Annotated in this window: 55 protein-coding genes, 1 tRNA gene and 1 pseudogene (2 of these 57 only partly in view); 40 read left to right on the forward strand and 17 right to left on the reverse strand. The window is 65.4% G+C overall.

Features of this window, described 5'->3' with window-relative positions; translation table 11 throughout:
- From ACNI65_RS06005 to ACNI65_RS06015, 3 genes are all read left to right on the forward strand, one after another.
- Positions 1-738, forward strand: the 3' portion of a protein-coding gene (locus tag ACNI65_RS06005; RefSeq protein ID WP_416761786.1) for an aspartate kinase. It extends 534 nt beyond the left edge of the window; only the last 738 of its 1272 coding nucleotides appear in the window; its start codon lies off the left edge, out of view; it ends in the stop codon at positions 736-738.
- 80 nt (positions 739-818) lie between these two features.
- A tRNA-Ser gene (locus tag ACNI65_RS06010) sits at positions 819-911 on the forward strand.
- 127 nt (positions 912-1038) lie between these two features.
- Positions 1039-1680, forward strand: a complete 642-nt coding sequence (locus ACNI65_RS06015) for an FMN-binding negative transcriptional regulator (RefSeq protein WP_416761787.1) — start codon at positions 1039-1041, stop codon at positions 1678-1680.
- A 69-nt stretch (positions 1681-1749) separates the two neighbouring features.
- Here ACNI65_RS06015 and ACNI65_RS06020 read toward each other — a convergent pair whose 3' ends face one another.
- The gene (locus tag ACNI65_RS06020) at positions 1750-3435 is read right to left on the reverse strand and encodes an electron transfer flavoprotein-ubiquinone oxidoreductase (protein WP_416761788.1); all 1686 of its coding nucleotides are present in this window, start codon (positions 3433-3435) and stop codon (positions 1750-1752) included.
- A gap of 267 nt (positions 3436-3702) precedes the next feature.
- On the opposite strand from ACNI65_RS06020, the gene ACNI65_RS06025 reads away from it, so the two are divergent.
- The 5 genes from ACNI65_RS06025 to ACNI65_RS06045 all read left to right on the forward strand — a co-directional run bounded on the left by ACNI65_RS06025 (position 3703) and on the right by ACNI65_RS06045 (position 8493).
- Positions 3703-4104 (forward strand): OsmC family protein, encoded by a 402-nt coding sequence (locus ACNI65_RS06025; RefSeq protein WP_416761789.1) that lies wholly within the window; start codon positions 3703-3705, stop codon positions 4102-4104.
- 103 nt (positions 4105-4207) lie between these two features.
- A complete protein-coding gene (locus ACNI65_RS06030) occupies positions 4208-4990 on the forward strand; it encodes an SDR family oxidoreductase (protein ID WP_416761790.1) in 783 nt (260 codons plus the stop codon).
- A gap of 34 nt (positions 4991-5024) precedes the next feature.
- The gene (locus ACNI65_RS06035; protein ID WP_416761792.1) at positions 5025-5669 is read left to right on the forward strand and encodes a YceH family protein; all 645 of its coding nucleotides are present in this window, start codon (positions 5025-5027) and stop codon (positions 5667-5669) included.
- A gap of 73 nt (positions 5670-5742) precedes the next feature.
- Positions 5743-6063, forward strand: coding sequence for a plasmid stabilization protein (locus ACNI65_RS06040; protein WP_416761793.1), 321 nt, complete (start codon positions 5743-5745; stop codon positions 6061-6063).
- Between the two features lie 15 nt (positions 6064-6078).
- Positions 6079-8493 carry a catalase gene (locus ACNI65_RS06045; RefSeq protein WP_416761794.1) on the forward strand — a complete coding sequence of 805 codons (2415 nt, stop codon included), beginning with the start codon at positions 6079-6081 and terminating at the stop codon, positions 8491-8493.
- Positions 8494-8579: 86 nt separating this feature from the next.
- On the opposite strand, the gene ACNI65_RS06050 is transcribed toward ACNI65_RS06045, so the two are convergent.
- Both ACNI65_RS06050 and ACNI65_RS06055 read right to left on the reverse strand, forming a co-directional pair.
- Positions 8580-9524: a hypothetical protein gene (locus ACNI65_RS06050; RefSeq protein WP_416761796.1), complete on the reverse strand. Its 945-nt coding sequence runs from the start codon at positions 9522-9524 to the stop codon at positions 8580-8582.
- Positions 9525-9705: 181 nt separating this feature from the next.
- Positions 9706-10002: a cell envelope biogenesis protein TolA gene (locus ACNI65_RS06055; RefSeq protein WP_416761797.1), complete on the reverse strand. Its 297-nt coding sequence runs from the start codon at positions 10000-10002 to the stop codon at positions 9706-9708.
- A gap of 187 nt (positions 10003-10189) precedes the next feature.
- Here ACNI65_RS06055 and ACNI65_RS06060 point away from each other — a divergent pair, with 187 nt between their 5' ends.
- A complete protein-coding gene (locus ACNI65_RS06060) occupies positions 10190-10501 on the forward strand; it encodes a hypothetical protein (RefSeq protein WP_416761799.1) in 312 nt (103 codons plus the stop codon).
- A 28-nt stretch (positions 10502-10529) separates the two neighbouring features.
- Here the strand turns inward: ACNI65_RS06060 and ACNI65_RS06065 are convergent, their stop codons facing one another.
- Positions 10530-11945 carry a M20/M25/M40 family metallo-hydrolase gene (locus tag ACNI65_RS06065; RefSeq protein ID WP_416761800.1) on the reverse strand — a complete coding sequence of 472 codons (1416 nt, stop codon included), beginning with the start codon at positions 11943-11945 and terminating at the stop codon, positions 10530-10532.
- 224 nt (positions 11946-12169) lie between these two features.
- Between ACNI65_RS06065 and ACNI65_RS06070 the strand changes: the two genes are divergently transcribed.
- The 6 genes from ACNI65_RS06070 to ACNI65_RS06095 are packed head-to-tail and all read left to right on the forward strand — an operon-like array spanning position 12170 to position 17087.
- Positions 12170-12709: a hypothetical protein gene (locus tag ACNI65_RS06070; RefSeq protein WP_416761801.1), complete on the forward strand. Its 540-nt coding sequence runs from the start codon at positions 12170-12172 to the stop codon at positions 12707-12709.
- A gap of 3 nt (positions 12710-12712) precedes the next feature.
- A complete protein-coding gene (locus ACNI65_RS06075; RefSeq protein WP_416761802.1) occupies positions 12713-13597 on the forward strand; it encodes a hypothetical protein in 885 nt (294 codons plus the stop codon).
- A 6-nt stretch (positions 13598-13603) separates the two neighbouring features.
- A complete protein-coding gene (locus tag ACNI65_RS06080; RefSeq protein ID WP_416761803.1) occupies positions 13604-14380 on the forward strand; it encodes a hypothetical protein in 777 nt (258 codons plus the stop codon).
- 43 nt (positions 14381-14423) lie between these two features.
- A complete protein-coding gene (locus ACNI65_RS06085) occupies positions 14424-16139 on the forward strand; it encodes a hypothetical protein (RefSeq protein WP_416761804.1) in 1716 nt (571 codons plus the stop codon).
- Positions 16132-16608, forward strand: coding sequence for a toxin-activating lysine-acyltransferase (locus ACNI65_RS06090; protein WP_416761805.1), 477 nt, complete (start codon positions 16132-16134; stop codon positions 16606-16608). The genes ACNI65_RS06085 and ACNI65_RS06090 overlap by 8 nt, the downstream gene beginning before the upstream one ends.
- A gap of 59 nt (positions 16609-16667) precedes the next feature.
- A complete protein-coding gene (locus ACNI65_RS06095) occupies positions 16668-17087 on the forward strand; it encodes an acyl-CoA thioesterase (RefSeq protein ID WP_416761807.1) in 420 nt (139 codons plus the stop codon).
- A 25-nt stretch (positions 17088-17112) separates the two neighbouring features.
- Here ACNI65_RS06095 and ACNI65_RS06100 read toward each other — a convergent pair whose 3' ends face one another.
- On the reverse strand, positions 17113-17424 hold the full coding sequence (locus ACNI65_RS06100) for an ArsR/SmtB family transcription factor (protein WP_416761808.1): 312 nt from the start codon (positions 17422-17424) through the stop codon (positions 17113-17115).
- 82 nt (positions 17425-17506) lie between these two features.
- On the opposite strand from ACNI65_RS06100, the gene ACNI65_RS06105 reads away from it, so the two are divergent.
- From ACNI65_RS06105 to ACNI65_RS06125, 5 genes are all read left to right on the forward strand, one after another.
- Positions 17507-18091, forward strand: coding sequence for a TetR/AcrR family transcriptional regulator (locus ACNI65_RS06105; protein WP_416761810.1), 585 nt, complete (start codon positions 17507-17509; stop codon positions 18089-18091).
- Positions 18092-18175: 84 nt separating this feature from the next.
- Positions 18176-18925, forward strand: coding sequence for an SDR family NAD(P)-dependent oxidoreductase (locus tag ACNI65_RS06110; protein WP_416761811.1), 750 nt, complete (start codon positions 18176-18178; stop codon positions 18923-18925).
- Positions 18926-19067: 142 nt separating this feature from the next.
- Positions 19068-21047: a phosphatase PAP2 family protein gene (locus ACNI65_RS06115; RefSeq protein ID WP_416761813.1), complete on the forward strand. Its 1980-nt coding sequence runs from the start codon at positions 19068-19070 to the stop codon at positions 21045-21047.
- A 67-nt stretch (positions 21048-21114) separates the two neighbouring features.
- Positions 21115-21405, forward strand: coding sequence for a hypothetical protein (locus ACNI65_RS06120; RefSeq protein WP_416761814.1), 291 nt, complete (start codon positions 21115-21117; stop codon positions 21403-21405).
- 80 nt (positions 21406-21485) lie between these two features.
- Positions 21486-22835 carry a cyanophycinase gene (locus tag ACNI65_RS06125; RefSeq protein ID WP_416761815.1) on the forward strand — a complete coding sequence of 450 codons (1350 nt, stop codon included), beginning with the start codon at positions 21486-21488 and terminating at the stop codon, positions 22833-22835.
- Positions 22836-22912: 77 nt separating this feature from the next.
- Here the strand turns inward: ACNI65_RS06125 and ACNI65_RS06130 are convergent, their stop codons facing one another.
- The 4 genes from ACNI65_RS06130 to ACNI65_RS06145 all read right to left on the reverse strand — a co-directional run bounded on the left by ACNI65_RS06130 (position 22913) and on the right by ACNI65_RS06145 (position 26470).
- Entirely contained in the window at positions 22913-24832 is a 1920-nt protein-coding gene (locus tag ACNI65_RS06130; protein WP_416761816.1) for a B12-binding domain-containing radical SAM protein, read from the reverse strand.
- Positions 24833-24931: 99 nt separating this feature from the next.
- Positions 24932-25294, reverse strand: a complete 363-nt coding sequence (locus ACNI65_RS06135; RefSeq protein ID WP_416761817.1) for an HU family DNA-binding protein — start codon at positions 25292-25294, stop codon at positions 24932-24934.
- A gap of 214 nt (positions 25295-25508) precedes the next feature.
- Positions 25509-26063, reverse strand: a complete 555-nt coding sequence (locus ACNI65_RS06140) for a LuxR C-terminal-related transcriptional regulator (protein ID WP_416761818.1) — start codon at positions 26061-26063, stop codon at positions 25509-25511.
- A complete protein-coding gene (locus ACNI65_RS06145; RefSeq protein ID WP_416761819.1) occupies positions 26063-26470 on the reverse strand; it encodes a PaaI family thioesterase in 408 nt (135 codons plus the stop codon). Before ACNI65_RS06145 ends, ACNI65_RS06140 begins: the two co-directional genes overlap by 1 nt.
- 135 nt (positions 26471-26605) lie before the next feature.
- On the opposite strand from ACNI65_RS06145, the gene ACNI65_RS06150 reads away from it, so the two are divergent.
- The 7 genes from ACNI65_RS06150 to ACNI65_RS06180 all read left to right on the forward strand — a co-directional run bounded on the left by ACNI65_RS06150 (position 26606) and on the right by ACNI65_RS06180 (position 35675).
- Complete coding sequence (locus ACNI65_RS06150) at positions 26606-27307, forward strand: CoA transferase subunit A (protein ID WP_416761820.1); 702 nt, start codon at positions 26606-26608, stop codon at positions 27305-27307.
- Positions 27308-27317: 10 nt separating this feature from the next.
- Positions 27318-27956: a CoA transferase subunit B gene (locus tag ACNI65_RS06155; protein WP_416761822.1), complete on the forward strand. Its 639-nt coding sequence runs from the start codon at positions 27318-27320 to the stop codon at positions 27954-27956.
- Between the two features lie 166 nt (positions 27957-28122).
- A complete protein-coding gene (locus tag ACNI65_RS06160; protein ID WP_416761823.1) occupies positions 28123-29835 on the forward strand; it encodes a DUF1800 domain-containing protein in 1713 nt (570 codons plus the stop codon).
- 13 nt (positions 29836-29848) lie between these two features.
- Positions 29849-31237, forward strand: coding sequence for a DUF1501 domain-containing protein (locus ACNI65_RS06165; protein WP_416761824.1), 1389 nt, complete (start codon positions 29849-29851; stop codon positions 31235-31237).
- Between the two features lie 348 nt (positions 31238-31585).
- A complete protein-coding gene (locus tag ACNI65_RS06170; protein WP_416761826.1) occupies positions 31586-33376 on the forward strand; it encodes a DUF1800 domain-containing protein in 1791 nt (596 codons plus the stop codon).
- A 41-nt stretch (positions 33377-33417) separates the two neighbouring features.
- A complete protein-coding gene (locus ACNI65_RS06175; protein WP_416761827.1) occupies positions 33418-34806 on the forward strand; it encodes a DUF1501 domain-containing protein in 1389 nt (462 codons plus the stop codon).
- A 203-nt stretch (positions 34807-35009) separates the two neighbouring features.
- Positions 35010-35675: a helix-turn-helix transcriptional regulator gene (locus ACNI65_RS06180; RefSeq protein WP_416761828.1), complete on the forward strand. Its 666-nt coding sequence runs from the start codon at positions 35010-35012 to the stop codon at positions 35673-35675.
- A gap of 93 nt (positions 35676-35768) precedes the next feature.
- Here ACNI65_RS06180 and ACNI65_RS06185 read toward each other — a convergent pair.
- Positions 35769-35894, reverse strand: a pseudogene (locus ACNI65_RS06185) (alkaline phosphatase D family protein); the annotation flags it as partial.
- 166 nt (positions 35895-36060) lie between these two features.
- Here ACNI65_RS06185 and ACNI65_RS06190 point away from each other — a divergent pair.
- The gene (locus tag ACNI65_RS06190) at positions 36061-36309 is read left to right on the forward strand and encodes a type II toxin-antitoxin system RelE family toxin (RefSeq protein ID WP_416761829.1); all 249 of its coding nucleotides are present in this window, start codon (positions 36061-36063) and stop codon (positions 36307-36309) included.
- The gene (locus ACNI65_RS06195; protein ID WP_416761830.1) at positions 36302-36631 is read left to right on the forward strand and encodes a helix-turn-helix domain-containing protein; all 330 of its coding nucleotides are present in this window, start codon (positions 36302-36304) and stop codon (positions 36629-36631) included. Before ACNI65_RS06190 ends, ACNI65_RS06195 begins: the two co-directional genes overlap by 8 nt.
- Before the next feature lie 43 nt (positions 36632-36674).
- Here the strand turns inward: ACNI65_RS06195 and ACNI65_RS06200 are convergent, their stop codons facing one another.
- Genes ACNI65_RS06200 through ACNI65_RS06210 form a run of 3 tightly spaced genes read right to left on the reverse strand, consistent with a single transcriptional unit; the run spans position 36675 to position 38079 of the window.
- Positions 36675-37064, reverse strand: coding sequence for a VOC family protein (locus tag ACNI65_RS06200; RefSeq protein WP_416761831.1), 390 nt, complete (start codon positions 37062-37064; stop codon positions 36675-36677).
- 50 nt (positions 37065-37114) lie between these two features.
- A complete protein-coding gene (locus ACNI65_RS06205; protein WP_416761832.1) occupies positions 37115-37612 on the reverse strand; it encodes a disulfide bond formation protein B in 498 nt (165 codons plus the stop codon).
- Positions 37612-38079, reverse strand: a complete 468-nt coding sequence (locus ACNI65_RS06210; protein ID WP_416761833.1) for a RidA family protein — start codon at positions 38077-38079, stop codon at positions 37612-37614. Before ACNI65_RS06210 ends, ACNI65_RS06205 begins: the two co-directional genes overlap by 1 nt.
- 90 nt (positions 38080-38169) lie before the next feature.
- On the opposite strand from ACNI65_RS06210, the gene ACNI65_RS06215 reads away from it, so the two are divergent.
- The 5 genes from ACNI65_RS06215 (at position 38170) to ACNI65_RS06235 (ending at position 42304) form a co-directional block, all read left to right on the forward strand.
- A complete protein-coding gene (locus tag ACNI65_RS06215; protein WP_416761834.1) occupies positions 38170-38922 on the forward strand; it encodes a ComEC/Rec2 family competence protein in 753 nt (250 codons plus the stop codon).
- A gap of 1034 nt (positions 38923-39956) precedes the next feature.
- Positions 39957-40235: a hypothetical protein gene (locus tag ACNI65_RS06220; RefSeq protein ID WP_416761835.1), complete on the forward strand. Its 279-nt coding sequence runs from the start codon at positions 39957-39959 to the stop codon at positions 40233-40235.
- Between the two features lie 344 nt (positions 40236-40579).
- Positions 40580-40993 carry an HAD domain-containing protein gene (locus ACNI65_RS06225; RefSeq protein ID WP_416761836.1) on the forward strand — a complete coding sequence of 138 codons (414 nt, stop codon included), beginning with the start codon at positions 40580-40582 and terminating at the stop codon, positions 40991-40993.
- Between the two features lie 98 nt (positions 40994-41091).
- A complete protein-coding gene (locus ACNI65_RS06230) occupies positions 41092-41718 on the forward strand; it encodes a hypothetical protein (RefSeq protein WP_416761837.1) in 627 nt (208 codons plus the stop codon).
- Between the two features lie 178 nt (positions 41719-41896).
- A complete protein-coding gene (locus ACNI65_RS06235) occupies positions 41897-42304 on the forward strand; it encodes an H-NS family nucleoid-associated regulatory protein (protein WP_416761838.1) in 408 nt (135 codons plus the stop codon).
- A 253-nt stretch (positions 42305-42557) separates the two neighbouring features.
- Here the strand turns inward: ACNI65_RS06235 and ACNI65_RS06240 are convergent, their stop codons facing one another.
- Complete coding sequence (locus tag ACNI65_RS06240) at positions 42558-43484, reverse strand: J domain-containing protein (RefSeq protein WP_416761839.1); 927 nt, start codon at positions 43482-43484, stop codon at positions 42558-42560.
- 199 nt (positions 43485-43683) lie between these two features.
- Here ACNI65_RS06240 and ACNI65_RS06245 point away from each other — a divergent pair, with 199 nt between their 5' ends.
- The 4 genes from ACNI65_RS06245 (at position 43684) to ACNI65_RS06260 (ending at position 49486) form a co-directional block, all read left to right on the forward strand.
- Complete coding sequence (locus ACNI65_RS06245) at positions 43684-44115, forward strand: NUDIX hydrolase (protein WP_416761840.1); 432 nt, start codon at positions 43684-43686, stop codon at positions 44113-44115.
- Between the two features lie 139 nt (positions 44116-44254).
- Positions 44255-45496, forward strand: a complete 1242-nt coding sequence (locus ACNI65_RS06250) for a DUF6161 domain-containing protein (protein WP_416761841.1) — start codon at positions 44255-44257, stop codon at positions 45494-45496.
- Between the two features lie 149 nt (positions 45497-45645).
- Positions 45646-47580, forward strand: coding sequence for an ATP-dependent nuclease (locus tag ACNI65_RS06255; protein ID WP_416761842.1), 1935 nt, complete (start codon positions 45646-45648; stop codon positions 47578-47580).
- 10 nt (positions 47581-47590) lie between these two features.
- Complete coding sequence (locus ACNI65_RS06260) at positions 47591-49486, forward strand: UvrD-helicase domain-containing protein (protein ID WP_416761844.1); 1896 nt, start codon at positions 47591-47593, stop codon at positions 49484-49486.
- Between the two features lie 21 nt (positions 49487-49507).
- Here ACNI65_RS06260 and xseB read toward each other — a convergent pair whose 3' ends face one another.
- The 3 genes from xseB to ACNI65_RS06275 form a co-directional block, all read right to left on the reverse strand.
- Complete coding sequence (xseB, locus tag ACNI65_RS06265; RefSeq protein WP_416761845.1) at positions 49508-49816, reverse strand: exodeoxyribonuclease VII small subunit; 309 nt, start codon at positions 49814-49816, stop codon at positions 49508-49510.
- Positions 49817-49829: 13 nt separating this feature from the next.
- Complete coding sequence (xseA, locus tag ACNI65_RS06270) at positions 49830-51839, reverse strand: exodeoxyribonuclease VII large subunit (protein WP_416761847.1); 2010 nt, start codon at positions 51837-51839, stop codon at positions 49830-49832.
- A gap of 63 nt (positions 51840-51902) precedes the next feature.
- Complete coding sequence (locus ACNI65_RS06275; protein ID WP_416761848.1) at positions 51903-52841, reverse strand: helix-turn-helix transcriptional regulator; 939 nt, start codon at positions 52839-52841, stop codon at positions 51903-51905.
- 132 nt (positions 52842-52973) lie between these two features.
- Between ACNI65_RS06275 and ACNI65_RS06280 the strand changes: the two genes are divergently transcribed.
- Positions 52974-53294, forward strand: coding sequence for a hypothetical protein (locus ACNI65_RS06280; RefSeq protein WP_416761849.1), 321 nt, complete (start codon positions 52974-52976; stop codon positions 53292-53294).
- Between the two features lie 57 nt (positions 53295-53351).
- Positions 53352-54336, forward strand: the 5' portion of a protein-coding gene (locus ACNI65_RS06285; RefSeq protein WP_416761850.1) for a nucleotidyltransferase. It continues 254 nt past the right edge of the window; 985 of the gene's 1239 nt are visible here — the first part of the coding sequence; it begins with the start codon at positions 53352-53354; its stop codon lies off the right edge, out of view.

Below are 54336 nucleotides of genomic sequence, written 5' to 3' on the forward strand. Positions count from 1 at the left end.
GTGGATGGCGTCTACACGACCGATCCGCGCGTGGTGCCCGAGGCCCGTCGCATGAGCACCATCAGCTTCGAGGAGATGCTGGAGATGGCGTCGCTCGGCTCCAAGGTGCTGCAGATCCGCTCGGTGGAATTCGCGGGCAAGTACCGCGTGCCGATGCGCGTGCTGAGCAGCTTCACGCCGTGGGACATCGACATCAACGAGGAAGCCAAGTCCGGCACCCTGATCACTTTTGAAGAGGACGAACAAATGGAACAAGCCGTCGTCTCCGGCATTGCATTCAACCGCGACGAGGCCAAGGTGACGCTGCTCGGCGTGCCGGACAAGCCCGGCATCGCGTTCCAGATCCTGGGCCCGGTGGCCGACGCCAACATCGACGTCGACGTCATCATCCAGAACGTGTCGCAGGACGGGAAGACCGACTTCTCGTTCACCGTGCACCGCAACGACTACCAGCGCGCGATGGAGCTGCTGGAGAAGGTCGTCGGACCGGCGGTGCAGGCCGCCAAGGTGACCGGCGACCAGCGCATCTGCAAGGTGTCGATCGTGGGCATCGGCATGCGCTCGCATGTCGGCGTGGCGTCGAAGATGTTCCGCTCGCTGTCGGAAGAGGGCATCAACATCCAGATGATCACGACCAGCGAGATCAAGACGTCCGTCGTCATCGACGAGAAGTACATGGAGCTGGCCGTGCGCGCGCTGCATCGCGCGTTCGACCTGGACCAGGAAATCGAAGCCTGAGGTCGATGGAGTGAACGCTTTCAACCGGAGTTTCGGTTGAGAGCTCGAATAGCCGTGTTATAGTCTCGGCTTCCCCGGTTGGAGACGTGACCGAGTGGCCGAAGGTGCTCCCCTGCTAAGGGAGTATGCGGGCAAAACCTGCATCGAGGGTTCGAATCCCTCCGTCTCCGCCAACCAGAATGTGAAGCCCCCGCAGCGAAAGTTGCGGGGGTTTTTGCATTCAGGGCCGAGCTCAGTCATGCATGGATGAGCCAGGAAAACTTTCCGTTGGTCCGCGGCGATGTGGCCTACATTGGACGGATGTACACGCCCAAGCATTTCGACCTGCCTGATCTCTCGCATGCGCGATTGATGATCCAGGAACATCCGCTCGCCACGCTGATGCTGATCGATCCGACGCACGGCCTGTCGGCGACGCCCGTACCGATGATCTGGGGCGCGCCCAGCGACCCCTCGGCCGGCGAGGGCTGGTGGCTCGAGGGCCACCTCGCGCGCGCCAATCCGCATGTGGCGGCGCTGATGTCGGGACAGCTCGACCAGGTGCTGGTGCAGTTCAACGGACCGGGCGCATACATCTCGCCCAGCCATTACGACACGCCGCTGTCGGTGCCGACCTGGAACTACCTGACGCTTCAGGTGCAGGGACCGGTCCAGGTCATCGACGACGAGGCCGGCAAGGACGCGCTGCTCAAGCGCCTGATCGCGACGCAGGAACCCGATTACGCCGCGCAATGGCGCGGACTGCCCGCGGACTTCCAGCACAAGCTGCTGGGCGCGATTGTGGGCTTCCGGGTTCCCGTGACGCGCTGGTCGATGAAGGCCAAGCTCAGCCAGAACCGCAACGCGGCCGAGCGCGCGCGCATCCTCGAGCATCAGGAGCATCACGGCTCGCTCGAGGACCAGATCCTCGCGCGCTGGGTGAGGGAGCTCGAGCCGCGCTGATCACTCGGATCGAGACCGCCGCGACGGACGAAAAAAAGCCCGCGCGAAGCGGGCTTTGTCCTGCATGGCTTACATGCTGACGTAGTTCGGACCGCCGCCGCCCTCGGGCGTGACCCACACGATGTTCTGCGTCGGGTCCTTGATGTCGCAGGTCTTGCAGTGCACGCAGTTCTGCGCGTTGATCTGCAGCCGCTCGACGTTGTCGTCGGTCTTCACGAACTCGTAGACACCGGCCGGGCAGTAGCGGCTCTCGGGGCCGGCGTACTTGGCGAGGTTCACATTGACCGGCACGCTGGCGTCCTTGAGCGTCAGGTGCGCGGGCTGGTTCTCCTCGTGGTTCGTGTTGGACACGAACACCGACGACAGCCGGTCGAAGGTCAGCTTGCCGTCGGGCTTGGGGTAGGCGATCTTGGGGCTTTCCGACGCGGGGCGCAGGAAGGCGTGATCCGGCTTGTCGCGGTGCAGCGTCCACGGCGGGCTCTTGATGCCAAGCTTGGGCAGCAGCCACTGCTCGATGCCGGTCATCAGCGTGCCGACGGTGTTGCCCTTCTTGAACCAGGTCTTGAAGTTGCGCGATTGATCGAGCTCCTCGCGCAGCCAGCTCTGCTCGAAGGCGGCGGGATAGGCGCTGAGCTCGTCCAGCGAGCGGCCCGCGGCGAGCGCGTCGGCGATGGCGTCGGCGCACATCATCCCGGACTTGATCGCGGCGTGGCTGCCCTTGATGCGCGCGGCGTTCAGGTAACCGGCGTCATCGCCGACGAGCGCGCCACCGGGGAAGACCTGCTTGGGCAGGCTCAGCAGGCCGCCTGCGGTGATTGCGCGGGCGCCGTAACCCAGGCGCTTGCCGCCCTCGATGTGCTTGCGGATCGCGGGGTGCGTCTTCCAGCGCTGCATTTCCTCGAACGGCGACAGCCACGGGTTCTTGTAGTCGAGGCCGACCACGAAGCCCAGCGTCACCTTGTTGCCCTCGAGGTGGTACAGGAAGCCGCCGCCGTAGGTCTCGCTGTCCATGGGCCAGCCGGCGGTGTGCACGACCAGGCCGGGCTGGGCCTGACCGGCGGGCACTTCCCAGAGTTCCTTGATGCCGATGCCGTAGGTCTGCGGATCCTTGCCGGCGTCCAGCTGGAACTTCGCGATCAGCTGCTTGCCCAGGTGGCCGCGCGCGCCCTCGGCGAAGACGGTGTACTTGCCGTGCAGCTCCATGCCGAGCTGGAAGCCCTCATGCGGCTCGCCGTCCTTGCCCACGCCCATGTTGCCGGTGGCCACGCCCTTGACGCGACCCTGCTCGTCGTAGACGACGTCCGCGGCGGCGAAGCCGGCGAAGATCTCCACGCCCAGCGCCTCGGCCTGCTGCGCCAGCCACTTCGTGACGTTGCCCAGTGAGATGACGTAGTTGCCGTCGTTGTGGAAGCAGCCCGGGATCAGGAACTGCGGGGTGGACTTCGCGCCGGTCTCCGACAGGAACAGCACCTGGTCACCGGTGACGGGCTGGTTGAGCGGCGCGCCGAGTTCCTTCCAGTTGGGGAACAGCTCGGTGATCGCGCGGGGATCCATCACGGCGCCCGACAGGATGTGCGCGCCGGCCTCCGAGCCCTTCTCCAGCACCACGACTGAGATCTCCTGACCCTTCTCGGCGGCGATCTGCTTGAGCCGGATCGCGGTGGTCAGGCCGGCGGGACCGCCGCCCACGACCACCACGTCGTATTCCATGCTGTCGCGCGGGCCGTACTGGGCCACAAGTTCTTCGGAGGTCATGGTCATCCTTGCTTGTTCTGATCAGGGTCCTGGCCGCGACCGTGCGAGAAGGCGGGGGCCGGCTCGCTGTCTGGCTGGGGCGGTTTGCGGCGCATTCTAGCCGTGTGGAACGAAAAAAGAACGGTCGTGCTTTTTATGAAATAGAGAGTCGCGTCGACAGCTCGCCCGAACGGGGCTCCCGGTCTCAGGGTTGTCCCCGTAGGATGAGCCGGATCCAGGCCATCGGCCTGTCCCTCCCGCTTCCTTCATCCGATCCGAGGACCCCTCATGAGCATCCACGTTCAACGCGACAAGTCCGGCCCGATGCGCCAGACGGTGAGCATCCGCCAGCACACGCTGACGGCCGACCAGCCGGTGGCCGGTGGCGGCGAGGACGCGGGTCCGGATCCGCACGAGCTGTACGACTCGGCGCTCGCCACATGCAAGGCGCTGACGGTGCTCTGGTACGCGCAGCGCAAGGGCCTGCCGCTCGAGGACGTGCTGGTCGAGCTGGAACGCGACGGCTCGCAGGAGCGCCAGGGTGTCTACAAGCTCAAGGCTTCGCTGACCTTCGTCGGCGATCTGACGGACGAACAGCGCCAGCAACTGCTCGCGGTGGCGGAGAAATGCCCCGTGCACAAGCTGATGACCCAGGTGACCACGGAAATCGAGACGGTGATGGCAGGTTGAAGCGGCGCGCGCGGGTCCGCGTCCGGGTCCGCGCGACAGGCTCGCGTGCTATCGTGGCCGGCACCTGTCCGGTCATACGAGAAGTTTTGCGAGAGACCTTGCCATGAGCTACAGCATCGACCTGGAGGGCCGCGTGGCCCTCGTCACCGGCGCGTCCAGCGGATTGGGCGCGCAGTTCGCGAGAACCCTGGCCAAGTCCGGCGCCTGCGTGGTGCTCGCGGCGCGACGGGTGGACCGCCTCAAGGACCTGCGCGCGGAGATCGAGGCTGGTGGCGGCGACGCGCACGTGGTGCAGCTCGACGTCACGGACCTGGACAGCATCAAGGCCGCGGTGGCGCGCGCGGAGACGGAGGTCGGCACGCTCGACATCCTGATCAACAACTCGGGCGTGGGCACGACGCAGAAGCTCGTGGACGTGACGCCCGAGGATTACGACTACGTGATGGACACGAACGTGCGCGGCGCGTTCTTCGTCGCGCAGGAGGTCGGCAAGCGCATGCTGGCGCGGGCGCGCGGCGCGGCGCCGGGCACCTTCACCGGCGGGCGCATCGTCAACATCGGATCGATGGCCGGACTGCGGGTGCTGTCGCAGATCGGCGTGTACGCGATGAGCAAGGCGGCGGTGGTGCACATGACGCGCGCGATGGCGCTGGAATGGGGCAAGTACGACATCAACGTCAACGCGATCTGCCCCGGCTACATCGACACCGAGATCAATCATCACCAGTGGCAGACCGAGCAGGGACGCAAGCTGGTGGAGCTGCTGCCGCGCAAGCGCGTGGGCACGCCGCAGGACCTGGACACCACGCTGCTGATGCTGTGCGCGAAGGAAAGCCGCTTCATCAACGGCGCGATCATCCAGGCGGACGACGGTTTCGGCGTGTGAGCCGGAACGGGACAACGACGAGAGAAGTGGGCCGATGGCTGTGAGAGAACTGAGCGCGCTGGAAGCGCGCGTGCTGGCGGTGCTGGTGGAGAAGGCGTCCACGGTGCCGGACAGTTATCCGATGTCGCTGAACAGTCTGACGCTGGGCGTGAATCAGAAGACCGCGCGCGATCCGGTGATGAACGCGAGCGAGTCGGACGTGGCGGCGGTGCTCGACGAGTTGAAGGGCATGAGCCTGGTCAACAGCGTGAGCGGCAGCCGCGTGGCGCGTTTCGAGCACAACATGAAGCGCGTGCTGGGCGTGCCGGGGCAGGCCGAGGCGCTGCTGACGTTGCTGATCCTGCGCGGACCGCAGACCTCGGCGGAACTGCGCCTGAACTGCGAGCGCATCCATCGCTTCGCCGACGTGTCGTCGGTGGAGGGCTTCCTGGAGGAACTCGCCACGCGGGAGCCGGCGCTCGCGGTGAAGCTGCCCAAGGCGCCGGGCGCGCGCGAGGCGCGCTGGGCCCATCTGCTGAGCGGCGAGCCGGAGATCCCGGCCGGCGGCGTGTCGTCGTCGAGCGCGACGGTCTCCGCATCCGCCGGCGCGCGCGATGAGGAGATCGCCGCGCTGCGCGCCGAGGTCGAGCAGCTGAAGGCCGCCGTGGCCCGCATCCAGGCGGAGCTTGGTTTGGCCTGATCTGGGCTGATCGCGAACGCCAGGGCATGCCCGTTGCCCGCATGTGCTTGTCCAACACTCGTGGAGAAGCACCATGCCCAGAGGCGACAAGTCGTCCTACACGGACAAGCAGAAGCGCAAGGCCGAGCACATCGAGGCCGGTTACGAGGATCGCGGCGTCTCGCACGACGAGGCCGAGCGCCGCGCCTGGGCGACGGTGAACAAGGAGTCGGGCGGCGGCAAGCTGTCTGGATCCGGTCGCGGCCACGCGGAGAACCACACGTCCTCGCGCAAGGGCGGCAAGCTCGGCGGGCAGGCGGCCGCCAGCCGCACGCCGGCACAGCGCTCGGCATCGGCCAAAAAGGCCGCCGCCACGCGCAAGCGCAATGCCGCGCAGCGCGCGGCCCAGCATTGAACGGGGAGGGCGACGATGGCCAAAGCTCCCCGCACGCCCGCCCGGCCCGCCTCGAAGGCGGCCGCCCGCAACACCGACAGCGCGCCCTCGAGCGCTGCGCCCAGCGATGCCCATGATCTGGCCCTGCGCCAGGCCGCCGAGACCGGCGAGCTCGCGGACGCGTTCCCGCACAACGCGCACAAGCGCGCCGAACACGCCGAGCCGCCGAACAAGGGCGGGGCGATTCCTCCCGAGGGCCAGCATGCCGCGGCCCCGTCGCGGCTGCCGTCGGCCAGCACGCTGTCGGAACGCCAGGTCAGCGACAAGACCGGCACGCAGGCCGAGGAAGGCCGCAATGCCACGATCGCCTCGCTGGACCGTGTCCGTGTCGATTCGAGCGGACAGCGGCTCACCACCAACCAGGGCGTGCCGATCGCCGACAACCAGAACTCGCTCAAGGCCGGCGCGCGCGGGCCGGTGCTGCTCGAGGATTTCATCCTGCGGGAGAAGATCACCCACTTCGACCACGAGCGCATCCCCGAGCGCATCGTGCACGCGCGCGGCTCTGCGGCGCACGGCTACTTCGAGTGCTACGAGCCGCTGGGCGACCTGACGCGCGCTGCGCCCTTCCAGGCCGCGGGCAAGCGCACGCCGGTGTTCGTGCGCTTCTCCACCGTGCAGGGCGGCGCTGCCAGCAAGGACACCGCGCGGGACGTGCGCGGCTTCGCGGTCAAGTTCTACACGGACGAAGGCAACTGGGACCTGGTCGGCAACAACATCCCGGTCTTCTTCATCCAGGACGCGATGAAGTTCCCGGACCTGGTCCACGCGGTCAAGCCCGAGCCGCATCACCACATGCCGGAGGCGGCCAGCGCGCACGACACCTTCTGGGATTTCGTCTCGCTGATGCCCGAATCCACGCACATGCTGATGTGGGTGATGAGCGACCGCGCGATTCCCCGCTCCTACGCGACGATGCAGGGCTTCGGCGTGCACACCTTCCGTTTCGTCAATGAGGACGGGGACAGCGTCTTCGTGAAATTCCACTGGAATCCCAAGGCCGGCACGCACTCGCTGGTGTGGGACGAGGCGGTCAAGATCTCCGGCGCCGATCCGGACTTCCACCGGCGCGATCTGTGGGAGCGCATCGAGTCCGGCGCCTTCCCCGAGTACGAGCTCGGCGTGCAGGTCTTCACCGAGGAGCAGGCGGACCGCTTCAGCTTCGACATCCTCGATCCGACCAAGCTGATCCCCGAGGAACTGGTGCCGGTGCGGCCGATCGGGCGGATGGTGCTGGACCGCAACCCCGACAACTTCTTCGCCGAGACCGAGCAGGTCGCCTTCTGCGCGGCGCACATCATCCCGGGCATCGACTTCAGCAATGACCCGCTGCTGGCCGGGCGCATCCACTCGTACGTGGACACGCAGATCTCGCGGCTGGGCGGCCCGAACTTCCACGAGCTCCCGATCAACGCGCCGATCGCGCCGGTCCACAACCACCAGCGCGACGGGATGCATCGCCAGGCGATTCCGCGCGGGCGCGTGTCCTATGAGCCCAACTCGCTGGGCGGCGGCTGTCCGTTCCAGGCCGGGGCCGCGCACGGCTTCACCTCGGTGGCGGCGCGACAGCGCGGGCAGGAGGAGCAGGCCAAGGTGCGCGCCAAGCCGGCGCTGTTCGCCGAGCACTACCTGCAGGCGAGGCTGTTCTTCGAGAGCCAGACGCCGGCCGAGCAGGCGCACATCGCGGCGGCCTTCCGATTCGAGCTGAGCAAGGTGACGGTGCCGGCGATCCGCACGCGCATGCTGGCCTCGCTGCGCAACGCATCGGAAGAACTTGCGGCCAGGATCGCCGAGGGCCTGAACATGACGCTGCCGCCCGCGATGCCCCTGGCCATCGGAAACTCGCCCAAGCCGGAGGTCACGGCGTCGCCGTCGCTGTCGCTGATGGCGCGACCCGGCGATGGCTCGATCGCGGGACGCAAGGTCGTGGTGCTGGTAGCGGATGGCGTGTCAGGCCGGGCGGTGTCGACGGTGGTCGACGCGCTCTTCGCGGCCGGCGCGGTGCCCCGCTTGTCGGCGACGCGTATCGGTCCCGTGAAGACGGCCGATGGCGTCGGTCTGGAAGCGGATGTGTCCTTGGAGAACGAGCCCGGCTTCCTCTTCGACGCGCTGGTGATTCCTGACGGCCAGGCGGCGATCGGCGCGTTGGCGCGGGACGCGCATGTCTTCGAGTTTGTCCGTGACCAGTTCCGTCACTGCAAGCCCATCCTCGCGCTGGGCGAGGGCGTGTCGCTGCTGCATGCGGCGGGATTGGGGCCGGCGCTGGATCCGGCGGCGCTCGCGCCGGGCGTCCTGCTCGATGACGACCCGGCACGCGGCGCGCAGGCGCTGGCGTTGGCGCTGGGCCAGCATCGCGCCTTCGAGCGGGAGTCCGATCCGCCGCGCGTGTGAGTTCGTCTCGCCGCGTGAGCGGCAATGAAAAGGGCGCCGCCGGTGTGCACCGGCGGCGCCCTTCGGCTTGGGAGCTCAGCGCGCTGTCACTTCGTCTTCAACGAGGACGACGAGGCACTGGCCGGGCCGGAGAGTCCGGACGACGCCGAGGCATGATCGGAAGACGATCCCGTGCCGGTGGCGCTGCTGGCCTGGCTGCCGCTGCCGGAGGCGGTGGAAGCGCGATCGCCTGAAGAAAGCCGATCGGTGCTGTCGGTCGTGCTGCCCGCATGGCTGTTGGCATCGCTGCCGACTTGGCCGCTGCCGGCGGTCTGGCGAGAGGAGCGCTCGGAGCGCCACTTGTTGAAGTCCTCGGAGAACTTCTGGTACCGATCCTGGCGCCAGCCGTGGTAGTCGCTGTCCAGCAGGCGCATCTGCTCCGCGCGCCATTGTTCGTAGTCGGGATCGTGATGACGGCGCTGCTGCTGCGAGGACCAGTCCGCGCGCTGGTCCTGTTGGTCGCCCTGGTATCCACCTTGGTAGCTGCCTTGCAAGCCGCCCTGATAGCCGCCCTGGCTCTGATAGCCGCCCTGGCTCTGATAGCCGCCTTGAGGGCTGCTTTGGTGGTTGCGGTCGTCGGCCCAGCGCGAGTCGCCGCCGCCGTAATGCTCGCTGAGCGTGCTGCTGTAGCGGGCATCTTGTGGAAGGCCCCGGTCCTCGCGCCAACCCTCATGGCGGGGGCCTTGGTCGCGGTAGCGCCCGCCAGAACCGGTGTCGCCGCTCCAGCCCTGCGCGTCGCGGCCGCCGCGGTAGTCCTGACCGCCGCCATAGCCGCCTTGACTGCCTGACTGGCCGCCGTACCCGCCGCCACGCTGATCATCGCGATCGGCCTGGAAGCTGGTGCCCTGGTAGGCCGGCTGGTAGTCCTCGCGTGAGCGATCCGGCCGGTAGTTGCCGCTCTGCGCGCCGTAATTGGGGCGGTCGTGATCGCCTTGCCACGGCGAGTCGTCCTGACGTTGATCCTGTCTGCCTCGTTGTCGATACGGGTTCATGGCCACTCCTTTGATGCCTTGGACCGGTTGAAGAACGCTTGCGGCGCCCGCCGCGGGTTCTCAACTGCTTCGGGCAAGGCCCGTGCCGAACATCAGACGCGACATCGGCGCCGATCGAGCGGGCATGAAGCGGACATGAAAAAGGCGGGCGCCAGGGCCCGCCTTCCGGATCAGACGGCAATCACTTCATCGCCTTCTCATCGGCCTTGGCCTTTTCCTTCATGGCCTTGGCGTCCGCTTCGGCCTTCTCGTGCGTGGCCTTCGCGTCCTTCATGCACTGCTTCTCCGCGTCGCCCTTCATCGCGTTGCAGGCCTTCTTGGCCGCCTTGTAGTCGGCGTCGGCCTGCTTCTCCAGCGCCTTCGCGTCGGCCTTGGAGCCCATGGCGGGCGAGGAAGCGGCTTGTGCCATCGCCAGCGGGATACCGGCGCCCAGGGACAGGAAGGTGGCTGCGGCAGCCGTCAGAAGAACACGCTTCATGGGAATCTCCTAGAAAGTGGGGGATGTGTGAAGACGGCAAGCCGCCTCCGCGTTCGTTGTGTGGCAATCGAGATTCCCTGTATCGAACCTTTCGCGCGTTGCAGAGGGAAACGGGGCGCAGGGGCATGCGCATTGCCAGACCACGGGGGTCGGTGTTCCTGCCGACGTCCATCCGATGGAGACCACCATGGCTCAGCAACCCAATGCGAATCAACGTCAGCCGTCCCAAAGTGGAGAAGGCCAACAGCAGAAGCAGCCGCAGCAACAGCAGCATCAGCAAGGACAGCAAGGGCAGAACCAGCCTGGCGGCCAGCAGCAGGGGTCGGGCTCGCAAGGGCAGCGGCAGTCGCCTCAGCAGAGCCAGCCGAGCTCGGGCCGTCAGGGCCAGCTGAACCAGGGTTCGCAAGACAAGAACCCGCAGACCTCGCGCAACCCGTCCCAACAGAACATCTCGCGGGACGATGACGAGTCGGATCGCGGCTCCAGCGACGATCGTTGAGGACCCGCCTGCCGGGCAGGCGCCGCGATCACATCGCCAGGCGCTTGCCCAGCCGGTACATGAATTCCTGGAAGTCGCTGAGCGACTTCACGCGCACGTGTTCATCGAGCCCGTGCACGCCGCTGGGCTCGACGCCTGTGAAGGCGCCGACGCCGTAGGTCCAGATGCCGGCGTTGTTGAGGAAGCGCCCGTCGGTCGTGGCCACCAGCATCGTGGGAATGACCGGCACGCCGGGCCAGAGCTCGGTCACCGACTGCTCGACCGCCTGGATCACCATCGGTGACATCGGCGGCTGCGGCGACGCGAGTGCCTCGCTGGTGGGGCGCACGGAGATCCTGTCATCGGCCAGGACGCGTATCAGCGTCTGACGCACGTCCTCCGCAGGCTGCCCCGGGAGGATGCGGCAATTCACGGTGGCCTTCGCGCGTTGCGGCAACGCGTTGGACGCATGGCCGGCCTCGACGGTCGTCGCGACACACGTCGTGCGCACGCTCGAGTTGTAGACCGGCGACTTCGTCCACAAGCGTTCCAGCGCGGCGGTGTCGGTGGGACGCGCGAGCAAGGCGCGCAGGTCGGCAGCCACGTCCTGGTTGCCGTCGAGCGCGGCCACACGCTCGAAGTAGGCGCGTGTCGTGTCGTTGAACTGGATGGGGAAGTCGAAGCGGCCGAGTCGTGCGAGGCCCTCGGCGAGGTGGTGGATGGCGTTGTCGCGCACGGGCAGGGCGCTGTGGCCGCCGGGGTTGGTGACCTCCAGCTCGTAGGTCACGAAGACCTTCTCGCCGATCTGCAGGCTGTAGGAGACGGGGCGCTCGTTCTTGTCGAGCCGTCCGCCGCCGCCCTCGTTGATCGCGAGCTCCGCGTCGATGAGCGCGCGATGGTGCTTGAGCAGGTAGTCCACGCCGTCCCAACGGGACGGGATGATTTCCTCGTCGCAGGTGAGCGCCAGGATGATGTCGCGCTGCGGGACGAGGCGCTCTTCCTTGTAGCGGAGCATGTTGCTGACATGCGCGGCGGCCTGGGACTTGTCGTCGAGCGTGCCGCGGCCGTAGTAGATGCCGTTCTCCTCGATGAGCTTGAACGGATCGCGGCTCCAGTCCTCGCGTTTGGCCTCGACGACATCGAGGTGGGCGACGAGCAGCAGCGGGCGCTTCGCGCCGGAGCCCTTGAGCCGCGCGACGAGGTTGCCCTTGGTGGGCACGTCGGGCGGCACGATGAGCTGGACATCCGCGTCGGCGTAGCCGGCCTGTCGCAGGCGTTTGGCCATGGCCTGCGCGGCGACGGTGCAGCTGCCGCTGGACTGCGTGGTGTTGATCTCGACGAGCTCCTTGAAGATCTCGTGGAAGCGGCCGAGGGCGGGGCGCGGGGTGATGTCGGTGGCGTGCGCGGGAGCGCAGGGCACGAGGATCGTCAGCACGACGGCGAGCGTCGACCAGGCACGGGTCATCGGGGTCTCCCTTGGATACGCGGGACATGGTCCTACGGGCGTCTGGAATGGGGAGCGGAGGCAAACCCTGAGACGCCGGACTCCGGCTGCATTAGCAGATGTGGAGGGCCTCGCGGAATGACATGTGTGTGCGACCGAATACAGGCAATTGCGGGATGGGGGAGGGCGTCGATAAGGTCGATGCACCTTTCACATCAACGACAGGGCATTGCCGAGGGAAAGAAATGGGGAAATTCGTCAAGGTATTGGCATCGTCGGCGCTGGCGGCCGGATCCTGCATGCCTTCCGCTTTTGAAGGCGCCATCGGACAGACGGTCCTGGCTCCAGTCGTCGTCAACGGAAATTCGGGTGGGGGCGGATCTGGCGGCTCGGGATCGACCGGAACGGGGTTTGGTGGATATTCCGGCGGAGGCGGATGCCAAAGCTGTGGAGGATATCCAGAAGGTGAATATGGGGGCGGAAAACCGGCGCCTCCGCCTAAATCCGAGAAGCAAAAGGAGGAGGAGAGGGAGAAGTGCGAAGCTGCCAGAAAAGACTCGCGGGAGGAATTGTTCAAATTCCACGAGACTGACATGAATGAGTGCGCCACTCGAAACAGCACGTTAATTGGCTACTTCGCTGAGCAAACGAAGCAATTCTTGCATGAGACTGCCGGAGCCGGTCCTGGTAGCTGCGCTACGAATTTGAAACGTCAACATACGAAGCTGCTTAATTTCTATGATGAGCGACGAGACGTTTGTTTGAAGGCTGTTGATAAAGGTTGATGTATGGGAGTCGCAAACAAGTACGTCATTCCCGTCGTCGTGGTGGCGGGGTGTCTCGTTCTGATTGGTGAATGGAAGTTCAGTCGAAGTGACTCTTCTGAAACGAATGAACGCGCGGAATCCTTGGCTTCGGATGGCGTCCAGCGAGTTGAATTCGGAGAATCCAAACCTGATATTGTTGCTTTGGCTGTGGCGGCTTCAGCGGGAAGCACATCGCCCTTCGTGCCGACTTCGCCAAGCGGCTATGAAGCGCCCGGTACCTTGAATGATCAGGTGGGCCGCGCACTTGCCGCCAAAGACGGGCCTATGGCCGCTAATCTCGCGTTCATGCTGAAGGAATGCGAGATAAATATGGGAATTCTGGAGGTGGCGAGCTCTGAAGGTGCCAATCCCCATACTGACCAGGAATTGCTGGCCATGCGGTTGGCGCGACTGCGGCAGTATGAGCGGGAATTTGCGGCTTGTCAGACCGTGCCAGGTGACCATAAGCAAGTTCGCTTGCGTCTCCTGGATCTGGCGGTCCAGCAAGGCGTGGTAGGCGCAGCTAGGGAAAGCTTTTCAATGGGTTCCCGCGAGCCTGCAACGCTTTCGCAATTGATCCGTGATGCTAATGCCGGTGATCGTTATTCCCTGCTCAACGTGGCAAGGTATGACAGAAAACTGCTTGGCATTACTCGCGATGAGCAGGATGCGGTGCGGTACGCCCTGAAATTGGGTGCGGCTGATCCAGAGACCGGATTTCGTGTCGTCAACTCGCTGAGGATCGCAGAGGAATACGCTGTTCCAGATTCGCATTTCGATTTTTCGGAGATCAGTAATGAAGCCCGCATGAAGGGCGCTGAAATTGCGGAAAGGCTGAAGCTAAGGCTTCGAGAAAACATGTCGTGAGTTCATATGGAACTGAAGAAAAAAATCGTCGTTTCATGCTTGGTGGTAATGGGCTGTCTCATCTCGTTTCGCGTTGGCACCGTCAGAGCAACCAATGCGGCGTTGACGGCCAAGGCCTTGGCGGACGTCCCAATACTGCCCATTGGCCAGGAGACTTTGAATGATCAGGTGAAGCGCGCTCTTGCCGGCAATGACGGGCCCATGGCCGCAATACTCGCGAACGTGTTGAGCAGATGCAAGTCAGATCTGGAAATTCTGAAGCTCGTACGCTCGGAAGGACACGATCCGTATGCCGATGCCCAATTGCTGGCCAGTCGGGTAGAGAGATTGCAGGAGTATGCGAGGAAGATCGCGCATTGCCAGACAGTCCCGGGTGACCACGTCAAGGTGCGATTGGGTTTGCTGGATCTGGCCATGCAGCAAGGGGTCGTTGGCGCAGCGAAGGAAAGTTTCCTCGCCGGTTCTCGCGCGCCTTCGACGCTTTCTCGCATGGTCAACGATGCCAACTCGGGTGATATCTCCAGCATCCTCAATGTTTCCTTTTATGAGCCAAAGCTCTTTGGCATCACGCAGGAACAGCAGGATGCAATGCGATACGCCTTGAAGCTGGCATCAACCGATCCGGTCGTCGGCGAGCGCGTTGCCGCAGATCTACGCATTGCAGAGCATTACCCTGATCCAGATTCGCAGTTTGATTTTTCGGCGATCAGCAATGCAACGCGCAAGAATGGTGCTGAGATTGCTGAAAGGATAAAAGAAAGACTTCGGAAGAAATTTTTCTGAGTCCTTCTTTCAATCTCCGTCCGAGGTTCTGTAGTTGCATCAAATGAATTTGGAAGAACTAAGTCCGTTGTCGTTGATCGACTGCGAGCTTCCAATCTTTTCAGGTGGGAAGACCGTCTGGTCGGCCCCGAACTTCAGAGGACCGCTCCCATTGGCGTTCACGCCCGTGGATGCCGGTGGGAGCGGCCGGCTGCAGCGGGCAGGAACCCTCGTCGCCCAATTGGAGATGTACGGAGGCTCCGGCATTGGCTCGAATGCCGGCGGCGTCCGATGCGGGAACTACGCGGGCGTCCAGATCAAGGGAATCGGCCCGAGTCTTCTCGGAGGGCCGGGCCTGGACAAGTGGCATCGCCACGGCGCGCTGTCGCTGCAAGACGCCGTGCGCGACACCTTGATCGGCGAACTGTTCTCGGTGGCTGCGCCGAACGGTGCTGTCCGGGCGCTTGCCATTGCAGATCTCGGATTCACGTTCGCGACGGAATTCGGGAAGGAAAAGACTCCAAGCACTGCTCCGCGCGCGTTGCTGTATCGCGAGCAATCCTTGAGGGTCGCGCATTTCATGCGCTCCTCGTTCATGAACGTGGGCCATGAGCTGGCACAGCGCGAGTTGGCCCGCATGCGCGACGGCATCCCGCGCTTGGTGAACTGGCTCTGCGCAGCCGAGGATCGAATCGATTTCGAAGCCGCAGCGCGAGGCGTGCAGAAGATGTTTGATTCGCTCATGAATCAGCTCGCCGTGCTCCGGACGAAGCGGCTGGTGCACGGATCGCTGATCCCCTCCAACTTGTGCATCGACGGTCGATTCGTCGATTTCACGACGACGACCGCCGTTTCCACGCTTCAGCCGGTGCTGGTCAGCGTGGGCGGATGGTCCAGCCAACATCAACACCATCAGGTGTTGCTCGCTGTGCCGGACCTGCTGTTCTACATCGCGAAGTTTGATCACCGCTGCGCTGTGCCACGCGCCCGACTTCAAGCCGCTTGCGAGGAAGTGGCGGCGGAACTGGCGGCGGCGCATCATCGCTATTTGATGCGGGAGCATCTCGGTCTGGTGGGCTTCCCGTTGGAACGCGCATTTCAACTCGATGCCCAGAACATCGAGGCCTTGCTGTCAGCACTCGTGGCAGTGATTGAAAGCGGATCCGTTCAGGGTCACATGTATTTCGGTGGAGACGATCACGAGATGCTCCCGCAAGCCGGGGCGGACGACATCCTTGCCGTGATCGCCCAGGCCATCTGCGAGACGACGGGCCTTTCTCTCGCCCGCGGGCTCACCTATCGACCGGATCCCGGCGCGTTTCCGCCTGGCGTGAGGGACGGCTTCATTCGAGCGTTCGCTCAAGCGGCTCAATGCATGCACGCAGACGGTTTGAGTCTGGTGGAGCAGGGGATGGCCTGGTTGATCCGCGCGACGCAGCGCAATGCGGATTTGAAGCCTCTCTATCGCCGTTGGCTGGATGGGGTGATCAACGACGTCTGCAGGAATCGAGCCGCGGAAGTCAGTGATTTCATCGAGGAGATGCTCGGCCAATGGACTGGCGTCTTCCACACTCCGCCTGATGGTCGTGTGACCTTGAAGGGATGGTTGACCGAGTCAGCCGTGTCGTTGACGCCAGAGGGTCGACTGGAAGCCGAGGGTGCTCAATTCAGTCCATTGGCGCTGGCTGCCTTCAAGCCGGCCATGGATATTCGCCCGAGACACCAATGGCTTTTTGGGGTGTCGACCTTGAATCAGTCGCGCGAGTTTGGACATGCTTGAGCTGGCCCTGCACGACTGCGAATTGCAGGACCCGATCAGGCAGCGCGTGGTGGGCGCGGTGTCCATGATTCTTGCGGAGGACGAAAGCTGGCGTGGCGACCTGAGGCGATTCCTGCTCGATGAAATCATTCCCTCGGCCAGGCACGGGAAGATCGCCTTCTTCCTGAATTTCGAGAGTGTCCCGGTCGGTTTCGTGACCTGGGCCCATCTGGCCAGAGAGACCGAGCAGCGCATGCTTCAATCGCTGGATCCGTGGCTCCATCTGAGCGAATGGAACGAGGGCGAGTCGCTCTGGATCAGATCGCTGCATGTGCCGTCCCGCCTGCGTCGCGAGGGCCTGCGCCTCTGCCTCGACGGACTGTTTCCGGATGAGCGGAGCGTGCGCTTGATGCGAGCGCGCCGCTCCGAAATCAGCGCCCTTGAACTTGACCGCTCAGTCGTCGAGCGAATGGCCCGCCTGATTCGTTGAAAGCGCCATCGCAATGGCCTCGTGTTGAAATCCCCCGATCTCATCACCGGCCGCCGACCATGCGCTTCGACTTGCCCGACGACAAGAAGCTCGTCCACGAGACCCGCATTCCCATCCGCTGGGGCGACATGGATGCGATGGGGCACGTGAACAACACGATCTACTTCCGCTACCTGGAGATCGTGCGCGTCGAGTGGCTCGAGAGCCTGGGTCATCCGCCCAATCCCGATGGCACCGGTCCGGTGATCGTCAACGCGTTCTGCAACTTCCATCGGCAGCTCGCCTACCCGGGCGAGATCCTCGCCAGGCATTACGTCTCCAATCCCGGTCGATCGAGTTTCGACACCTGGATCACGCTCGAGCGCGTCGATGAACCCGGCGTCATCGTCGCCGCGGGTGGGGCGACCACGGTGTGGCAGGACGCGGCGTTGAAGAAATCGGTGCCGTTGCCGGATTGGTTGAGGGATCGATTGAGCTGAAGCGCAAGCTGGGCGCCCGCCCCATTCACAGCTCCTTGGACGTCCGCTGCAAGAGCGATTGAATGGCGGCCTCGTTGCGCCGGTAGTAGGACCACTTGCCCGCCCGCTTCACATGCACCAGGCCCACCGCCGCGAGATCAGCCAGGTACTTCGACGTGGTCGAGAACGCCAGGCCTTGACCCGCCTGAATCGACGAGACACAGACGCCATCCACCAAGGGATCCCCTTCGTCCTGAGGCGGGAAGCTGCCGGGTGTCTTGAGCTTGCGCAGGATGTCCAGCCGCTGCTCGTTGGAGAGCACGAGGTGGCTTGACGGTTTGGGCGGAAGGGCACGCATGGACAGCGGGGTTGAGCCGCAAGAGCCCCCAGTTTCTGGATGGTTTTGACCGGTCGGTCCAAATGCGCATAGGATCCGACCCATGCCACGCGAACGCCGATTCTCCGAGCCCGAAGTCCTGGAACGTCTGACCGACGTGTTCAGCACCCACGGCTATGCCAGCACCAGCCTGGCGCTGCTGCAGGAGGCCACCGGCCTGGGCAAGCAGAGCCTCTACAACACCTTCGGCGACAAGCAGTCGATGTACCTGCAGGCCATCGACTGCGCCGTGCAACGCAGCGCCCAGACCGTCGCCGCCGTGCAGGCCGCCGCCTCCGGCCGTGCCGCCGTCGTCGCCTACTTCGACGCGCTCGTCGCCAGCTGCACGAGCGCGAATCCCGTGGACAAGCACTGCATCGTCACGAGCGGCCTGCTCGAAGGCATAGCCGAGGCGCCGCTGGCCTGGGCGCTGACCACCCGCTGGCAGTCCACGCATGAGCTGCTGCGCGCCGCCGTGGAGCGCGGTCAACGCGATGGGTCCATCGTCAGCGCCATTCCTTCCGCCGAGCTCGCTGAGCTGCTCATCGCGCTGACCAGCGGCCTGCGTGTCGCCGCCCAGGCCGGACGCAGCGGCGATCAGATGCAGCGCTCCGTCGCGCTCGCGCTGTCGGTGCTCGACACGCCGTAACCTATTCCCGATTCCTCCCACCGGCCGCACCCAGCGGCCTTTCATTTCCCTTATTTGGACCGATCGGTCTATATGGAGTTCATCATGAGCCAATCCCTGCAAGGAAAGATCGCGCTGGTCACCGGCGCCTCCCGCGGCATCGGTGCCGCCATCGCCCAGCGCCTCGCTGCTGACGGCGCGGAGCTCGTGCTGCATTACGGCAGCGGGCGCGATGAGGTCGAGTCCCTCGCGGCCTCGCTGCGCGACGAGGGCCGCAAGGTCCATGTCGTGCAGGCCGATCTCGCCGCGGCCGACGGCGGCCGGCAGCTCGTCGCGCGCGTCGCCGCGCTGGGCCTGCCGCGCGTCGACATCCTCGTGAACAACGCGGGCATCGCCGTCTTCGCCGGACTGGCCGACACCACCGACGAGGACTTCGAGCGCCTGGTCAGCGTCAACATGCGCAGCCTCTTCCAGGTCACGAAGGGCATCGTCCCGCTGATGCCTCACGGCGGCCGCGTCATCAACATCGGCACCGCGGCCACGCGCATCGCCTTCCCCGGCATCACCGCGTACTCCGCGAGCAAGGGCTTCGTCGACGCGCTCAGCCTGCAGCTCGCCGCGGAACTGGGCCCACGCAACATCACCGTGAACGTCGTCGCGCCCGGCGCCATCGACACCCGCATGAGCGCGTGGATCCACGGCCCCGGCGGCACGGACACGCTGGCGCAGGTGCAAGCCCTGCCGGGCATCGGGCAACCCACGCACGTCGCCGGAGTCGTGGCCTTCCTCGCCGGCCCCGATGGCGCCTGGACCACCGGGCAGATCGTGGACGCGAGCGGCGGCACCAAGCTCTGAGCGTTCGCGCTCGATGCCGGCGATGCACCGCGCGAGTGCATCGTCGGCGGCCGTGCCTTCCTCGCACACCGCTTGATGTCGTCATGCCGACGACACACCCGATTCCTAGAGTGACGCGCTTTCCTTCACCGGCACTCGCGTCATGTCCGCTTCTTCGCGCTTTCCCTTCGTCCTGCGTCCGCTGACCCTGGCCCTGCTCACGGGCTTCCTGATGGCCGGCTGCGGCGGCTCCGACGGCGAGGACCTCAGCGTCGCCACGCTGCCCGAGCCGCCCAAGGGCCTGGGCACCACCGACACCGCCGCCGTGCAGGACGAGACCAAGGTCCTGCCCTTCGTCGACTTCGTCGCCACCAACCAGCGCGGCGACGCCCGCTACGCCACGCTCGACACCAACGCCGGCGTGCGTGTCGTCAGCGGCATGCTCGCGCTGTGGCAGCCCAGCTCGCTGATCGTCGATGCCGGCGTCACCGCGCCCGCCAACGGCACGTTCCCCGCCGTCACCGCCTCGCCCTGGACCGGCATTCCCGGCGACGCCACCGACGGCAAGGTGCTCAACACCGCCGTGCACGCCGCCAACATCCAGTACGTCATCGACGCCACGACCAAGCGCACCGACGCGCAGTCGCTCGCGGCCTACCTCGACGACCGCCGCGGCAAGGGCTTCTCGATCAGCGACGGCCTGGGCCCGCTCGCCGCCGCGTGGCGCTCCGCCTCGGGCATGAGCACCACCATCACCGGCATCCCGGCCGACGCCACCACCGTCCTCTACAACGACGGCGGCTCCGACATCGGCACCGGCAGCACCTCCAACGCCACGCTCGGCAAGGCCGTCGACTTCGTGAACAACGTCGGCGAGAACGCCTCCACCGAGCCCGCCAAGCGCTTCTACAAGTACGCCCGTCCCTGGCGCTGGAGCAACAGCGTCGTCGTCGTGCCCGCGCTGATGCCCGCGCGCAGCAGCACGCCCACCACCGACGGCGGCTTCATCAGCGGCCACACCGCCGAGGGCGTGCGCAAGGCCCTGGCCATCGCGTATCTCGTTCCGCAGCGTTATCAGGAGATGGTCGCCCGCGCGCTCGAGATGGGCGAGAACCGCATCCTCGCCGGCATGCATTCGCCGCTGGACGTCATCGGCGGCCGCATCCAGGGTCAGGCCGCCGTCGCGGCGGCGATCGCCACCGGCTCCAACAAGGGCGACCTCAAGTCCGTCGCCTATCAGCAGGCGCAATCGGTGATGTCGACCGCTGCCGGTGTCACCACGCCCGAGGCGCTCTTCAGCTACGCGCATGCAGGCACCGCCGCCAACGACCGCTTCACCGACCTCGCCGCGATGCGCGCCGACGTGGCTCGCCGCCTGAACTTCAACCTGCCCGGTGTCGGCGATGCGACCAAGGCCGCCGTCGTGCCCAAGGGCGCGGAGGTGCTGCTCGAGACGCGCCTGCCGTATCTCGACGCCGCGCAGCGTCGCGTCGTGCTCAAGACCACCGCGCTGCCGTCGGGCTCGCCGCTGGTCGATGACGCCGAGGGCTGGGGCCGCGTGAACCTGTTCGCCGCAGCCGACGGCTACGGCGCGTTCAACGGTGACGTCGTCGTCGTGATGGACGCGACCAAGGGCGGCTTCCACGCGATCGACGCCTGGCGCAACAACATCGGCGGCGCCGGCAAGCTGACCAAGCAGGGCACCGGCACGCTGCGCCTGTCGGGCACCAACGTCTACAGCGGCGGCACGCAGCTCGACGCGGGCGTGCTGTCCGCCGAGAGCGTGGCCGCGCTGGGCAAGGGCGACGTGTTCCTGACCGGCGGCACGCTCGCCAGCAAGGCCACCGCGCCGCTGGGCATCGCGGGCCGATTCAGCCAGCGCACCGCGGCCTCGCTGCAGGTGCAGGCCGGTGCGAACGGCGCGGGCAAGCTGCTCGTCACCGGCGACGTCGCCATCGAGTCCGGCGCCAAGCTCACCGTGAAGTTCGCCGCCGGCTACACGCCCAAGGCGGGCGACACGATCGAGCTGATCTCGACCTCGGGCCAGCTGGCGGGCCGCTACGGCACGCTGAGCGTCGACGGCTTCAGCAAGGTCACCCCGACCTACGGCCGCAACTCGCTGAGCGTGCGCCTGGACGGCTGATGCCGGCAGCCGGGGAGGGGACTTTCAAGGCGGGCCGCTCGCGAAAACGCGTAGCATCCCGCGTTCCATGAAACGCACTCTCTTCGGCCTCACGCTCTCCGCGCTGGTCACGCTCTTCTTCCTGTGGCTCATCACGCGTGGCTTCGGCCAGTTGATGGACCTGCTGCGCGGGGTCGGTCAGCCGGGCAAGGGCGGCAACGCCCTGTCGATGCTGGGCATCGGCCTGGCGGTCTTCGTGCCGCTGCTGTTCTACCGCCTGCGCCGCGCGCGCAGGGCGCGTGCCGCGCGCAACGCGGCCGCCAGCAACGGCTTGCCGAGCGCCGCCTCCAGTCCCTGGTCGAGCGACAAGACCTCCTGATTCCGGGAACATCCCCGCTCCCCCCCAGGTTGAAGGTCGCGCCTGCTTCCCTTCTGGCACGCGATATGCAAGATGGGGGCATGGATGCCCTTCGTACGCCCCCGCGCCCGAATTCGGGCCGACTCCCGCTCGCGCTGCCCCGGTGGGGCCGCGCGCTGCTCGCCACCGCGCTGCTGCTCGGTGCGGGCTCGGTCGCCGCTCAGACCGCCATCGTCATCGGCGGCGCGCTGCGCGCGGACAACGATGCCGTCTGGCAACGCATCGTCCAGGAGGCCGGCGGCCCCGGCCAGGCGCGCTTCGCGGTGCTGGCCACCGCGGCCGCGAATCCGGAGCTCTCCGCCAAGCTGATCGTCGACGTGCTGCGCAAGCACGGCGCGCAGGCCGAGCACATCCCTGTCGCGCCGCGTCTGGAAGGCGCCGACTTGCAGAAGAACTTGCACGACCCCGAGCTGATCGAGAAGATCCGCCACGCCAATGGCGTGTTCTTTTCCGGCGGCGCGCAGGGATTCATCGTCGACACGCTGCAGCCCGACGGCAAGCGCACCGCGATGCTGGACGCGATCTGGGACGTCTACCGCGATGGCGGCGTCGTCGCGGGCACCAGCGCGGGCGCGGCCATCATGAGCCGCGTGATGTTCCGCGACGCGCTCAACGTGATGGAGGTGATGCGCGGCACCATGCGCGACGGTCACGAGATCGACCAGGGCCTGGGCTTCGTCGGTGACGAGCTCTTCGTCGATCAGCACTTCCTCAAGCGCGGACGCATCGGCCGCATGCTGCCGCTGATGCTGGCCAAGGGCTATCGCTTCGGGCTCGGCGTGGAGGAGAACAGCGCCGCCGTCGTGCACGGCGGTCGCATCGACATCATCGGCGGACGTGGCGCGTTGCTCGTCGATCTGAGAGACGCGCGCAGCGATCCCGCGCTGGGGATGTTCAACGTGCGCGGCGCGCGGCTGAGTTACCTGGACAACGGCGATCGCCACGATCTGCGCTCGGGCGTGACCTCGCCGGCCGCGCGCAAGACGGCGGCAGGCGCGGCAGTGCCGGTGCAGGCGGCCATGCAGGTGTCAACGCAGGGGCAGGGCGCCAGCTCGCGCGGACCGGTGGACAGCTTCCAGCCCGACATCCTGGGCGACAACCGCATCGTGCAGGCGATGGCCGAGCTGCTGAGCTCGCCCGCGGCGGAGGTGCGCGCGATGGCGGCGCGCATTCGGCCCGGCGCCACGGAGGCGCGCGATCGCACCGGTTTCGTGTTCCGGCTCTATCGCGGTGCGGGCACGCAAGGATGGATCGACGCCGAGGGCAAGGACGTCACGCTGCTGGATGTCCGGCTCGATATCCGGCCGGTGCGCTTGCCTGATCCGAATGCGGCGGCGCCGGCATCGGCGATGCCGGGCGCGGCGCTGATCGCGCCGGCCGGATTGCGATGAAGCGCTCCCACGGCCGACGAGCTTGATTCCTTTGACTTGCCCCTCTCCCGCTTCGCGGGCGAGGGGGCCACAAGGCATCAAGCCCCGAGTGCTTCGGTGATGAAGTGCTTGGGCACCTTGGGTTTGGGCACGCGCACGCTGAACCAGCGCCGCACGTCCTGCTCCAGCCCGATGCCGTGCATGAAGTTGTAGAGCGCCTTCTTGAGCGCCTCGCCCATCGCGTCGTGATCGGTGCCGGTCGGGTCGACGAACCCGACGTCGTTCTTCGCGAACGGCGACGGCGGCAGCGGCAGCAGCTCCACGCCGAAGGCCTTCGGATCCTTGCCCACCGGCGAGTGCACCGTGCAGGCGAAACGATGGAAGAACCCGCTCTGGATGCAGCCGTTCTCGAAGAGCTGGCGCACGTACTCGAGCGCATCGACGGTGTCCTGCACCGTCTGCGTCGGGAAGCCGTACATCAGGTAGGCATGCACCAGGATGCCGGACTCGGTGAACGCGCGCGTGACCCGCGCCACCTGCTCCACCGACACGCCCTTCTGCATCAGCTGCAGCAGCCGGTCCGACGCGACCTCCAGTCCGCCGCTGATCGCGATGCAGCCGCTGTCGGCGAGCAACTGGCAGAGCTCGGGCGTGAAGGTCTTCTCGAAGCGCACGTTGCCCCACCAGCTGATGGAGACGTTGCGATCGATGAGCTCCTGCGCCAGCGCCTTGAGCACCTTCGGCGGCGCGGCCTCGTCGACGAAGTGGAAGCCCGTCTGGCCCGTCTCCGCGACGATCGCCTCGATGCGGTCCACGAGCGTCTTGGCCGAGGCCGCCTCGTAGCGCGAGATGTAGTCCAGCGTGATGTCGCAGAAGCTGCACTTCTTCCAGTAGCAGCCGTGCGCCACCGTCAGCTTGTTCCAGCGGCCGTCGCTCCACAGCCGGTTCATCGGGTTGAGCATGTCCAGCAGCGACAGGTAGTCGTGCAGCGGCAGCCCGTCCCAGGTCGGCGTGCCCACATCCTCGAAGGGCACGTCGGGCTCGACGAAATTGATGTAGCGGACCTGGCCGCTGAGCTCTCCGTCGGTCTCCCGCACGAAGCACCGCACCAGCCGCTGCTGGCCGCGCTTGCCCGCGAGGTGCTCCAGCAGCGCCAGCAAGGGGCGCTCGCCCGCGTCCAGCGTCACGAAGTCGACGTAGTCGAAGAGCCGCGGCTCGGTGAGCTCGCGCAGCTCGGTGTTGACGAAGCCGCCGCCCAGCAGCACGCGCAGGTGAGGGCGCTCGCGCTTGATCGTCTGACCGATGCGCAGCGCCGCGTAGACCGCGCCGGGGAAGGGCACCGACAGCAGCACCACATCGGGCCGCTCGGCGTCGATCGCCTCCAGCGTCAGCTCGCGCAGCAGCTCGTCGACGAGGTTGGCCGGCGCCTGCAGCGCGTCATGCAAGGGGTCGAAGGTCGGTTGACTGGTCGCCAGCTGCTCGGCATAGCGGACGAACTCGAAGCGCGGATCGACCGATTCGCGCAGCACGTCGGCCAGGTCGTTCAGGTAGAGCGTGGCCAGATGCCGCGCGCGGTCCTGCAGCCCGAGCGCGCCGAAGGCCCAGGCCAGCGGATCCTCGCCTTCCTCGGACACGTACACATCCAGCGACTGGAAGCGCGCGCCCTCGGGCAGGAAGGCGCGCGTGTTGACGCGATGCGCCAGCGTCGGATCACGCCCTTGCAGGAACGCGATCACCGGCGTGATCGTGGCGAGGTAGCGGTCGAAGGATTCGTCGAAATGGCGCGACGCGATGCCGCGATCGGGCAGCGGGATCGCGTGGACGGCCGCGCGCACGCGCTGCAGGCCATCGCGCGAGAACAGGCGCAGCACCAGCGCCAGCGCCAGGTCGCGTTGCGCCGCGGGCACGCCGCGCGAGCGCAGGAAGCCCGTCAGGTAGGCGGTGGACGGATAGGGCGTGTTGAGCTGCGTCATCGGCGGGATGAGCGACAGCACACGCAGGGCGGGCGCGGCGGACATGTCGGAACTGTAGGAGGAAAAAAACAAACCCGGCGCGGGCCGGGTTTGTTCGGGACCGCCGGGCCGAGGGCCGGGCGATCGGCGTGTACCAGAAGTGGATTACTTCTTGGCAGCCTTCTTGGCGGGCTTGGCAGCGGCGGCCTTGGGGGCCTTGGCCGGCTTGGCGGCAGCCTTGCGAGCGGCAGCCTTCGGGTCCACGGCGGCCTTGAAGCCGGCGCCCGGGGTGAACTTCGGCAGCTTGGCGGCGGCGATCTTGATCTTGTCGCCGGTGCTGGGGTTCACGCCGGTGCGGGCAGCGCGGGCGTGTTGCTTGAACGAGCCGAAGCCCGGGATGGACACGGCGCCACCCTTCTTCACCGTGGACACCACTGCGTCCAGCAGCGTTTCCAGGATGCGGCCAGCTTCGGCCTTGGTGATTTCGTGCTTGGAAGCCAGGTGTTCGATCAGTTCGGTCTTGTTCATTCGTTGACTCTGCAAGTTAAGGCCCGGCTGTCGCCGGACGGCTCCGGCTTGGGCCGGACGGCGCGTATTGTGCGGGAGAAATCACGTGTGCATCCTCGGGTTGCCCCGCAAATGACCGATGAAATCGCACATCCGGGGTCACGTCTTGCGGGATCTTCGTGCCCATCGGGGTTCCCGGCGTCAGGACTTGCCCGGGAATTTGTCACAGCGCGATTCAGGACACCAGCAGCCGGTGCACCAGGTCCGGCGTGCTGGCCGCGCCGTACTTCTTCATCAGCCGCGCGCGATAGACGTCCACCGTGCGCGGGCTCACGCCCAGCCGCTTGCCGATCAGCTTGCTGGTCAATCCCTCGATCAGCAGCGCCGCGATCTCCCGCTCGCGCGCGGTCAGGTCGGCCTTGAGCTGTCGCACGGCGGACAGGTCCTCGAAGCTCCAGATGCCGCTCGCATGCGGCCGCGCCGGGTCCAGCGCACGGCCCGACACATGGCACCAGAACAGCTCCCCGGCGCGCGGTCCGCCCACGCGCTTCATCACGCGCTCATCGGCGTAATAGCCGTTGGCATCAAGGCTGGCGACGATGCGCTCGCCGGTGCGCTCGAACTCGGCCGGCGTCGGATAGAGCAGCGAGAAGCTCTGGTCGATCAGCTGCTCGGGCTGCGCGCCGAAGATCTCCAGCACCTGGCGGTTGCAGTCCTTCATCAGCCGATGCTCGGAGAGCACCAGCCCGATCGGGGCCAGGTCGAAGGCGGTGCGGTAGTCCAGGCTCATCACAGCAGCGCGTAGGTCGTCGTGGACTGCACGGCCACGCGGCCCTGCTCGTCGAGCAGGTCGATCTGCCCGAAGGCCAGGTTCTTGCCGCGGCGCAGCAGGCGCGCCTCGATCGTGCAGGTCGCCCCGGACACCGGGCGGATGAAGGTGGACTGGAGCTGCACCGTGGTCATCGGGCGGAACTCGCCGAGCTCGCGCATCATCAGCAGCACCATCGCCGTGTCCGCCGCGGCCATCGAGGCCTGACCGCACATCACGCCGCCCACATGGACGAGGTCGCTCGCCACAGGCATGGTGAGCCGCAGCAGCCCGTCCTCGGCGTGGACAGGCTCCAGGCCGAGCGCGACGATCCAGGGGGCGAAGATCTTGGGGATCTGCGCGCGCAGCTCGTCCAGGGGCAGGGTCATCGGGCTTCCTTGAAGGGATCGGTGGCGGGGATGATGCTTAATCAATTCTACGTAGCGCTTACGTAATGCCTTACGTAGCAGAATGGCCGGCTATTTCTGGATTCCCGTGCATCAACGGCAAGCAGGAGACATCGGATGAACAAGCTTTTCCCCAGCGCCCAGGCGGCGCTGGACGGCATCGTGGCGGACGGCCAGCTGATGGCCGTCGGCGGTTTCGGCCTGTGCGGCATCCCGGAGGCGCTGATCGCGGCGCTGCGGGACAGCGGCGTCAAGGACCTGACCGTGATCAGCAACAACGCGGGCGTGGACGGCTTCGGCCTGGGCCAGCTCCTCGAGACGCGGCAGATCAGCAAGATGATCTCCAGCTACGTCGGCGAGAACAAGGAATTCGAGCGCCAGTACCTGGCCGGTGAGCTCCAGCTGGAGTTCACGCCGCAGGGCACGCTCGCCGAGAAGCTGCGCGCCGGTGGCGCGGGCATCCCGGCCTTCTTCACCCGCACCGGCGTGGGCACGATGGTCGCCGAGGGCAAGGAGCTGCGCGAATTCGACGGCCACACCTACGTGATGGAGCGCGCGCTCAATCCGGACGTCGCGCTGGTCAAGGCGCACATCGCCGACAAGAGCGGCAACCTCATCTTCCGGCGCACCGCGCGCAACTTCAATCCGGCCTGCGCGATGGCGGGCAAGGTCACGGTGGTGGAGGTGGAGCAGATCGTGGAGGTCGGCGAGCTCGACCCCGACAGCATCCACCTGCCCGGGATCTACGTGCACCGCATCGTGCACAACCCGACCCCCGAGAAGCGCATCGAGAAGCGCACCATCCGCCCCGCCGCCTGAGGAGACCGACATGCCCTGGACCCAAGACCAGATGGCGGCACGCGCCGCGCAAGAACTGGAAGACGGTTTCTACGTGAACCTCGGCATCGGCATTCCGACGCTGGTCGCCAACTTCGTGCCCGCCGACAAGGAAGTCTGGCTGCAGAGCGAGAACGGCATGCTGGGCATCGGCCCGTTCCCGACCGAGGACGAGGTCGACGCCGACCTGATCAACGCCGGCAAGCAGACGGTGACGACGATTCCCGGCTCGTCGATCTTCGGCAGCCATGACAGCTTCGCGATGATCCGCGGCGGCAAGATCAACCTGAGCATCCTCGGCGCGATGCAGGTCAGCGAGCATGGCGATCTCGCCAACTGGATGATCCCCGGCAAGATGGTCAAGGGGATGGGGGGCGCGATGGACCTGGTGGCCGGCGTGCCGCGCGTGATCGTGCTGATGGAGCACGTCGCTCGCAAGAAGGACGGCACCGAGGACCTGAAGATCATCCCGCAGTGCACGCTGCCGCTGACCGGGGTGGGCGTGGTGAACCGCATCATCACGGACCTGGCCGTGATGGACGTGACGCCGCAGGGCCTGAAGCTCGTCGAGCTGGCGCCCGAGGTCACGCGCGACTTCGTGCAGTCCAAGACAGGCGTCACGCTGCTCTGATCAGGAGCGATCAGCTGCTTTTATCCGACCCGGTCAAGAAAGGCTCGTGAAGAAATCACGCGGCAACAGCCTGTTGCCGCGCCTTTCACCTGTTGTACGAATGACGGTGTATTGAACGCGCCGGCTCGTCACCATCCCGCATCCGCTGCTTCAGGCCGATGCCCAGATGACTGCCGCCGTTCAAACCCCTTTCGCGACGAGCGACGACGACCGCGTCGTTGATGACACGACGTCCTTCGGCGCTCCCGCCGCGCTGACGGCCGCGGCCGCGGCGGCCCTGCTCGCCGCGTGCGGCGGCGGCGGCAGCTCGACCGGTGCCGACAGCCCGGACACCACGCCGCAGAACACCACCCCGCCCACCGACAACGAGTCGGCGCGTTTCCTCGCGCAGGCCGGCTTCTCGGCCAGCACGACCGAGATCGCCGCGCTGAAGTCGGGCGGCTTCTCGCGCTGGATCGACCAGCAGTTCAGCGCCGCGCGCACGCAGAGCCACTTCGACTGGCTGGTCGCCAAGGGCTACGGCGCCGAGTCCTACCGCTACAGCCTCTCCGGCGTGGACGCGACCCTCTGGCGCAAGCTGATCGGATCGCCGGACCAGCTGCGCCAGCGCGTCGTGCTGGCGCTGTCGGAGATCTTCGTCGTGTCGATGAATGGCCTGCCGGTCGCCTGGCCGCAGTTCGCCACCGCCGCCTACGTCGACATGCTCGAGGAGCGCTGCTTCGGCAGCTTCCGCGCGCTGCTCGAGGGCGTGACGCTGTCGCCGGCGATGGGCGTCTATCTCGCCATGCGCGGCAACCGCAAGGAGGACGTGAAGTCCGGCCGTCAGCCCGACGAGAACTACGCCCGCGAGGTGATGCAGCTGTTCACCATCGGCTTGAACCAGCTGAACGCCGACGGCACGGCCAAGACCAGCAACGGCAAGACCGTCGACACCTACACGCTGCAGCAGATCACCGACCTGGCCCGTGTGTTCACCGGCTGGGACTTCGACATCGACTCCAGCGACACCGACGGCAACGACTACAGCTACATGAAGCGGCCGATGAAGCACAACGCGTCGCGCTTCTCGACCGGCGCGAAGAAGGTGCTGGACGTCGTCATCCCCGACACCGCCGACGGTCCCGCCGCGATGAAGCTCGCGCTGGACACGCTGGCCGCGCATCCCAACGTCGGCCCCTTCATCGGCCGTCAGCTGATCCAGCGCCTGGTGGCCTCGAATCCGAGCGCCGCTTATGTGCAGCGCGTGGCCGCGGTCTTCGAGAACAACGGCAAGGGCGAGCGCGGGGACCTGCGCGCCGTGATCCGCGCCATCCTGCTCGACACCGAGGCGCGCCAGCCCTCGACCGCGCCCTCGGGCGGCAAGCTGCGCGAGCCGGTGCAGCGTCTCGTCCAGTGGGCGCGCACGGTGGGCCTGAGCTCGCCGGGCGACCTCTGGGCCATCGGCGACACCAGCAATCCCGCGTCGCGCCTGGGCCAGAGCCCGATGCGCAGCGGCTCGGTCTTCAACTTCTTCCGGCCCGGTTACGTGCCGCCCAACTCCCAGCTGGGCAACAACAACGTCACCGCGCCCGAATTCCAGCTCTGCAACGAGAGCACCGTGGCGGGCTACCTGAACTTCATGCAGGGCCTGATCGGCAACGGCATCGGCGACATGAAGCCCGACTACACCGCCGATCTCGCGCTGGCGACCGACGCGCCCGGCCTGGTGCGCCGCCAGGCGCTGCTGATGACCGGCGGCGACATGGCCGAATCGACGATCACCACGATCGCCACGGCCGTGGCCACGATCAAGGCCGAGACGGACACCGGCAAGCTCAACCGCGTCAAGGCCTCGTGGCTGATGGTGCTGGCCGCGCCGGACTACCAAGTGCAGAAGTGAGCGGAGCCCCGACATGACCCACGTCTCGAAACTGGCGTCGCTGCGCCGCCGCGAATTCCTCAAGCGCGCCTCGGCGGTCTCCGTTGCTGGCACCGCCGCGCCCTGGGCGCTGCAGCTGGCCGCGATCGGCGAGGCCGCCGCGGCCGCCGCCCCGGGCGACTACAAGGCCATCGTCTGCCTGTTCATGTACGGCGGCAACGACTACGGCAACACCGTCGTGCCCTACGACGCTGCCAGCTACCAGGCCTACGCCAACATCCGCCAGGCGCTGGCCACGCCGCGCGACCAGCTCGCCGCGACCGCGCTGACGCCGTCCGTGGCGCTGCCCGACAGCCGCCAGATGGCACTCGCGCCGACGATGGCGCGCCTCAAGCCGGTCTTCGACGCGGGTCGGCTCGCGGTGATGCTCAACATCGGCCCGCTGATGCAGCCCACCACGCTGGCCCAGTACAAGGCCGCCAGCGTGCCGCTGCCGCCCAAGCTCTTCTCGCACAACGACCAGTCCAGCCTCTGGCAGTCCTCGCGTCCTGAGGGTGCGACCTCGGGCTGGGGCGGCCGCATGGCCGACCAGTTCCTCGCCAGCAACGGCAACGCGACGTTCAGCTGCATCAACGTCTCGGGCAACGCGGTGTTCATGTCCGGCGGACAGGCCGTGCAGTACCAGATGACCAGCGGCGGCGCGGTCGCCGTCAACGGCGCGACCAAGCCGCTGTTCGGCTCGGCCGCCTGCGCCGAGGCGCTGAAGGGGCTGGTCACCGGCGAGCGCCAGCACTGGATGGAGCAGGAGCTCAATCGCGTCACGGCGCGCTCGATCAGCGCGCAGGGCACGATCACCACGGCGCTGACCAACACGACGCTGCAGACGCCGTTCGAGACCAACCAGCTCGCCGCGCAACTGCAGACGGTGGCCCGGCTGATCGGCGCGCGCGCCGCGCTGGGCGCGCAGCGCCAGGTGTACTTCGTGTCCATCGGCGGATTCGACCTGCACGACAACCTGATGTCGCAGCATCCCGGGCTGCTGGGCAGCGTGGCCAACGCGATGGCCAGCTTCGATGCGGCGCTCTCCGAGCTGGGCGTCTCGCAGAACGTCACGACCTTCACCGCGTCGGACTTCGGCCGCACGCTGAGCTCCAACGGCGACGGCTCCGACCACGGCTGGGGCAGCCATCACCTGGTGATGGGTGGCGCGGTCAAGGGCGGCCGCTTCTATGGCCAGCTGCCGTCGGTGAGCGTGAACGGTCCGGACGACGTCGGCCAGGGCCGCCTGTTGCCCACCACCGGCGTGGACCAGCTGGCGGCGACGCTGGCGCTGTGGATGGGCGTCGCGCCGAGCGAGCTGCCCCGGGTGCTGCCGGGGATCGTGAACTTCAACCAGAAAGACCTCGGTCTCCTCGCGGCCTGATTCCGGACTTGATCGCTCGGATTGGCCGGAATGTTCCGGCCAATTACATCGCGGAGCCCCAAGTGATGCGGGGCGACTCGCGGCGGCGGCGCACCACGCACGTGCGCTCGGTCCGCGCGCCGTGAGATCCCGCACGGCGCTCATCGCGAGCTGCCAACAATCACCGCGGCGACAGGCCGCGATCGACGGGAACCCCGATGGTGACGGGCTTCCCGAGCGCGCGTCGAGGTCGAAAGACACGGTAACCAAAAGCGTTTCCGGCCCTTTCCGCTGTTGCTGATCGGATGCTGAAAGCGGGGGCGGAACTCCCTAGAGTGCCGGGCGTCAGCAGTAACGACGCCCCTCACCATGTTCCGATTCCCCTGGTCCTCCGCCGCCGTCACCGCGGCTGCCGCTGCCCTCAGCGCCTGTGGCGGGGGAGGCGGCGGCGATTCGCCGTCCGCCACGCCGTCCGGTTCCGCGCCGACGCCTGAGGGCGGCAATGCGCCCGCGCCTGCACCGGCACCTTCTCCCGCACCTTCTCCCGCACCGGCTCCCGCGCCCGAACCGGCGCCTGCGCCGGCGCCCGCGCCGGCCCCGGAGCCCGCGCCCGCGCCGCCGCCGGTGGCCGTCCTGCCCCTGCCCAACGACGCGCAGGCTGCGCGCTTCCTGGCGCAGGCCGGCTTCGGCGCGACCGAGGCCGACATCGCCACGCTCAAGTCCGTCGGTTACGCGTCCTGGCTGGACCTGCAATTCATGGCGCCGCGCACCGAGTCGCACTGGGACTGGCTCACGCGCAACGGCTACGCGACCGACGCGAAGAAGAACGCCAACTTCGACGGCCTGCCGGGCAGCGTCTGGTGCAAGTTCATCAGCTCGCCGGACCAGCTGCGCCAGCGCATGGTGCTGGCGCTGTCGGAGATCTTCGTGGTGTCCGCGGTGGGCGCGACGCTGCCGTGGCGCACGATGATGATGGCCGCCTACGCCGACCTGCTCGAGGCCAACGCCTTCGGCACCTTCCGCGGCCTGCTGGAGGCGGTCACGCTGTCGCCGGCGATGGGCAGCTTCCTGGCGATGCGCGGCAGCCGCAAGGAAGACGGCAAGGGCCGCCAGCCCGATGAGAACTTCGCGCGCGAGGTGATGCAGCTCTTCACCATCGGCCTGGCGCGGCTGAACCTGGACGGCAGCGTGCAGACCGCGGGCGGCCGCCCGGTCGAGACCTACGACCTGCAGACGGTGACGCAGCTCGCGCGCGCGCTCACCGGCTGGGACTTCGACACCGGCGCGCCCGCCGGCGCCGATCCCTCCTACCTGCGCCGGCCGATGACGCACGACGCGTCGCAGTTCGCCGGCGGCCCCAAGACGGTCCTTGGCACGACGATTCCCGCCAGCGCCGACGGCCCCACGGCCTTGCGCCAGGCGCTGGACATCCTCGCGAACCATCCGAACGTCGGGCCGTTCTTCGGCCGGCAGCTGATCCAGCGCTTCGTCTGCTCGAACCCGAGCTCCGCCTACGTGCAGCGCGTGGCGCAGGTCTTCAACAACAACGGCCAGGGCGTGCGCGGCGACCTCCAGGCCGTGCTGCGCGCGGTGCTGCTCGATCCCGAGGCGCGCCTCGTCGAATCCGGCGCGACCAACTCCGGCAAGCTGCGCGAGCCGGTGCTGCGTTTCGTGCAGGTGGCGCGCGCGGTCAAGCTGAGCTCCGCCGGCCAGTGGACCATCCCCGAGACCAGCGACCCGGAAACGCGGCTCGGCCAGAGCCCGTTCTTCAGCCCGTCGGTCTTCAACTTCTTCCGGCCCGGGTATGTGCCGGGCAACTCGGCGATGTCGGCTGGCGGCGTGACCGCGCCGGAGTTCCAGCTGCTCAACGAGGTGACGGTCACCGGCTACCTGAACTTCATGCAGACGCTGCTGACGACCGGCATCGGCGACACGAAGCCCGACCTGACCGCCGACATGGCGCTGTCCACCGATGCGCGCGCGATGGTGGCGCGCCAGGCGCTGATCCTGGGTGGCGGGTCCATCTCGGAGTCGACGCAGCAGCGCATCGCGGCCGCGGCCACGACCATCGCCGCCACCACCGACGACGGCCGCATCAACCGCGCCCGCGCGGGCTGGATGCTGCTGCTGGCCTGTCCCGAGTACCAGATCCAGAAATGACGGCGTCGCGCCGAGCGCGCGACCTTCACCGGAGAATCCCCGTGGCCCATGTGTCCAAGCTGTCCTCGCTGCATCGCCGCGAGTTCCTCAAGCGCGCCTCCGTGGCGTCCGCCGTCGGCGCCGCCGCGCCCTGGGCCCTGCAGCTCGCCGCGATCGGCGACGCCGCGGCGGCGACCTCGGGTGGCGGCTACAAGGCGCTGGTGTGCGTGTTCCTGCACGGCGGCAATGACCACGGCAACACCGTGATCCCGTATGACGCCGCCAGCCATCAGGCCTACGCCGCGATCCGCCCGACGCTGGCGATCGGCCGCGACGCGCTGGCCGCGACCGCCTTGGCCCCGACGCTCGCGCTGCCCGACGGCCGCCAGATGGCGCTGGCGCCCGGGCTCTCGGCGATCAAGCCGGTCTTCGACGCGGGACGCCTCGGCGTGCTGCTCAACATCGGCACGCTGGTCGCGCCGATGACGCTGGCGCAGTACCGCTCGGGCGCGGTGCCCGCGCCGCCGATGCTGTTCTCCCACAACGGTCAGGCCAGCCTCTGGCAGTCCTCCGGCGTCGAGGGCGCCCGCACCGGCTGGGGCGGCCGCATGGCCGACCTGATGCTGTCGGCCAACGGCCGCGCCGGGCTGACCTGCATCAATGTCTCGGGCAACGCGGTCTTCCAGGCCGGAGAGACGGCCTTCCAGTACCTGACCGGCCCCAGCGGCAAGAAGCCCATCACCGGCATCGGTCCGCAGATCTTCGGCTCCACGTCCTGCGCGAAGCTGCTCAAGGCGCTGATCACCGAGGAGCGCAGCCATCCGATGGAATCGGAGCTCAATCGCGTCACGGCGCGCTCGATCGATCTGCAGACGACCCTGTCGACCGCGCTGTCGGGCGGGGCGACGATCGCCACGCCGTTCGCCGCGGACGCGCTGGCCCGGCAGCTCAAGATGGTCGCGAGCCTGGTGGCCGCGCGCTCGTCGCTGGGCATGACGCGCCAGGTGTTCTTCGTCTCGGTCGGCGGCTTCGACGTGCACGACGGGCTCAGCACGCGCCATCCGGCGCTGATGCAGCAGCTGGGCGGCGCGCTCGCGAGTTTCGACGCCGCGTTGCGTGAGGTCGGCATGGCCGATCAGGTCACGACCTTCACCGCGTCCGACTTCGGCCGCACGCTGAGCAGCAACGGCGACGGCAGCGATCATGGCTGGGGCGCGCATCACTTTGTGATGGGCGGCGCGGTGCGCGGCGGACGTTTCCACGGCACGGCGCCCTCGGTGAGCGTCAACGGGCCGGACGATGTCGGCCAGGGCCGGCTGCTGCCCACGACCGCGGTGGATCAACTGGCCTCGACGCTGGCGCTGTGGATGGGCGTGCCGGCCAGCGAGCTGCGCACCGTGCTGCCCAACATCGGCAACTTCGCGACGTCGGACCTGGGCTTCATGGCCTGAAGACCGCCGTGGCGCGGTCCCCCGGCATATCGGGCCCGAACCCGACATCGCCGTTCCCCCAACCCTAGGGGGCCTCCATCGTGCCTAGGGGCTACGCAAGACCCTGACGTTCTCCTAACATCTCACGAGGCCTCTTGCGCCGCCAGCGGCGATCAGACCGCGCGCGACGGGGCCGCACGCCACACGCCTTTAGGGAGGCCAAGATGGATGTCATGTTGGGGAGGGCCCCGGAGTTGGGCCGGCTCGTGTCCTATCGCGGCCCGGAACGCCGGCGTGGATCACCGGATCGATGGTGGCGCCACGCGCTCGAGGCGATCGACCTGGGGGTGTGCCTGCTCGGCGGCGATGGCGTGCTGCTCTACGCCAACAGCACCGCGCGGCAACAGCTCAACGAGCACGCCCCGCTGCAGATCCTCGACGGGCAGCTGCTCGCGCCTCAACTCAACGACCAGACCCGGCTCGACAACGCGCTGGCCGATGTGCAGCGTGGACTGCGCCACCTGATCTGCCTGGGACGTGGCGCGGCGCGGCTGTCGCTGTCGGTGCTGCCGCTGCAGGACGGTCACGGGCGGCAGGCGCAGGCGCTGCTCGTGCTGGGCAAGCGCAACCTCTGCGGCGAGCTGCCCATGCTGGCCTTCGCCCGCGAGCATCAACTCACCGCGGCGGAGCAGCAGGTGTTGCAGTCGCTGTGCGCCGGCCTGCAGCCGCAGGAGATCGCGCAGCGCCATGGCGTGGCGATCTCCACGGTGCGCACCCAGATCGCCAGCGTGCGCGCCAAGACGGCTACGGAGAGCATCCGCGACCTGGTGGCGATGGTGGCGCAGCTGCCGCCGATGCAGGGCGTGCTGCGGGTGATGGAGCTGCGCTGATCGGGCGCTGATTCGCCGCTGATCAACCGCGCTGCGGCGCGAGCGTCTTCGAGAACAGGCTGTTGCCCGCGAGGTCCTTGAGCGTGACCGTCATGCGGCCGTGTAATGCACGTCGGCGGTCAGCCAGACGATGTTGTGCAGGCGATGGCGCTTGATCTCGCTGAGCAGCCGGGCGATCTCGAGCTCACGGCCGCGCGGCGCGCCGTCGTCGCCGTTGGCGGTGAACAAGCTTCGATGAAGCTGACGATCGGCATGCGCGCCACGGTGTTCCTCCCCCGACGCGGCCCTCCAAGGAGGGTGCCGAAATCCAATGTTGAGCTTGGTCAAGGTTAATGTACGGACATCAGATTAGCGTTCGAAAAGCTAATCAAACCGTATAGCATCCATGAATCGCATCAACTGGACCGAGAAGGCGATGCGGCAGATGATGAAGTGGCCACGAGAGGCGGTGAAGGCGATTGCCGGAGCCGTCGTGATCGAGCTGGCGGACCTCAAGACTGCGCGCAACGTCAAACGATTGATGAACCATCCATACGCCTATCGCTTGCGAGTCGGGGACTATCGCGTGTTCTTCGATTTCGCCGTGGAGGTGCGGATCGTGTCCATCGAGGAAGTGAGGAAGCGCGATGAATAAACGTATTGACTTTCAGACCATCCTCGGCGCCGATGGAACGCCCGCGTTCGTCGTGCTGCCCTACGACGAATTCGTGAGGCACTTCGAGGCCGTCGGGGATCTGATTCCGGACGCCGTCGCGCAGCTCGTCTTCAACGAGGAAATGACGGGCGCGAAGGCGTGGCGCACGCACCTGGGGTTGACGCAGCAGGTCGTGGCTGATCGCCTCGGGATCACGCAGGGCGCGTATGCGCAACTCGAAGCGAGTGGTCGGCCGAGGCGCTCTTCGCGCGAGCGCATCGCCAAGGCCCTGGGCATCAGGCCCGGGCAGTTGGATTTCTGAAGGGCTCGGGCTCAGCGAGCCCGATGAACAGCCTCAGGAAGGATCACTGCCCCTCGGGCGGCTGCCAGAGCTCGACCTTGTTGCCTTCGGGATCGATGACCCAGCCGAACTTGCCGTACTCGGAGTCGTCGGTCTTCTCGAGCACCTCGCAGCCCTCGTCGCGCAGCGCCTGCAGCAGCGACGCGAGATCGGCCACGCGGTAATTGATCATGAACGCGGCCTTGTTCGGGCCGAAACCGTCGCCGCCCTCGGCCCCGCCGATGCACCAGATCGTCGAGCCGCCCGTGGGCGCGCCCGACTCTTCCGTCCACGTGAACGCCGCGCCGCCCCACGGCTGCACATCCACACCGAGGTGCGTCTTGTACCAGTCGCGCAGCGCCGCGGGATCCTTGGCGTTGAAGAAGATGCCGCCGATGCCTGTGACTCGCTTCATGAGGGAACTCCCGTCGGGTTGATCGATTTCAAGGACACCGGCGCGCCGTCTCACCGACGATGCACCGCTCCGCGCTTGAGCGTCAGCAGACACAGCAGCGCGATCAGGGTGAACAGGGCGCCGCTCCAGATCTCATAGGGCAGACCGAGCAGCGTGTACGCGGAAGCCTCGCTGCAATTGGCCGTGACCATGAAGACGCTCGGGAAACGCTCCTCCAGCTTCAGCGCCGTCAGCACGCGGTCCGCGAAGGTCATGTCGCAGCTCGCCAGCTTGGAGGCCACCTCGTGCTGATAACCCGCGGCGAACAGGCCCGCCACGCCCAGCGCCGCCGTCAGCAGCAGCGCCAGCACGCGCGCGAACCCCGCACGCTGCAGCGCCCAGCCCAGCGCGCTCACCACGGCGATCAGCAGGAAGATGCCACGCTGCATCACGCACCACGGGCAGGGTTTGACGCCGAACTGGTACTGCGCCACCAAGGCCGCCGCCACACCGGCGAGCGACACCAGCGCGCTGAAGGCCAGCACGCGCGACGCGGTCAGCGCGCGCATCAGCCGGCGATCTCGGCGATCAGCTCGATCTCGACGCAGGCGCCCATCGGGATCTGCGCCACGCCGAACGCGCTGCGGGCATGCGCGCCGACCTCGGATCCGAACACCTGGCCGAAGAGCTCGGACGCACCGTTGGTCACCAGGTGCTGCTCGGTGAAGTCGCCGGTGCTGTTGACCAGGCTCATCAGCTTGACGATGCGCGTGACCTTGTTCAGGTCGCCCACGGCCGCGTGCAGCGTGCCCATCAGGTCCACGGCGATCGCGCGCGCGGCCTGCTGGCCGGTGGCGGTGTCGGTGTCCTTGCCCAGCTGGCCGACCCAGGGCTTGCCGTCCTTCTTCGCGATATGACCGGACAGGAACACCAGGTTGCCGGTGCGGACGAAGGGCACGTAGGCCGCGGCGGGCACGGCCACGGGCGGGAGCTCGATGCCCAGTTGCTTCAGGCGGTCGTAGACGGAAGTGCTCATGAGGGTCAACGCGGAAGTGAAAAAAAGCGTCGCGGATCCTACACCCCGGCCTGGTGCTGGAGCCTGATCCCCGCAGCAGCCCTGTTCGGGATGGGGCTGGTGCAGGCGCTGCCGGCCTTGCCGGAGGCCTCCATCCGCACGGCCTGGTGCGTCGCCGTGGCGTTCGCGGCCGTCTGGGTGGCGGTCGTCATGATCGGGGCGCGGTGGCGGGTGCCGCGAACGATCCGACCGTGGCTGCGACCGTGGCTGCGACCATTCGCCATCGCCTGGCTCGCGTGGACGGTGCTCGCCGCGCTGTTGGGCGCGGGGTGGGCGGTGTCGCGGGCCGACGGCCGTCTCGCCGAGCGCCTGCCCGCCGCGATGGCAGGCCGGATCCTGACGCTCACCGGCCGCATCGGCAGCCTGCCGCAGCGCACCGAGGGCCAGGGCGGCGTCGAGGGCTGGCGCTTCGTGCTGGACGTCGATGAGCGGGAGCTCACGACACCGCCCCGCGTGCTGCTGTCCTGTTATCAGATGCCGACCCCGCCGCGCGCGGGCGAGCGCTGGTCCCTGCCGGTGAAGCTGCGGCCGCCGCACGGGCTGATGAATCCGGGCGGTTTCGACACGGCGCTCTGGATGCTCGAGCAGGACCTGCCCGCCGCCGGCACCTGCCGCGCGCAGGGGCAACGCCGCCTGGATGCGGGCGGCGGCGGCCTTGCGATGCGGGTGCTCGCGCTGCGCCAGGCCTTGCGCGACGCGATCGACCGGCAACTCGGCGAGGTCCGCGACCGGCGCGGCGCCGGGGTGCTCGCCGCGTTGAGCCTGGGCGATCAGGGCGCGGTGCAGGTGGGTCTTCGCAATTAGCTCGTACGCCGAGCTCTCCTCTGGACGGCCGATTCTGAGCCCGGCCGATTGCAAATCCTTCTACGCCGCACGTCAGAGTGCGGACGATGAGCCTTGCAATCAGGTTCTACGCCCGGCCGGAGGGGGGCTTCACGGCGCGGAAGCGTGGAAGTCAGAAGTTAATCCCGCCGCGTTTGGCAGCGTACCTAGTCTTCGACTTTTGGGGACGTGTCTGCCGACACTGGCTTCAACCTCCAGGTCCCGAGCCTCATCGGAGCATCTATCCGTAGCGGCGACGGTTTCTTCGCTCAAGAAACCGCGACATCTGGTGGGCTGCGAGAGTCGCCATTCTGTTCGAGAGAGCCCAATTACACCCAAATATAGTCGATTATAGTTAGTGCCTCCTTACATCTCCCGGCTGGTCAGTTGGCATCAAATTGCTGTGGGCGGCAAAGACAGGAAACTCCGCAGCGAGTTTGATATCCCACCCACCACGGACATCAACGTCAGCGACTCGCGCCATTGAGTCAAAGTGCTGTCCCTGTTCATTGGGACGCAGATGTCCGAGTCTGCCCTTGGCAATGAGAGTCAGTGGCGGCGCCTGCCTCATTCATAAGAAATATTGAGATGCACATTTTTTGGCATCAACGAATGAGCATTTTGGTGGGGACTGAAGGGCTGCCGGGCCTAAGGGACTCATCCACTAAAAGCTAACGGAGGCCCAAAGTCGGGAAGCGCCCCCGATGGAATCGAGTATCTCCCCGTTGTACGTGGCTTTCACAGATTTTCCTTCCAAGAATGAACCAAATGTATTGGTGCGAAAGCATGATGGGTAGAGAGTCGCTTTCAGTTCATTGATGCCCGATGCGGAACTCATCGTTTGAACTTGATGAAGCAATGAAGGCTGCCATTGCATTTGTGTTCCTGTGTCCAGCATGATTGTTCCGTGATTGACCGCTAGGCCGCTGGCGTCGATAGCGCCGGGAAAGGTTCAGATGCATAAGTCAGGAGAGTTCAACAGACCGCCTCGACCGAGTGACGACCTGCTGCGCGACATGGAGCTGCAGGAGGTTGCGCGCGAGTTGCTAGGCGGCCCGGCCCTGTGGATGTTGCTCAGCTACGGTCGGGTGATGGAGGGCGCGCGCGTCGGGCGATACGTGAGTGGATTGCCTGGCGACGAGCAACTGGAACTTGCGAGGAAGCTGTCGAGGGGCGAGACCGTGCCTGTCCATCTGATGCACCGGCATCAGTCCGGAAACTACGAGTCGTCATCCCTTCGGTGGGAGGGCGGAAATCTCTTCATGGTCTTCGCAGACAGGGAGGACCCTGCGTGATGCATGCAAGCGCTTGGGGACGCGAGTGCAACCAGCAAGGAGCGAGCATGGAGATTGACGACCTTGAGTCACTAAGCCTCACCCAGCTACTCATCTGGCGGTTTCGTGTCGATGCCCTCATCGAAGAGAAGCGACAACAGGTTCTGGACCAAGTCTGTGGTCGATTCTTGCTAAACCTCATGGAAGTAGGCATTGAGCCTCGCGAAGCCGCGGCTTGGTTGGAGCGACGGTCGTCGCGCTCTGGTGCGGAGGACAGCGATGGGTCCACGCATGAGGCGAGTCTCGACCGACGCTCCAAGTAGCTAGCGACCCTGGCGTAGATGTTCGACCAACCGAGACGACACATGCGGGTGCTATTCCTGGACTTTGACGGCGTTCTTCATGCTGGACCTGGCGTCGTAACTCAGACCAGTCACTGGTGTTGGCTTCCAGTGCTGCACGAAGCACTGCAGGCGCATGGAGATGTCCGCATCGTGGTTCACAGTACTTGGAGGTTCCAGTACGACCTGGACGAACTGCGTGAGCTACTGGGTGCGCTTGGCCCGCGGGTTATCGGAGCAACTGTCGGACCGGGGCGCCTGGAGGGAATCGAGCTCTGGTTGTCGGAGCATCCGGATGTGGGTGATTTTCGAGTTCTCGACGACGAGCTAGAGCCGTTCCACAGCCTGTCGCAACAGCTCATCGCATGCGACCCGGCGCTGGGAATGTCAGACCCACAGGCGCTCCGTCGGCTTCGAGCGTGGCTGGTGAGTGGGTGATGGGACCTTCAAGAAGATGAGCACCTTCCGCCTCTGGGCGCTCCGGCAACTTGAGCTTTCGATGTGCGCGTGATGGGGTCCGAGCAAAGGAATCGACGATGAGCACAAAGGTGACCTTGAAGCAGCGGAAGCAGGACGGGTCGACGCCCGGTTTCCGGCTCTACCGCGACGTTCTGGACGAGTTCGGTGTCGAGCACCATGACTTGGCGCCAATCTTCCTTCAGCTGACGGGCGTTCAGGCCCAAATCGAGACGATGGCTACGGGAGGTGCAAAGGTGCTTCTCACGTTGCCGCATGGGTTGGCCAGGGAACTCGGTTTAATGTCATCATCAGTGACGCTTGCCAAGGTGGCCCACACAAACGCTGCGGCCCAGCGTCAGCTTCCGATGCTGCGTGAGCAGGAGCCGGTGCGAACGGAGCGCTGGGTGCAGCAAACGGTCGACGTGGACTCCGCTCTAGACGAAGCGGTGCGCGCAACCGCCAAACGCCAGGGTCTTAGCAAGGGGGAGGTTTTCCGCAGCTTCGTTGTTGCGGGAATCGCGAAGGTCGCGACATCACCGCTAAAGCGTCCTCAGGATAGCTCGGAGCGCCTGCATCGGCGCACGATGAACTTCCCACCCGACCTGCACGCCGAAATCAGTGGCTTGAGCGTGGCGAACCGACTCACCAAATCCGAGGTCCTGCGACAACTGGCGAAGCGCGGCTTGAAGGCGCTGACTCGTTAGTCAGCTGCTCAGGCTGTCGGTCGCCTGGGTTAGATGTGAACGAGAGGGGCGCCTTAGGTAGGTCCGAACGTGCTTCACAGGGTAAGCACTAGGCTGAGCTCTGCGCAGTTTGTTCGCGTGCAGCGCTTGGCAATGAGGAGCGGCCAGGCCGAGGAACTAGGATGGCGAAATCTAGTACTTGCCTTCCGAACTCATGACCGATGTAGATGTGTCCCAACTGTCCTATGCGCAACTCGTGGCGTTGAAGCAGAAGCTGGACGGAGAAATTGGAGCGAAGCGAGCCGAGGAATTGAAGGTCCTAGTGGACGGTTTCGCCAAGAAGCTCGAAGCGTTGGGGTTCACGGCGGATGAGGCGATTGACGCGCTCGGTCCTTACACGGATGGGCGGTCGCGCAAGAGCGCCAAGGCTCGGGCGCCAGCCACCCCGCAGGTCCCGTTCTATGACCCGGCCAATCCCACGCGTAGGTGGTCCGGCCACGGCCGCGCTCCTCAGTGGCTCAAGGACTATGAAGCGGCTGGTCGCAACCGTGAGGAGTTCCGAGTGGTCCGTGTGCTTGATGACGATGGTGCTGCGACACCCGTTTAAGCCGAATTTGGTCGAAACTTCCCTCGCCGCGCAGCGTACCTCCGCTAGCAGAGCTCGGCGGCCCGCGACAAGTGAACATCCGAAGAAGCACAAGCGACGCTGGCGAGGCGGGTGCTTTTTGGGGAACTAACCATCCGGCGGCGTCGCGGGTGGAGACATCCTGGATGTAAGTTGGGGTCCCTCGCTAAGTTTTGCCAACGTGCTTCAGCGAGTGCGCCACGCGAGCCTCCCCTGATGAGGCCCTCGGGGCGCTTCAACCGCGAGCTGCCTGAGCATCGAAGTGCCCCGCTGAGATGCTGTCAATCGTCCAGCGGATGAAAGTGCTGGCCGTCTCAAAGACATGCTCCACATCCGTTTTCGTGACACGCACCTTAGAAGGCATGAAGAAGCTTCCGCCGAACTCGACTACCTCGTATCCGTGCAGGCGAAGCCAGCCAGTGCATGCGTCGAACGAGCGATGGTTCAGAACTTCCTTCTTCAGGCGAGTCTGCGCAGCTTGAATCTCTTGCTCGCGCGCGGTGCGCAAGTCGATATCTTTGAGTCGTTGCAAGACTCCATGCTGCTTTTCAACGGCGTCGATGATGCGCTGAGGGTTGGCGTTGCCGACCACGGAAACCAACTTGTTGAGTGAAAGGGCAGCGGGACGCTCACCAGCCAGAACCAGTTTCAACGCGAACTCCAGAATCACTTCGTTTGACCCGAAGTGCTGGGCCATGAAGGTGCGTTCCATGCGTTGACCGATGTCACTCGCGAAGTCGAACTGCTTGGTCTCGAGCATCACCAAGCTGTAGCCGAAGGCTAGGTCATTTGAGATGCGTTTGAGGCGCGAGCGCACTTGCTCAATCTCTGGATAGACCTGGCGCGCTAGCTCCCAGGTCTCGGTTAGCTCGTCCACGGCGGCGCCGAACGATGCATCCTCGGCTTCGTCAGAGAAGCCGGCATCGTGGCTTTGTCGGGTGAGCTCGTCGTCGTATCGCGCCCGGGATTCTGGGTAGCGCAGAACGTCATAGGCCGCGTTAATTTCGGACATCCGAGCGTTCGCGTCGGCTCGTTGCCCTTCCGGGTGCCTGTCGGGGTGGTGCAGCTGAGAAAGAGCCTTATAGGCTGCGCGTATGACGGCGTCGGGAGCGTCAGGTTGGATTCCCAAGGTCTCATAGTGCGTGCGAACACGGCTGCTCATGCAAGCCACTCCCAAGTTGAACTTCGTTTTAGTGGCGCGACTGTACTCGCGAAGGCCGGCCGCAAGGTGCATCCGACGGGCTTCTTGGCGCCGCGGACGACTGTTGGCTTGCAGGCAAAGTCTTCTTTGGTTTCGTCCCTCAGGGCGAAGCTGGCCTGTGAGCCTCCTCTAGACTGAGCCGCTCAATGGGAGGTGTGCGATGCAACTCAGCTGCGGCGTAGTGCTGTTGGACGTGAACAACCGGATGTTCCTTGTGCGAGCGACGGGAACAGAGCGTTGGGACATCCCCAAGGGGTTGCCTGACCCTGGTGAGGTTCCGCTGGAAACGGCTCTGCGGGAGGCCAAGGAAGAGGCCGGCATCGACGCGTCCCAGTGGCCGCTGGTCGACCTGGGCGAGCAAGACTACCTGACTGGCAAGCATCTGCACCTCTTCGCTGGTCGGATTGAATCCTCGCTGCTCGACCCAGCCAAGTGCCGCTGCACGAGCTTCTTCGAGCATCATCGGACTAAGGAGCTGTTGCCGGAGGCCGATGCTTTTGCGTGGGTCGAGTGGGACGCTTGGCCTGGACGCGTGGGAAAGGGGCTACGCAAGACGCTACAGCGACTTGGTGAACATCTTCTCGCCCTCTGAAGCCTTGGAGGCCATCGCCTCGCCTCCACGAGTCGGTCGCTTGAAGGACTGTGTATGGGTGAAAGCGAGCATCGGTTCCATGTCGGGTTTCGGCGCCAGTTTTCGTTTCTTACTTGTGGCGAACGCCGGAAGGAAGTGAATGACACAAGACGGGAACTCCGCTCCTGCAGCGGCGACTGCGCCGCTGTTCCAACTCGACCTTGGAGCAAACGGAGGACTGCTAGCACCGACGACTATCGACGAGCTCGGTCAGTGGCTGGCCAAGGAGCAGCAGTACTGGATATGGCTGCATCAGGGTGGTACCGGCAGTCATGCGCAACCGCTTTCTGAGGCGGTCAGTTGTCTGAACCAAGCGCTCAATGACACGACTCAAGCGAGGAACTATTGGGAGGGCAACCGAGATTACGCGCTTCAGCAACTCCGAAACGCGCAGTCTCAGATTAACGCCGCGTTTGTTGAACGCCGCCTCCCGTACAGCGGGTCTAGGCTGGGGAAGCGGGTGGGCCTCGCTCGTCAGGAGTACGGAGACCTCGGTGCCAGCTTCTTCCTTGCGGCGATGCTCGGTCCGCTCGATAGCGGTCATCAGTTTCAAGCGCTGACACTCGGTTCGTGGCGAGGTCTCTTAGCGGGGCTGGGCGAGCGGTTCTCGTCGTCGCGAGGAAAGTCCGACGCGCGGGTTGAAGCTGCAGGGCTTGCCTTCGACGTCGTCGTCCAGAAGGCTGAGACAGTCATCGGTGAGAAGATGCTCACGTACGACGCGTTGCATCGCGACTACCAAGAGCTGGCCACCAACATCAGCAGTGCGGCCACTTCGCAAGCCGAAACCTTCAAAGGCGACCAAGAGCAGCGCATAAGAGCCTTTGAGGAGATGGCCAACGGCCATCGCGAGGCGATGCGCGAACTCGAGGAGAAGTTCAACGAGAAGATGGCGTTGCGCGCGCCGGCGGATTACTGGCGCAAGAAACAGGTCGGGCACTGTATCGGAGCAACGCTCACCGGCATCTTGTCGTTCGCTGGCATCGGAAGCGCGGCAGGATGGCTGGGACTTCAGGTCCATGACCTGCTAAACACGGCGCAAGCGGGGAAGATGCCAGATACCTGGCGCATCGCGTTGCTGGCTACGCTGGGCGTGTTCTCGGTTTGGGCGTTGAGACTTCTGGTCCGCATGTTCCTCAGCCATCTCCATCTGCTCGGTGACGCCGCGGAACGAGTGGTCATGGTGCAGACCTACCTCTCGCTTATGGAAGGCGACAAGCTTAGCGACAAGGAGGACCGGCGACTCATCTTGCAAGCCCTCTTCCGGCCGGCAAGCGACGGCATCGTCAAAGATGAGGGGATACCGCTTTCGCTCGCTGAGCTGCTAACGAAGACTAGCAAGTAGCCGGAAAATGTTTCGGTGATGTCATTCTTTACGGCGAATGCAAAGGCGGCGGTGCGGAGTAGACAGGCGCACGACACGAGCAACCGGATACATTCGAGAAAAATAGTTCGCGACATGAAGCTGCACGCTCATGCCGGGAGGGAGAGAACATGTACATCGAACAAGTCACGCTGAAAAACTTCCGGTGCTTCGGCCCCCAAGGGGCAGCGTTATCGCTGGACGCTGCCCTCACTGCATTCGTGGGCGCAAATGGCAGCGGGAAAACCGCCGTCATGCAGGGCCTCCAACGGCTCTTCGGCATGACGAGTGAGCAGCGAAGACTTAGGCGTCGCGACTTTCATGTGCCAGCGGACGAAAAAGCTGTGCCGTTGCAGCGCGAGCTAAGCCTTGAGGCCATCTTGGTGTTCCCCGAACTGGACACCGGCACGGAAACGACGGCCGTTCCGGAGTTCTTCCAGCAGATGGCCGCTGATGACAAGGGCAAGCTGAAGGTGCGGCTGCGGCTGGAGGCCACCTGGGTCGATGACGGCACCGTTGAAGGCGCCATTGAAGAAACCTATTTCGCGGTTCGGTCCCTGGGCGAGTACACGGCTGCAGATTGCGTCAACTTGAAGGGTGCAGACCGCTCGCGCATTCAATTGCTCTACATCCCTGCGACGCGCGATGGCGCATCGCAGGTGTCGGCGCTGCTGAAAGGGCGACTGTGGAAGGCCATCCAGTGGTCGGCGAAGGTAAAGACGGCCCTGGACGGCGCTGGCGAGACGCTGAACACCGTCTTCAGGGAAGAGCCGGCTGTCCTTCGCATTGAGGAGAAAGTGAAAAAGCGCTGGCAGGCGCTTCATGACGCAGGCACGGACGCAGTTCCGGTCTTCCGCCCGGTCGACACACGCTGGCAAGAGTTCATTGGACAAGTAGATGTCACCTTCCAGCCTGGTGATGACAGGCGCGACCGCGACATCAACGAACTCAGCGATGGTCAGAAGTCGCTCTTCCATTTGGCACTGACTGCAGCGACTCTGGACGCGGAGGCCGAGGCGGCGAAGGGAGATGCCGAACATGGCTTTGTCCCCGGCAGCATTGCCATCCCGGCGCTGACGCTCATCGCGCTGGAGGAGCCCGAGAACACCCTTGCGCCTTTCTACCTGTCGCGCATCATTGCCCAGGTCGAGGAGCTGGTCGGCACAGCCCAAGCGCAGGCGGTCGTCTCTAGCCACTCCGCGAGCATCCTGTCGCGCGTTAAGCCAGAGGGGGTCCGCCACTTCCGACTTAAGGAAGACAGGACGGCTCGCATCCGTGCCGTGGAGATGCCGGCGGACCAAGAAGAGGCATCCAAGTACCTGCGCGAGGCTGTGCGCAGTTATCCGGAGCTCTATTTCGCAAGGTTCGTCGTGCTGGGCGAAGGGGCCACAGAGGAGGTGGTCATCCCGCGGCTGTCGAAAGCCATGGGCGTCGAAATTGACCGCTCGTTCGTCGCCGTTGTTCCGCTGGGAGGGCGCCACGTGAACCACATGTGGAAGCTGCTCAATGCGCTGGACATCCCGCACGCGACGCTCTTGGACCTGGATTGGGGCCGCCAGGGCGGCGGGTGGGGTCGAGTCAAGACAGCCTTGAAGCAGCTGATTGCCAATGGCACCCCTCCAAAAGAGCTCTTCAAGGAAGTCGCAGCTGACGACCCTGAAGCGGAACGCAATCTCGCCAGTTTCGACACGATGGTAGAGATGGGAAACATCGAGCACTGGCTAACGTTCCTTCGAGAGCGTGGCGTGTTTTTCTCCGCTCCCCTGGACCTCGACTACTCGATGCTTCAAGCCTACTTCCCCGCGTACACAGTGCTGGAGCCGGGGATGGCTGGTCCTAGAACTGGAATAGACGCCCGGGATGCAGTGCTGGGGGAAGGCGGAAATCATGCTGCGTATCCGGCAGACCAGGACGTCGCGCTTCTTTGGTACAGGTATCTATTCCTTGGTCGAGGAAAGCCGAGCACCCATGTTCGCGCTCTGAGCAGACTCTCAGACGAGCAGTTGAGGGCCTCGGCCCCGAAGTTCCTGAAGGACCTCATCGAACTTGTGCGCAAGAGCCTCTGAGGAAGCCACGATGGAATTTTCTCGGAGAGTTGCACCGGAGGACTGGAAGCCAAGGGGTATCCCCGGTCTGGAGCCAGCGGCATGGACCGCGTTGCGCAGTACAGGAAATACGTCGGTCGTAGCGGGTCCTGGGGCCGGCAAAACCGAGTTCCTGGCCCAGCGGGCGGTGTATCTGCTTGAGGCGGGCATCTGCCGGCCTCCGCATCGCATCCTTGCTATCTCGTTTAAGACAGACGCGGCCGCCAATCTCGCCAAGCGCGTGCAGGAGCGGTGCCCGCCAGAGCTGGCCGACCGTTTCTCATCCGTCACGTTCGATGCGTTGACGAAGAGCTTGGTCGACCGCTTCGCCAATGCCCTTCCTTCAGTTTGGCGGCCTACGAGGCCCTATGACATCCTGTTCCCAGACAAGGACTACCTGAGGGAGTTCCAACGCGGGGCGAGGGCAGTGGCTCGCGAAGAATGGCGCAACGAGATTGGCGGGCTGGACCTATTCAGGTTTGAAGCGGATGTCCTGGGGAACAGCAAGTTGCCGTTGGTCGCAGCAAAGCCCACGAACGCCCGCGAGCTGCTCTTGAACTACTGGTGGGCCATGTCGCTGAAATATGCGAAGCCGTCAAAGCTCACCTTCTCGAGCCTGAACAGACTGGCCGAGCTGCTGTTGAGGAGCTCTCCCAACATCCTGGCGGCGCTGCGGTCGACGTACTCGTTCGTGTTCGTGGACGAGTTCCAGGACACGACATTCGCTCAGTACGACTTCCTGAAATCGGCCTTCATGGGGAGCTCGGCGAGCGTGACAGTGGTGGGTGACCACAAGCAGCGCATCATGCTATGGGCCGGCGCTCGTTCGGATGCCTTCGAGCGGTTCGAGGCGGACTTCGGCGCGCAGCGCGTGCCGCTGTTGTTCAACTTCCGTTCATCGCCGGAGCTGGTGCGCGTGCAACACGTCGTTGCCACTGCCCTCGATGCCGGCGCCATTCCCACGCAGTCCCAAGCCGCCGCAGAGTTGGCCAAGAACGTGGTGCAGGTTTGGTCGAGCTCCCATCGTCAAGGGGAGGCCGAGTACTTGGCGACGTGGGTCGCCACGGACCTGGCCGCCCGCAGGAAGCGGCCGCGCGACTACGCGCTGCTGGTTCGCCAGAAGGCTGAGGTCTTCGAGCGGGAGTTGCAGCCTGCGTTCGCCGCTGCCGGTCTGGCACTGCGCAATGAGAGCAAGGTAATTGGTAAGGTCTCCATCCAGGACTTGCTGGTGGATGACATCGCCCAGGTCGTGCTGGCCTTGCTGCGTCTTGGCACCAAGGTGAAGGCGCCGGCGGCGTGGCAGTTGGCCTCATCGGCCTTGGAATTTCTCGCCGGTGTCGACTCGGCGGACACCCTCGGCACTCGCAGCGCCGAGGGTGCGCTTGAGGGGTTCCTGGCCGAGCTGCGAGCTCTGATGGATGCCAAGGAGCCGTCCGAGGCGGCGGCCGCTGCCGTGGTCGACAAGGTCTACGCGTTCCTGGACATGGAGCGCATCGTTCGCTCCCATGTTCGCTATCAGCGCAACGATATGGCCGAGCTCATTCGGGAGGGGTTGACCATCCACCTGGCCGAGTGCGCTCATGCCAGTGGAAATTGGGCCGACTGCCTGGACCTATACGAGGGCACAGACCAGATTCCGCTTTTGACCGTGCACAAGAGCAAGGGACTCGAGTACGACACGATTGCCTTTATCGGACTGGACGACAAGTCCTGGTGGAGCCACACGCCTGGCAATCCCGAGGGGCTGGCGACGTTCTTCGTCGCGCTGTCTCGCGCCAAGCAGCGTGCCGTGTTCCTATTCTGCAATGAGCGAGGTGCCCGGCAGAAGGTCGCCGACCTCTACCAACTCCTCACCGACGCCGGCGTCGTCGAGACAGTTGTTTGCTGACCGTGGAGTGCTGCGTGTCCTTCAGAAGGGCGTGTCGTCGTCCATGTCGTCGAAGCCACGGGACGGTGCGGGGCGACTCTTGCCCCCGTTCTCGTTGGGCGCGGGAGCGGCTCGCTCGCCGCGGCCCGCACCTTCCAAGCCAGCGCTGACCAACGCCTCCTCCAGAGCTTTCTCCACAGCGTCAATGCGCTGCTTGCAGACCTTGTAGGCGTCGACGGACTCGTTGACGATGTCCAACAAGTCGTCGATATTGGGCTCCTCCTGGTTGCGCAGCGTCTCCGCATGGCGCTGAAGGACTTCGTAGGCATCGCGGAATGTCTTCTCTTCCATCTTCTCTTCGGCGTCAGGCGCCGCCTTCCTGGGTTGTTTGAGTGACTGTCTCGACCACTGCGCGCACCGTACCGTCATGCAGGTCAACCTGTATTGCGGCACCAGGTTGGACTGTCTCTACGGAAGTCACTGCCTCGCCGTCTGAGGAGCGTACGACGGCGAAGCCGCGGCGCAAGGTTTTCTGGGGCCCCTGACCAGCAATCTCCCGGAAGAGGGCTTGGGACCGCTCTGCTGCGATGTCGACGCCTCTTGTGGAGCGTTCGGCGGTCTCGCGCATGAGACGCTCTGCAGCTTGCCCTTGAGAGCGGGTGCTGGATGCAGCTTGCTCTAGAACAGCCGGTAGCAACGCGTCTACCTGGCGGCGGACATGTCCAATCTTGCCGGCAACGCCCGCGGTCTCCCGGATGGCGAGCTCGGTCTCTCGACGTGCGGCGCGAGCGGTCATCGCAGCCTGTTCGAGAACCGTGGGGAGGAGCGCATCCACTCTCCGGCGGACGTGTACAAGCCGCCCGACAGCCCCAGAAGTCTCGCGGATGGCGAATTCGGTTTCCCGGAGTGCCGTGCGAGCGGTCAGCCGACTACGCTCTAGAACAAGTGGTAACAGGCCTTCGCTTCGTTCCTTCGCGAGGAGGACGGACGCTCGCGCTCTCGTGTCGATGTCGACCATGACAGCTGGAACAGCCTGGCGCGCGACCTGAACGAGCTGGCGGGCATCTGACCGAACCGCAACGACGTTCTCCCTAACGGCACTGCGCGCATCGCGGAGCGTCGCCGCTGACGCGTGGCGGAGTGCCTCGAAGGCGGATTTGCTGTCAGCCCGTGCCTGAGCAACCAAGGCATTGGCGGCTTGCTCGACATCACGGCGCAGGTGCAGAACCTCCGCGCCGGTCAGGGCGGCAGCGCGCCGGGTAAGGTTGAGGATGCGCTCGTTGAATGCGCGTGCCTCGCGAACTCGGGACCGCATTACTTCTTCGATGCCCAAAATGACCTTGGACGGGGTGTCGAACTTGCGGTGGGCGACTTCATCCAGCGAGGTGTCGTCGCGCTCGTGGCCAATGCCCGTGAGAACGGGCACTGGGCATTCGCAGATGCATCGCGCCAAAGCGTAGTCGTTGAGCCAGGCGAGGTCGCTGACGCTGCCGCCGCCTCTGAGGATGACGACTGCGTCCGGAAGCTCTGCGCCGGACCACGTGCGCAGTCCTGCCCGAAGTGCCTCTGCAATCTCCGCGGCTGCACCTTCGCCTTGAAAGCGGCTGTGGATGTAGCTGAACTCGCACGCTCCGTGTGCCTGAAGACGCTGCGCCTCCTTGGCGAAGTCTCCCAGTCCGGCGGCGCGCTCAGGCGCGATGACGAGGACAGCCTTGAAATCCCAGGGGGGCGCGAGCGAGCGATTGCGGTCGAACAGCAGTTCTTTTTTTAGGCGCTCGCGGATATCGCGGCGTCGAGCCTCAAGGTCGCCCAGTGTGTACGCGGGGTCGATGCCATCCACTTCCAGGCTGAAACCGTACTGCGACTTGAAGACAGGCTTGGCACGCAACAACACCTTGATGCCGGCTTCGAGGTCGGCACCAGTCACCCGTCTGAACTCCGAGAGCAGGGCTTCGGCTGACCGGGACCAGATTACCGCGCGTGCCTGCGCCAGAACATCGCCCGTGGACTGGCTTCGCTCGGACAACTCGAGGTAGACGTGGCCAACCTTGGTCGAACTGACTTTTAGGACCTCAGCTGTGGTCCAGACACCTTCACCGAAAGCCTTCGAAATCAGGGTCGCGACTCCACCCAGGAGTCGCGACAGTGGGATGCCCTTGTTCGGCACGTCCACATCACGCGACTCGGACTCCAGCGCCACCTGTGAGTGCGCAGGGCTCGACACCGCAGCCGCCGGTAGCCAAGCTGAGAACGGCGCTAAGTCCAACTCCGATGGCACGTACCACTTGCGAAGCTCAGAGTCCCAGCGTGCGCCGAGAGCCTTTACTTGAGCTCGTTCTTCGTACTTGCTGTTGAGGTAGGTGCGCTCGGTCATGAGCAGCAATGGCCTTGGATGGGCAACTGGTTGAAGGCGAGATGTGACGTGTCGAGCGTAACCTCACATGGCTGCGATGGTTCGGCTTGGATTCGGGTCCACGTAACCTGGCGCTAGCCTAGCGTTGCTTGCTCCGTACAAGGCCAGTGGGTCCTTGAGCCATAGCGCTATCTCCGGTCCTTTGAGACTGTGGTCCGGAGAGCAGTCTACGTTCATGCGACGTAGCATGTAGCCTGCATTCGCGGCTCGCACACGGACATGAAGAGTCTGACCAGACGCGATGCCGTAATCCATCTCCACGACGGCGGGGCGTTTGTGACTTGGATGAACCACGAAGTCCAACTCAATGATTCGACTCCACTGAATGTCTGCCTCAGGTCGTTCCTCGACAAGCACTTCGCTCGTTTCAAGTACCTCAGGGTGCTCCATTCGAGTGAGCACGAAGTCTCGGAACTCATGATGTTTGCGGTCGAACGCCCGCACGTGCCACCTGATGCCAATGTCTACCAAGGCGAGTGGAACTAGTTCTTTCTCTGTGCGGCCGCTGTCGATAGAGGTGTAGGCCAACTTGACGGCCTTGCCGCGATTGATGGCTCGCGTGATGGGAGCAAGTACATCCATCGCTGGCAAGCTCAGTGCGCTCGGAATTTCGCACCTAAGTAGCGGGTGCAGTTCGTCCCCAATCCCTTCGCCGAACCCTTGCGATAAAGCTGTGAGCACGCGTTGCGGGGCGTGGTCAAAGAGTGGTGTGAAGGTGGAAGTGGGGCGGTAGACCTTGTCGGAGTTGTCGAGCGCCAAGTTCTCGGGAGCGATTTCTCGGTAGAGCGCGATGTCGCGTGTCGCTGCGGCCGGGCCGGTTCCGAATCGGTCCACCACGTCAGCCCGACGCAGTTCTCCTAGGAAATATAGGCGGAAGTCGATGTGAGACAGCCGCTCGCGCTGCGTCTTGGTCAATGAGGACAGCTTGGACGCGCGCGTCGTTTCAAGGTCAGGGGTCGCCATCCAAACATCTTAGCGTAGACGCCTATGATGAAAAATCTTCACGAGTAGTTGATGTCATCAAAAAGATGACGTAGCATCGGCATAAATGATGTGTGAACGCCGTTGCGGCGGATAGACCCCCTGGAGGCTTCCATGCACCTCGAGCGACTCGTTGACCTGCTGTTCTCCTCTCCTCAGCGATGGATGGATTGGGGGCGCGCCGTCGTGTTCGTGTCTTTGGGGGTGCTGTTTCTGGGCCTCGTCGCAAGGGTTGCTTTGCAGGGCGCTGCGGTGGTCGGCTCCCTCGCCGTAGGCCTAAACGCCCCCGGGAGGCTGTCAGAGCTACTCCCATCAATCCCAACCTGGTGGGTGCCCGAGACCCTGTCCGGCTTCACGTTGTGGTTGGTGATTGCCGCGGCGGGTGCAATGGCAGCGCGTCACGGTCGGTACCTCAAGCGCCTGATGGAGGTGTGAATCATGAGGAATGGCCCCCAGCAGCGTGTCGATATCGGCTTCAGTGGCCACGTCCCGATGCGCACCACTCGAAGTGTTACGCCGGAGGCGATGCGACGTTTCAACTACTTGACTGAGACCATCGCGGCTGCGTATGAGCCAACTGCTACCCAATTGCAGACGCTTGAGCGGGCGTATGGCGCGACCGGTGAGTACCTGACGACGTGCGCGGAGTTCGATGGGCTGCTGACGGCGGTCCATGCGCATGGCTCACGTCAGCTGGGCACCATCGTGCGCCCTATGGATTCGCAGCGAAGCGGTTTCGACATTGACCTCGTAGCGCGTTTGGCGCGGTCGGCGATGTTTCGGTACCAAGGGCAGGAAGGCGTAGCAAGGCTGTTGCAACACCTTTTCCAGGCACTGGCGCGGTACGCCGAGCGGCATGGACTTGCCATCAAGCGATGGGAGCGATGCGTGACGCTCACCTATGCGGACGGTATGTGTGCCGATTTCGCGCCCGTTATCGACGAGCCGCTGCATACGGTCGAGCGTGGTGAGCACCACGGGCGTATTCCGGACCGAGAGGCTCGCCGCTACCTCTCCACCAATCCGAAAGGCTATTGCTTAGCGTTCGAAGATGTTGCGCGTATCAGCCCAATGCTGCGGAACGTTGCGACTGTCGACTTCGCGCAAAACGCCAAGCGAGCTGACGTCGAGCCGCTGCCCGACGCGCAGCAGGTGATGGGGCGCCTGCTATGCCGTTTAGTTCAACTGGCAAAAGTGCACCGCAACGTCATGTTCGGTCGAGTTGCAGGCGGGGACAAGCTAGCGCCTTCATCCGTCTTCTTGACCTCTCTGCTGGCCAAGGCCTACGCCATTGAAGCGCGGCTGCCCCATGACGGTCCCCTGGACCTCTTCCTGGACATGCTTGCGCGGGTGCCTACGCTGTTCGACCGCCAATCGGATGGATTGAGCGAGCGTTGGGTGTTGCTGAACCCTTGTGCTCAGAACGACAACCTGGCTGAAAGCATGAACTCGACGGCGCGTCAGGCAGCGTTTCGCC

The organism is Roseateles sp. So40a (genome assembly GCF_048081605.1).
GTDB lineage: Bacteria > Pseudomonadota > Gammaproteobacteria > Burkholderiales > Burkholderiaceae_C > Roseateles.

What these genes read in the sequence shown, in the direction of transcription:
- ACNI65_RS06015 (WP_416761787.1), top strand. Translation starts at nt 1,039, where the DNA reads ATGTACACGCCCAAGCATTTCGACCTGCCTGATCTCTCGCATGCGCGA.
- ACNI65_RS06020 (WP_416761788.1), bottom strand. Translation starts at nt 3,435, where the DNA reads ATGACCTCCGAAGAACTTGTGGCCCAGTACGGCCCGCGCGACAGCATG.
- ACNI65_RS06025 (WP_416761789.1), top strand. Translation starts at nt 3,703, where the DNA reads ATGAGCATCCACGTTCAACGCGACAAGTCCGGCCCGATGCGCCAGACG.
- ACNI65_RS06030 (WP_416761790.1), top strand. Translation starts at nt 4,208, where the DNA reads ATGAGCTACAGCATCGACCTGGAGGGCCGCGTGGCCCTCGTCACCGGC.
- ACNI65_RS06035 (WP_416761792.1), top strand. Translation starts at nt 5,025, where the DNA reads ATGGCTGTGAGAGAACTGAGCGCGCTGGAAGCGCGCGTGCTGGCGGTG.
- ACNI65_RS06040 (WP_416761793.1), top strand. Translation starts at nt 5,743, where the DNA reads ATGCCCAGAGGCGACAAGTCGTCCTACACGGACAAGCAGAAGCGCAAG.
- ACNI65_RS06045 (WP_416761794.1), top strand. Translation starts at nt 6,079, where the DNA reads ATGGCCAAAGCTCCCCGCACGCCCGCCCGGCCCGCCTCGAAGGCGGCC.
- ACNI65_RS06050 (WP_416761796.1), bottom strand. Translation starts at nt 9,524, where the DNA reads ATGAACCCGTATCGACAACGAGGCAGACAGGATCAACGTCAGGACGAC.
- ACNI65_RS06055 (WP_416761797.1), bottom strand. Translation starts at nt 10,002, where the DNA reads ATGAAGCGTGTTCTTCTGACGGCTGCCGCAGCCACCTTCCTGTCCCTG.
- ACNI65_RS06060 (WP_416761799.1), top strand. Translation starts at nt 10,190, where the DNA reads ATGGCTCAGCAACCCAATGCGAATCAACGTCAGCCGTCCCAAAGTGGA.
- ACNI65_RS06065 (WP_416761800.1), bottom strand. Translation starts at nt 11,945, where the DNA reads ATGACCCGTGCCTGGTCGACGCTCGCCGTCGTGCTGACGATCCTCGTG.
- ACNI65_RS06070 (WP_416761801.1), top strand. Translation starts at nt 12,170, where the DNA reads ATGGGGAAATTCGTCAAGGTATTGGCATCGTCGGCGCTGGCGGCCGGA.
- ACNI65_RS06075 (WP_416761802.1), top strand. Translation starts at nt 12,713, where the DNA reads ATGGGAGTCGCAAACAAGTACGTCATTCCCGTCGTCGTGGTGGCGGGG.
- ACNI65_RS06080 (WP_416761803.1), top strand. Translation starts at nt 13,604, where the DNA reads ATGGAACTGAAGAAAAAAATCGTCGTTTCATGCTTGGTGGTAATGGGC.
- ACNI65_RS06085 (WP_416761804.1), top strand. Translation starts at nt 14,424, where the DNA reads ATGAATTTGGAAGAACTAAGTCCGTTGTCGTTGATCGACTGCGAGCTT.
- ACNI65_RS06090 (WP_416761805.1), top strand. Translation starts at nt 16,132, where the DNA reads ATGCTTGAGCTGGCCCTGCACGACTGCGAATTGCAGGACCCGATCAGG.
- ACNI65_RS06095 (WP_416761807.1), top strand. Translation starts at nt 16,668, where the DNA reads ATGCGCTTCGACTTGCCCGACGACAAGAAGCTCGTCCACGAGACCCGC.
- ACNI65_RS06100 (WP_416761808.1), bottom strand. Translation starts at nt 17,424, where the DNA reads ATGCGTGCCCTTCCGCCCAAACCGTCAAGCCACCTCGTGCTCTCCAAC.
- ACNI65_RS06105 (WP_416761810.1), top strand. Translation starts at nt 17,507, where the DNA reads ATGCCACGCGAACGCCGATTCTCCGAGCCCGAAGTCCTGGAACGTCTG.
- ACNI65_RS06110 (WP_416761811.1), top strand. Translation starts at nt 18,176, where the DNA reads ATGAGCCAATCCCTGCAAGGAAAGATCGCGCTGGTCACCGGCGCCTCC.
- ACNI65_RS06115 (WP_416761813.1), top strand. Translation starts at nt 19,068, where the DNA reads ATGTCCGCTTCTTCGCGCTTTCCCTTCGTCCTGCGTCCGCTGACCCTG.
- ACNI65_RS06120 (WP_416761814.1), top strand. Translation starts at nt 21,115, where the DNA reads ATGAAACGCACTCTCTTCGGCCTCACGCTCTCCGCGCTGGTCACGCTC.
- ACNI65_RS06125 (WP_416761815.1), top strand. Translation starts at nt 21,486, where the DNA reads ATGGATGCCCTTCGTACGCCCCCGCGCCCGAATTCGGGCCGACTCCCG.
- ACNI65_RS06130 (WP_416761816.1), bottom strand. Translation starts at nt 24,832, where the DNA reads ATGTCCGCCGCGCCCGCCCTGCGTGTGCTGTCGCTCATCCCGCCGATG.
- ACNI65_RS06135 (WP_416761817.1), bottom strand. Translation starts at nt 25,294, where the DNA reads ATGAACAAGACCGAACTGATCGAACACCTGGCTTCCAAGCACGAAATC.
- ACNI65_RS06140 (WP_416761818.1), bottom strand. Translation starts at nt 26,063, where the DNA reads ATGAGCCTGGACTACCGCACCGCCTTCGACCTGGCCCCGATCGGGCTG.
- ACNI65_RS06145 (WP_416761819.1), bottom strand. Translation starts at nt 26,470, where the DNA reads ATGACCCTGCCCCTGGACGAGCTGCGCGCGCAGATCCCCAAGATCTTC.
- ACNI65_RS06150 (WP_416761820.1), top strand. Translation starts at nt 26,606, where the DNA reads ATGAACAAGCTTTTCCCCAGCGCCCAGGCGGCGCTGGACGGCATCGTG.
- ACNI65_RS06155 (WP_416761822.1), top strand. Translation starts at nt 27,318, where the DNA reads ATGCCCTGGACCCAAGACCAGATGGCGGCACGCGCCGCGCAAGAACTG.
- ACNI65_RS06160 (WP_416761823.1), top strand. Translation starts at nt 28,123, where the DNA reads ATGACTGCCGCCGTTCAAACCCCTTTCGCGACGAGCGACGACGACCGC.
- ACNI65_RS06165 (WP_416761824.1), top strand. Translation starts at nt 29,849, where the DNA reads ATGACCCACGTCTCGAAACTGGCGTCGCTGCGCCGCCGCGAATTCCTC.
- ACNI65_RS06170 (WP_416761826.1), top strand. Translation starts at nt 31,586, where the DNA reads ATGTTCCGATTCCCCTGGTCCTCCGCCGCCGTCACCGCGGCTGCCGCT.
- ACNI65_RS06180 (WP_416761828.1), top strand. Translation starts at nt 35,010, where the DNA reads ATGGATGTCATGTTGGGGAGGGCCCCGGAGTTGGGCCGGCTCGTGTCC.
- ACNI65_RS06190 (WP_416761829.1), top strand. Translation starts at nt 36,061, where the DNA reads ATGAATCGCATCAACTGGACCGAGAAGGCGATGCGGCAGATGATGAAG.
- ACNI65_RS06195 (WP_416761830.1), top strand. Translation starts at nt 36,302, where the DNA reads ATGAATAAACGTATTGACTTTCAGACCATCCTCGGCGCCGATGGAACG.
- ACNI65_RS06200 (WP_416761831.1), bottom strand. Translation starts at nt 37,064, where the DNA reads ATGAAGCGAGTCACAGGCATCGGCGGCATCTTCTTCAACGCCAAGGAT.
- ACNI65_RS06205 (WP_416761832.1), bottom strand. Translation starts at nt 37,612, where the DNA reads ATGCGCGCGCTGACCGCGTCGCGCGTGCTGGCCTTCAGCGCGCTGGTG.
- ACNI65_RS06210 (WP_416761833.1), bottom strand. Translation starts at nt 38,079, where the DNA reads ATGAGCACTTCCGTCTACGACCGCCTGAAGCAACTGGGCATCGAGCTC.
- ACNI65_RS06215 (WP_416761834.1), top strand. Translation starts at nt 38,170, where the DNA reads ATGGGGCTGGTGCAGGCGCTGCCGGCCTTGCCGGAGGCCTCCATCCGC.
- ACNI65_RS06220 (WP_416761835.1), top strand. Translation starts at nt 39,957, where the DNA reads ATGGAGCTGCAGGAGGTTGCGCGCGAGTTGCTAGGCGGCCCGGCCCTG.
- ACNI65_RS06225 (WP_416761836.1), top strand. Translation starts at nt 40,580, where the DNA reads ATGCGGGTGCTATTCCTGGACTTTGACGGCGTTCTTCATGCTGGACCT.
- ACNI65_RS06230 (WP_416761837.1), top strand. Translation starts at nt 41,092, where the DNA reads ATGAGCACAAAGGTGACCTTGAAGCAGCGGAAGCAGGACGGGTCGACG.
- ACNI65_RS06240 (WP_416761839.1), bottom strand. Translation starts at nt 43,484, where the DNA reads ATGAGCAGCCGTGTTCGCACGCACTATGAGACCTTGGGAATCCAACCT.
- ACNI65_RS06245 (WP_416761840.1), top strand. Translation starts at nt 43,684, where the DNA reads ATGCAACTCAGCTGCGGCGTAGTGCTGTTGGACGTGAACAACCGGATG.
- ACNI65_RS06250 (WP_416761841.1), top strand. Translation starts at nt 44,255, where the DNA reads ATGACACAAGACGGGAACTCCGCTCCTGCAGCGGCGACTGCGCCGCTG.
- ACNI65_RS06255 (WP_416761842.1), top strand. Translation starts at nt 45,646, where the DNA reads ATGTACATCGAACAAGTCACGCTGAAAAACTTCCGGTGCTTCGGCCCC.
- ACNI65_RS06260 (WP_416761844.1), top strand. Translation starts at nt 47,591, where the DNA reads ATGGAATTTTCTCGGAGAGTTGCACCGGAGGACTGGAAGCCAAGGGGT.
- xseB (WP_416761845.1), bottom strand. Translation starts at nt 49,816, where the DNA reads ATGGAAGAGAAGACATTCCGCGATGCCTACGAAGTCCTTCAGCGCCAT.
- xseA (WP_416761847.1), bottom strand. Translation starts at nt 51,839, where the DNA reads ATGACCGAGCGCACCTACCTCAACAGCAAGTACGAAGAACGAGCTCAA.
- ACNI65_RS06275 (WP_416761848.1), bottom strand. Translation starts at nt 52,841, where the DNA reads ATGGCGACCCCTGACCTTGAAACGACGCGCGCGTCCAAGCTGTCCTCA.
- ACNI65_RS06280 (WP_416761849.1), top strand. Translation starts at nt 52,974, where the DNA reads ATGCACCTCGAGCGACTCGTTGACCTGCTGTTCTCCTCTCCTCAGCGA.